Below are 56,010 nucleotides of genomic sequence, written 5' to 3' on the forward strand. Positions count from 1 at the left end.
GGGTGAGCCGCTCCACCACGTCAGCCGGCACGAAGCGCTCGAACTGACGCTGCAATTGCTCCAGCTTGTCGTCGGCGGCCAGCAGCAGTTTCTCCAACTGGTCGTTCTGGCGACGGCCGCGCAGGACGAGTACCGCCAGGATGGAGAGGGCGATGGCTCCGGCCGCGGCAAGGGCCCACACCAGCGTCATCATTCCAGCAGCATCGCCAGCCGGACGGTCCCGTTCGCCAGCGATGCCACGCCGATGGCTTCCAGCAATGCGTCGGCCCCCAGTGCCTCACCGAGGGCGCGCGTCCTTCGCTGAATCGACGAAGGCTCGTAGTACACCGTGTCGCGCGCCCAGGCCAGCAGGCCGGCTTCGCGCAGTGCCAGGCGGGGGCAACGAAGCGTCGCCATCGCGCCTTCGATCTCGGCCTGGCTCAGGCCCTCTTCCAGCAGCAACCGGGTCGCCGCGGCTTCGCTATGCGGGCAGCCGAGTGTGCGCGCGATCACTGTGAACATCAGGGCCTTGGCGTTGCGGCTCAGCACCCCCGAGTCGAATGCGCCGTCGAGCGCCGCCTTCATGACGCTGCCTGCACGCAGACCGGCGAGCGGCGCCACGACCACGCCAAAGGGGCCGGCAGCCAACGCAGCCCGATCCGGCACCGCCTCCTCCGGCCTCCTTGGGGAGAACTTCTTCATCAACGGTATCGCGAGCGCGAGCACCCAGCGGAACGGTCCGTTGGCCATGCGTTCGAACTTCTGTTCGGGTGGACACGCCAGCAGCGTACTCACGCGGTTGTAGAAGCACCCGAGCGAGATCGAAAAGGCCATCTCGCAGACTTGCACCGGCGTATAGCCGAGCTCAAGCAGGGCGGCACGCTCGGCCGCAGCCGGGCGGGGCCTCGATCGGGCCAGACTGCGGCAAAAGGCGATGTAGGCGCGTTCCTTCTCGTCCAGCTCGGCCGTCTGCACGTCGCGTTCGACCTGCTGGATGAAAGACTCGGAATAGCCCAGCACCTTCATGTAGGCACGGTTCGCGCCATAGCAGTATCGACACGAATTTTCCTGCGCCGTGACCATGCTGCCGATGCGCTGCAGCCGCTCCGACAGGGCGACCGGCACGTAGTTCGTTGCCTCGTAGGCTGCCTCGCGCAGCCAACGGCTGGGAGCGACCCGGCGGTCTACCTCGAGGACCTGTGCGCCGCGGCGCTTGAGTTCAGCTTCCCACGCCACGTCGTGCGCCACCGACAGGACCGGGTCGCTCCACTGGATCTCGCTCAGCAATACAGCCATGGGCTTCTCCACCGAAAGCATCGGCTTTGAAGCGAATTCTGCCGTAACGCCGAGCCGACCGTTCTCTCAGTCGAATCGAAGGTGATCGATGCCCAGCAGCAGAAAACTGGCAGGGCGTCCTTCACGGCGGCTGCCGTCGTCGCTGACGACGATGATTCCTGGTCCTGCGTCGACGACGGCTGGACACACTCCCTCTGCGCGCGCGAGGCCTGGCAGACCGGGAATGGTGACGCGACGCGCAGAGCCGTGCGGCTGGCCGTTCCAGCGCCAGAGCGAGAACTCGCCGCCTTCGCGCGACATCGGCCCGCTGACGACCAGGTACGCACCGAGCGCAGGCATGTAGGAAAGACCGCGGATGCCATGGCCGCCCAGATCCAGTTCGCTGAGGTCGGCGGCCAGCCGAGGCGGCGCGTCATCATCGAAGAGTGCAGCCGGATTTTCGACGCTGGCGATGATGGCGCGACCTTCGTGCAGCGGGCTTCGAAAGCCGATCAGCAGCCGCTGCTGGTCCGGGCACATCTCCAACGCCTCGATGTTGAGCCCTCCGGCGTCCTTGACGTCCCGGATCTCGGCAGCCGAGGCCAGCAACGGATATGCCATCGTCAAGGCGCGCTTGAGTCCGTGCACGACCTTGGGCTCGACCACGCGATGGCCCTCGACTCGGAAGCGAACCAGCCGTTCGCGCGACTTCTTCTCGTTGCCATCGTCGTCACGAGAATGCGAGGTAATGGCGTACACGAATCCCGATCGGTCCAGCGCAAGTCCTTCAAGATCGTCGAGCTTCCAGAAGTCGCTGAAGACTTGAAACAGCCCGGCAGTCAGGGGGGCACTGCCAACGCTTCCGTCAGCGCCCATCGTGACCAGACTGAAGGGGTGGTCCTTTTCGTCCTCAACCACAAGAAAGCGCCCGTCCGGCAACTGCTGGATCGCGGACGGCTCATAGATGCCGGCCAGGGGCCGGAAGGCAGGAAGAGTCTGCGGCACTCGGGCATTGTGGATTTCCATGGCCTGCCTTCGGTCCGCTGCGTCACCCTTCGACCAGCGTCGCGAGAAGCGGTGCAATCCCGGTCAGCGGCACGACGCTGTGCGGACGTTGGTGGTTCATCGCGTGCAGCGGGCACACGGGCGCCGCAGCCTCGGCCCCATCCTGCACGACCGCCACGCCGTCGGCCTCCTGGATCGCGCTCATGCCCAGCGAGCCCTCGCCCTCGCTGCCTGCGAGCAGTACCCCGATCACACGCTGGCCGCAGGTCGCGGCAGCAGAGCTGAAAAGGCGGTCGATGGGGCGCATGCCCGTCGACGTCGTGTCCCGCTCGTCCAGCCCCATCACGCCCTCCGGCCGGATGACGAGGCCCATGCCCGCCGGCGGCAGATAGACATGGCCGACCCGGGCGAAGCGACCTTCGCACGCATAGCTCACCGGCATGGACGAATAGCCATCCATGATGCGGACCAGTGTCTGGACACTCTGCGAATGGGTGCGCAGCGCCACGAGGATGGCCGCGTGGAAAATGGTCGGCAGCGAATTCAGGAGTGTCGACAAGGTCGGYAGTTCCCCTTCGACCGCGCCGATCACGACCAGGTCGCGCCGCGGGTTCACGGTCGACCTCGCCGCAGGACGTCGTCCATTCGGTCCACGCGAGGAGGCGCGGCGTCGCCGGCGCTCTCGCTCTTACCCCTCTTACCCATCTCTGCCTGCTCGGATTTCATGGCGATCCTCCTTCTGATGAGGTCGAAAGCCTGGAACGCTACGCCTGACCGTTGCAACAATCTGTCAGACAAGGGCGCGGGCCGCTGTCGCGGAGCCAGGGCGAGGCTGCTGCCCAACGACTGGCCCGTCCCAGCGGACAGGGCGGGGATGACTGGCCTTGAAGGTATGCAGCGGATGGCGCATTCGTGCCATCAGACTTTGGGCTGTACGCGTGTAGGCGGCGGCGTCGTCCTTCATGAAAAAAGACGCGCCCGGTCGGGTCGTGGGCAATCTCACAAACGACTTCGCCGATGCCGCGAATCCGTGTAGGTGCGCTTCCACAGTGGACTTGGAGGCACTTTGGCCTGCCTATCATTGGCGAAGGCGCATGGCTCGCATCGTCAGGCCAGCGCCAGAAGCATAGCCACGAAGGAGCCGCCATGTACCCCTACTTCACAACAGCCATGCGTGCCGCCGCCGTTGCGGTGGCGGGCCTCGCTTTCGTCGGTTGCACGACGACCATGAAGGGCGAGAGCGCGAGCAGCACGTCTTCGCGTGCGTCGATCGATGCCCAGGTCAATGAGACGCTCGCGAAGCTCTACACCAATGTTGCGGGCTCGCGCGAGTTGGTGGCCAAATCCAGGGGTGTGCTGGTGTTTCCGGCCGTGGTCGACGCGAGCTTCGTTGTCGGCGCTCAATACGGTCGAGGTGTGCTCCGCGTGGGCGGACGCACCGAGGCTTACTACAGCACCACCGCGGGGTCGCTCGGTTTCCAGGCGGGCGCGCAGTCGAAGGCGGTCATCTACCTGTTCACCACGCAGCAAGCACTGGATAAGTTCCGCAGCAGCCAGGGTTGGACTGTCGGCGCGGATGCCACGGTGGCGCTCGCAACCATCGGCGCCAACGGAAACATCGACACCAACACTGCTCAGCAGCCTGTGGTGGGTTTCGTGCTCACCAACGTCGGGCTGGAAGCCGGTATATCGCTGCAAGGCGCGAAGATCGATCGGATTCAACTTTGAACTGAGCGCGACTCGTGGGGTCCCGGGACTCCACGAGTCGTGCTGGCGGGCCCGCCAGGCCACCCTTGCCGAGGCGGTCGGACGGCCGCCCCCGGGATGCGCGCAGCGAGCAGGCCCTGTCGAGCCTGGGAAGACTGATTTCGTCCCTGTAGCGAAAGCCGCGCCGGGCCCGTCCTTCGTACGGTTCCGGGCCCGGCACGGGCCCGCAGGCAAAACCTCAACCCCAGACATTTCCCCCGGCAGTTTCCGAACCGCCGGGGTTCGCGCAAGCGCCGCACCGCGGTGAAATGGCCGGTTGCTGCATGTGCCGACCGCTTCCTGTGTTCGGCCACGCGCAAGGTCGCTCAGGGCTTCGCTCTGAGCAAAAAGGCGAGCCCCGAAGGTGCAGCAACACCAACGAGGCTCTAACCACAACGTGCAACCCGCAAAGGAAACCGCACATCATGGCTACCTCGAATGATAGTGACTCCCCCTGCATCGCCATTTCCATCCACGGCGGACCGGTGCAGGTCATCGTGAACGTCGGCGATGAGCCGGCGCACCGTGCCGCGCACGACGCGGCCGGCTCGAACGGCCACCGGCCGTTGGCCCCACGGCGCGGCCTCTTCCGCGTCCCGCCAGGGCGGCGCCTCGCCGCCGTGCTCGATCGCGGCTTGCCGCCCGCTGCAGCTTCTGCGGGCGAAGCACCACGTGGCGCATTCATCGCCACGCGCTCGCCCTTCGACGTGTTCGCCGAGCTGGCGAAAGTCGTGCGTGCGGCCCGGCGCGAGGTCCTGATCGTCGATCCCTACGTGAACGCCACCGCGCTGACGGACATCGCCATCGCCGCGCAGGAAGGCGTGCACATCCTCATCCTGGGCGATCGCGCCGGGACCAAGGCCAGCCTCGCGCCGGCGGCCAGTCGCTGGCAGGCGCAGTACAAATCCGCTCGCCCGCTCGAAGTCCGCCTCGCACGCGGCAAGTCACTGCACGATCGCCTGCTGCTGATCGACCGCACGGAGGTCTGGAACCTGTCTCAGTCGATCGCGGACTTCGCGAAGAAATCGCCGGCGTCGATCGAACGAAGCGGCGCGGCGATCGAGAAGGAGAAGGCGGTCGCGTACCTGGACTTGTGGACCGCCGCCACGCCGCTTGCATGAGGGGCCGGCTTGAGCAGGGCATCAAACTCCGCGACGGGTTTGAATTTTCCCGCAGTCATCCGCGCCGCAAATTCAACGCAGCAATTTGGCAATCCATGCCGGAAGGCGCGATGCCCTCGGAGGATGCGTGCCCGGCCCGTTAGGGCGCAAAAGATCGCCCGGATAGTGCGGATGCCCGAGGCACAGACTGTCATCCATGCCAAAGGCCTTCACCGCGGCAACCGCCTCGACGCACCAGCGCCCGAAGTACGCGCCACCTTCGAAGTTGTCGTTGCCCAGTTTGTGCCAGTACGGATGGGCATAGGGCACTGCTTGCTTCGCGCGGCCGGATTTGCCGATGGTCGCCATTTCTTCGTACCAGTGATCGACGAATTCGCGCAATTTGACCGCCTGCTGGTCCGCTGGCGCATCGACGGCTTTGAGCAGTCGCGCATAGGGCTTCTTGAAGCACAGTTGCGTACCAATCTTGCGGCCCGGGGAACGGCTGGCAATGACGCGATCAAGCAGGATGTCTTCTCCTTCGTTGCCAATCAGCGCTAGCAGACGATTCCAGAGGTCGTCAGGGATTTCGAGTGTCAGCGCCAAGCCCACAAGCCAGAAGCAGTCTATATAGAGGTCGAAATTCACGGCCCAAGTCTGGCGGGTGTACAGCCGCTCGGGAGGATAAACCGAGAGCCCAAGACGGCGCGACTCTTCCCAGAAGTCGAGCATAGGCCCGAAATGCTGTGCGAGTTCCTGAACAGGATCGCCACGGGAGTAACGCTGAAACATCAGGCGTTCGTAGCGCTGCGCGATTTCATGCACAAACTGCGGGCGATACGATTCATCAACAAATGGATTCTGAATTCTAATTAAATCCTTGGAAATCACATCGTGCGAATTAGAAATTCGCCTATTCCAATACGCAAGGCCGCCTTTGGTGTCGCGAATCACAGTTTTGCTCCCAAATTAGCTCCATTCGGAAGCAGAATTTTTGAGGTATCTACAGGCTTGGCGTTGCCAGCCGCATCCAACACACGAATTTCAGTGCTTCCATCCGGCAGCGTTCGAACCATCCATCTCTCAACGCGGCCGTTGGTAAGTGATGTTCGGACAGGGTCGCGCGCAGTGGGCGTTTGCGCGTGTACGCGACCACCAGGTCGCTGTCGCCCGGCCGCGCGCCTGGCGCAGTGGAAGCCTCGATCTGGATGTCGGCGTCAGCGGTGGGCAGGCGCTTGAGGTTCTCCAGGCCCTGTTCGATGTCGCGCAGGTTGACGAGACGGCCCACTTGCGCCGGGATGGCGCCGCGCAGGCTGGTGGAAGTCTTGTCCTCGCCTTCTTCCCGATCCTCGAAGCGGATCGCTGCAATGCGACTGGGGACCAGCGTCAGGACCAATGTGCCGGCGGCAAGGTCCTGCGGGCCGACGAGCACGCGTGTGGTGACATAGCCTCGGGCGATCACGGCCTGTTGGACGCGAGCGAGGATGACGTTGACGCCTGCGGTGCCGAGGCAGCGACCCTGCCAGTCGTCGGCTGCTTCACCCGATCTCGCTGCGGCATCCAGCGCCCATTGGAAATCGTCCGCCAGTTCGCCCGAGAGCACCAGCCGATCGATGCGAAAGCACGGCCGCTCGTCCTCCGCCAAGGTTTGCGCATCGATGACCGCGGGCTTCGGCCGAGTGTCGACCGTGCGTTCCTGCTGCTCGCGCAACGCGCGTTCGCGCTCTAGCTGGCGTTGCTCCTCGATGATCGGCCTGGGCGTGGAGGCGACTTGCGCATGAGCCGCGAACGCGGCGGCAACGCCCGTGAGCAAAAGGGGCGAGAGGATGGAGGCCGAGAGTTTCGGAACGCGGCAAACAGCCGCTTTGGGCGACGCACGCCCGCGGAAAGGAAAAGTCATTGTTCTTATTGATGCGCCGAAGGACGCGGCATCACCGCGTCGATCCGAAAGCACCACCACCCTGAATTGCTCAGCTTGGACGAATGATTTCTTCGTATCAGCGAGTCAAGATTGACAAAAATTCTGTCAAGAAAGGCCGGCGATTTTCTAGGGCGCTGCGCACCTCGGGAGCTATTCGCCCACCGATGCCTTGCGCACATCCGTCGGGTGCCTCTAGGGGCAGAGGAACGGCTTTTCTCGACTGATTATTGTAGAAATGCAAGTCCTCGCGACGACATCAGATTCGTCTTGGATTCGTGCAATATCTCTCTTTTTCTTTCGAAGAAATTCACCGCGCAAGCCACCATTCAATTGCCAAATAAACATCTACATCGAGTGAAATAAGAAGATCTTCTTACCTCTCGCTCGACACAATGAGTTGGTGTCTCGAATTGCCGGTCCGCTTTGACACGGCACGCTCAACGTCTATTTGCGTTTGCACGGAGGAACAGACATTGGCGTATGCGTACGGCCCTATGTCTTCCTCTCGACTTTCGACTTGCCGCCGCCATCAGCCTTCGACGGCGTCGATGGCGTGGGCTAAGCGCTCTTTCCGGCCTTCGCGGTCTTGGCGCTTTTCTTTGCGGCAGGCTTGCGCGCAGTCTTCACCATGGGCGCCATGCGCTCGTCGCCGTCGCGGGCGGAGCGCATCAGGCCGCTCTCGCTCGAAGTCATGCCCACGATCTTCGCGAGCTGGCGGCTCACGCTCACGTAGGCATGGCCGAGACGGCTGTCGAAGTACAGCGAATCGCCGCGCGCCAGGTGAACCACCTCGCCGTTCTCGAAGTGCACCTCGATCTCGCCCGACAGCACATAGGCGAACTCCTCGCCCACATGCCGCACGAAGTCCTCGGGGCCGTGAATGCGGCGTGCATGCACCGTGCCGACGACGGGGCTCATCTGCTTTCCGGCCGCCGTGGTGCCGAGGAACTCGTAGGCGATCGAGAGTCCGCGGTACACCACGCCCTTGCCCGCGCGCGTGACCACCGGCCCTTCGAGCTGCGCGGGCTTGACGCCGGCCCCCGCGAACATCGCATTCATGTCCATCTCGAGCGCACGGCCCAGCGCGGTGAAGTTCTCGTAGCCCAGCGCGAGCTGGCCGCGTTCGGCGCGCGAGATGGTGGTGATCGACACGCCGGAGCGCTCGGCCAGTTGCGCCAGCGTCCAGCCGAAGCGCTTGCGCGCAGTGCGCAGTCGATGGCCGAAAGTGGTGCGGTCCAGCTTGGGCGGCTCTTCCTTCGGCTTCGTCCCCGGCTTGGTCCCTGTGTGTGGATTCACGCGTGGCTTTCTCTTGTGATGCAGGGAGATTCTGCCAGCCCGGCGTCGCGCCATCCATGCCGACCCGCATGACGCGGGCCCGGAAGTTGCGTATACGCAAATTGCGTTGACGCAAATTTCACCGATTCGGTGCCCATGGTTTTCCCTTGATAGGGTCGAATGAATTTGCGTATCCGCAAATTTCTATCTACACTTTTCGCCGATGAGTACCAGCACACCAGCGCCCTTCGTGGCCGACTACCTCGTGATCGGCGGCGGCATCGCCGGGGCCTCGGTGGCCCACTGGCTGGCGCCCCACGCCCGCGTGATCCTGCTCGAACGCGAATCGCAGCCCGGCTACCACTCCACCGGCCGCTCCGCCGCCCTCTTCATGGAAAGCTACGGCACGCCGCAGGTGCGCGCCCTCACGATGGCCAGCCGCGCCTTCCTCGAAGACCCGCCCGCGGGCTTCGCGGAGCATCCGCTGCTCACGCCGCGCGGCGCCATGATGGTCGCGGGCAAGGAGCACATGGCCGAGCTCGAAGCCCACTGGGAGGTACTGCGCGCCATGAACACCGGCGCGTCGCGGCTGAGCGGCGAACAGGCGCGCGAGATGGTGCCGGCGCTGCGGCCCGAACAGGTGCTGGGCGCGGTGTACGAACCCGATGCGGCCGACATGGACGTGCACGCCATCCACCAGGGCTACCTGCGCGGCATGCGGCAGGCCGGCGGCAAGCTGGTGTGCGATGCGGACGTGACGGCCATCGAACGCGTCGGCGACCGCTGGCGCGTGCAGGCCGGCGGCGCCGTGTACGAGGCGCCGGTGGTGCTCAACGCGGCCGGTGCCTGGGTCGACGCCATCGCCCGCATGGCGGGCGTGCGGCCGCTGGGCATCGAGCCGCGCCGGCGCTCGGCCTTCATCTTCGCGCCGCCCGAGGGCGAGAGCGTCGCGCACTGGCCCATGGTCTTCGGCGCCGACGAAGGCTGGTACATCAAGCCCGACGCCGGCATGCTGCTCGGTTCGCCGGCCAATGCCGACCCCACCGAGCCGCAGGATGTGCAGCCCGAGGAGCTCGACATCGCCATCGCCGTGCACCGCATCGAGGAAGCGACCACGCTCGCCGTCCGCCGCCCCACGCGCACCTGGGCCGGGCTGCGTTCCTTCGTGGCCGACGGCGACCTGGTCGGCGGTTTCGAGCCCGGGGCGCCCGGCTTCTTCTGGGTCGCGGCGCAAGGCGGCTACGGCATCCAGACCTCGGCCGCCATGGGCGAGGCCTGCGCCGCGCTGGCACGCGGGTTGCCGCTGCCCGAGCGCATCGCGGCCTTCGGGCTCACGGCCGAGATGCTGGGCCCGCAGCGGCTGCGCGCGGCCTGCGCCTGATCGCCGGACAAGAACAACCGCCCTCCCACCTCAACGAGAACCCACCCATGCGTGTCTTCAGTGCCTCCCTCGCCACCGAAACCAACACCTTCGGCCCGATGCCGACCAGCCTCGCCTCCTTCAAGGACCGCGGCTACTTCGCCGCCGGCAAGCATCCCGATGCGATGACGCTGTTCTCGGGCCCGCTGTGGGCCGCGCGCATGCGCGGCGCCGACAAGGGATGGCAGCTGTTCGAGGGCATGGTCGCCGGCGCGCAGCCCAGCGGCACGACCACGCGCCATGCCTACGAGACGCTGCGCGACGAACTGCTGAACGACCTGCGCGCGGTGCTGCCGGTCGACATGGTGCTGCTCGGCCTGCACGGCGCGATGGTGGCCGACGGCTATGACGACTGCGAAGGCGACCTGCTGGCGCGCGTGCGGCAGATCGTCGGGCCCGACGTGGTGATCGGCGCGGAGCTCGATCCGCACAACCACCTCACGCCCGAGATGGTCGCCAACGCCGACGTGATGATCTCCTTCAAGGAGTACCCGCACACCGACGTGCTCGAGCGCGGGCTGGAGCTGGTCGACATCTGCGCCGCCACCGTCGAAGGCAAGGTCAGGCCGGTGGCCGCGGTGGTCGACTGCGACATGATCGTCACGGTCCACACCTCGCGCGAACCGGCGCGCGGCTTCGTCGAGCGCATGCAGTCGCTCGAGGGCAAGGACGGCGTGCTGTCGGTCTCGCTGACGCACGGCTTCTCATGGGGCGACGTGTCAGAGATGGGCACCAAGGTGCTGGTCTACACCGACGGCAACCAGGCCAAGGCCGACGCGCTGGCGCGCCAGCTCGCCGACGAGCTGATCGCCATGCGCGACGGGCTCACGGTCCACTATCCGAGCATCGACGCATCGCTCGACGAGGCGCTGGCCTTCGACGGCGGCCCCGTGGTGCTGTCCGACGGTGCCGACAACCCCGGCGGCGGCGCGGCCAGTGATTCGACCTTCATCCTGCGCCGCATGGTCGAGCGCGGCATTCGCAACGCGGCCATCGGCCCCATGTGGGACCCGATCGCAGTGCGCATCGCCTTCGACGCAGGCGTGGGCGCGAAGCTCGCGATGCGCATCGGCGGCAAGATCAGCCCGCTGTCGGGTGATCCGATGGACCTCGATTGCACCGTGAAGGCGCTGCAGCACGACCTGGTCATGACCGGCCTGGCGGGCACGCCCACGCTGATGGGCGACAGCGCGCTGGTCGAGGCCGACGGCATCGAGATCGTGCTGATCACGCTGCGCAACCAGGCGATGGGCACCGACCTGTTCACGCAGCTGGGCTGCGACCTGGCCGCCAAGAAGATCATCGTCGTGAAGTCGTCGCAGCATTTCTATGCCTCGTACGCCAAGGTCGCGAAGCATGTGATCTATGCGGGCGCGCCGGGCGCCGTGACGCTGGACCTCAGCACGCTGCCGTATCGCAAGGCCCGCCTGCCCAAGTGGCCGATCACCGCATGACCCCCGGGCTTGCCCATTTCTTTTCAGCCCTTACCGGAGAACCGACGATGAAACGACGAACGCTCGCAGCCCTTGCCACCCTGGCGCTTTCAGCCGCGTGCCTGCCGGCGCTCGCCCAGACGCCGCCCAAGACGCTGAAGGTGGTGGCGCATGCCGACCTGAAGATCCTCGACCCGACCTTCACCACGGCCTACATCTCGCGCAACTTCGGCTACATGGTCTACGACACGCTGTTCGCGCAGGACGCGAGCGGCAAGCCGCAGCCGCAGATGGTCGAGAAGTACACGAGCTCCAAGGACAGCAAGCAGTGGAGCTTCACGCTGCGCCCGGGTCTGAAGTTTTCCGACGGCAGCGCCGTGACCTCGGCCGACGCCATCGCCTCGCTGCAGCGCTGGGCCGCGCGCGACAGCATCGGCCGCGCCATGGTGGCGGGTGGCGCCGAGTGGAAGGCCGTGGATGGGCGCACCTTCACGCTCACGCTCACCGAGCCCTTCGGCCTGGTGCTCGACGGGCTGGCCAAGCCCTCCAGCTTTCCGCCGGTGATCCTGCCGGAGCGGCTGGCCAAGATGTCCGCGACCGCGCCGCTGCCCGAGGTGATCGGCTCCGGCCCCTTCATCTTCAAGCGCGACGAGTGGGTGCCGGGCAACAAGACCGTGTTCGTGCGCAACCCCAACTACGTGCCGCGCAGCGAACCGCCGAGCGGCCTGGCCGGCAGCAAGAAGACCACCTTCGACCGCGTGGAATGGCTTTACCTGCCCGATGCCAACAGCGCCATCGCGGCACTCAAGCGCGGCGAGGTCGACCTGGTGGAGCAGGTGCCGCCCGACTACATTGCCCCCTTGCGCACCGACCCGAGCGTGAAGATCGGCTCCGGCGGCACCTACCAGGGCTTCCTGGTGATGAACCACCTGCTGCCGCCCTTCGACAACCCGAAGGTGCGCCAGGCGCTGCTGCAGGCCGTGAGCCAGGAACGCATCGTCGCGGCCATGGGCTATCCGCTCGACATGCGCATGAGCTACTGCCAGACCTTCTTCATCTGCGGCAGCCCCAACGAGACTGCCGCGGGCGCCGAGCCCTACCGCAAGGCCGACGTGGCCAAGGCCAAGAAAATGCTCGCGGACGCCGGCTACAAGGGCGAGAAGGTCACGCTCCTGGTGCCGAGCGACGTCACCTACCTCAACGCCGAGGCGCTGATGGCCGCGCAAACCATGCGCAGCATCGGCATGAACGTCGAAGCGCAGACGATGGACTGGGCTTCCATCGGCGCACGCCGCGCCAAGCGCGACGCACCGGAGGCCGGCGGCTGGAACATGTACGTCACCGTGGCCGGCGAGTTCGACGTCAACTCACCGATCACCAACGCCTACCTGAGCGCCGCCTGCGGCAACTCCCTGCCCGGCTGGCCCTGCGACAAGGCGCTCGACGAACTGCGCAGCGCCTGGCTCAAGGAAACGGTGCCGGCCAAGCGCAAGGAAGTGCTCGACGCCTTCCAGGCCCGCGCCTACGAGGCGGTACCGTACATCAACGCGGGCCAGTATTCGTCCGCGTATGCCGCGCGCGCCAGCCTCAAGGGCACCGACAAGCTCTGGGCCGGCATGCCGACGGTCTGGGTGCTCGACAAGTAACCGGCACCACGCTGCTTCATCATGGGCTACATCCTCCGACGATTTCTCTCGACGCTGCCCGTCATGGCGGTGGTGGCCGTGGTGGTGTTTCTGCTGATTCACCTGTCGCCCGGCGACCCGGCCGCGCTGATCGCCGGCGACCTCGCCTCCGTCGAAGACATCGAGAAGCTGCGCGCCGCGCTGGGCCTGAATCTGCCGCTGTGGCAGCAGTTCGCGATCTGGCTGGGCAAGCTCTTCACCGGCGACCTCGGCACCTCGATCTTCACGCAGGTGCCGGTGACGCAGCTGCTGGGTCAGCGGCTGGAGCCCACGGTGTCGATCGCGGTGCTGACCATGGCGATCACGCTGGTGGTGGCCGTACCGCTGGGCACGCTCGCGGCCTATCGCGCGGGCAGCTGGATCGACCGGCTGGTGATGCTGTTCGCGGTGCTCGCCTTCTCGGTGCCGGTGTTCCTGGTCGGCTACCTGCTGATCTACGCTTTCGCGATCCAGCTGCCGTGGTTTCCGGTCCAGGGCTATGTGCATTTCTCGGAAAGCCCAAGCGACTGGCTGCGCGGCCTGGTGCTTCCCTGCGTGAACCTGGCGCTGGTGTACATCGCGCTCGTGACGCGCATGACGCGCGCCACGGTGCTCGAGGTGCTGCATGAAGACTACATCCGCACCGCGCGCGCCAAGGGTCTCGGCGTGCTGCCGGTGCTGGGCCATGCGCTGCGCAACGCGGCCATTCCCATCGCCACCACGGTGGGCGTGGGCATCGCACTGCTGATCGGCGGCGTGGTGGTGACGGAGACGGTGTTCGCCATTCCGGGCGTGGGCCGACTCGTGATCGATTCGGTACAGCGCCATGACTATCCCGTGATCCAGAGCGTGCTGCTGCTGTCGGCCGGCGTGTACGTGCTGATCAACCTGCTGATCGATCTGAGCTACCGGCTCTTCGACCCGCGAATCCAGTATTGATTGAACCGGGCCTTCATTCCATGTCCACTGCCCTGCCCTTCCGCCACGCCGACGCGCCAACCCCGGTGGCACCGGAGGCCGCCGAAGCTCCCTTCGTGCTGCCGCGCTTTCGCTGGCTGCGCAAGAACCCCACGCTCATCATCGGCGCGCTGCTGCTGGTCGCGGTGGCCGCCATCTCCATCGCCGCGCCCTGGATCGCCACCTTCGACCCGCAGGACATCGACCCGCTCGCGCGCATGCAGCCGCCCTCGTCCGAGCACTGGTTCGGCACCGACGCGCTGGGCCGCGACGTGTTCAGCCGCGCAGTGTGGGGCGGACGGGTGTCGATGATCGTCGGCGCCTCGGTCGCGCTGCTGGCCACCTTCTTCGGCGTGCTGACCGGCCTGTTCGCGGGCTTCGTGCGCTGGGCCGACGGGCCGGTGATGCGGGTGATGGACGGGCTGATGGCCATTCCCGGCATCCTGCTCGCCATTGCACTCATGGCGGTGACGCGCGCCAGCCTGACGACGGTGATCGTCGCCATCACCGTGCCCGAGATTCCGCGCGTGGTGCGGCTGGTGCGCTCGCTCGCGCTCACCTTGCGCGAGCAGCTCTACGTCGAGGCCGCGCACGCGGTCGGCACGCGGCTGCCGCTGATCCTGCTGCGGCATGTGCTGCCCAACATGGTGGCGCCGCTGATCGTGCAGTCGACCTTCGTGGCCGCCGCCGCGGTGCTGACCGAGGCGGCGCTGTCCTTCCTCGGCGTCGGCGTGCCTGCGCAGACACCCAGCTGGGGCAACATGATGGCCGAGGGCCGCAACTTCGTGGCGGTGGCGTTCCACATCATCCTGTACCCGGGCCTGCTGCTGGCGGCCACGGTGCTGGCCATCAACCTGCTCGGCGACGGCCTGCGCGATGCGCTCGACCCGCGCCTGGCACGGCAACTGTGAGCGAAGCGCCATGACGATCCCGATGTCCCATACCGCGCTCGCCCCCGGCGAGCCGCTGCTCGAAGTCGACGACCTGCGCACCCACTTCCACACGCTGGCGGGCGTGGTGCGCTCGGTCGATGGCGTTTCCTACACCGTGCGAGCGGGCCGCACGCTCGGCGTGGTCGGCGAATCGGGCTGCGGCAAGAGCGTGACCGCGCTGTCGATCCTGCGGCTGGTGCCGACGCCGCCCGGGCGCCACATGGGCGCCGTTCGGCTGCGCGGCACCGACCTGATGCAGCTCAGCGAGCGCGAGATGCGGCAGATCCGCGGCAACCGCATCTCGATGATCTTCCAGGAGCCGATGACCTCGCTGAACCCGGTGCTCACCGTGGGCCGGCAGATCGCCGAGACGGTGCAACTGCACCAGAGGGCCAGCCGCTCCGATGCGATGAAGCGCGCGGTCGAGATGCTGCGCCTGGTGCAGATCCCCGAGCCCGAGCGGCGCGTGAACGAGTACCCGCACCAACTCTCGGGCGGCATGCGCCAGCGCGTCATGATCGCGCTGGCCCTGGCCTGCAACCCCGAGGTGCTGATCGCCGACGAGCCGACGACGGCGCTGGACGTGACGATCCAGGCGCAGATCCTCGATCTCATCAAGCGGCTTCAGAAGGAGCTGGGCATGGGCGTGGTGATGATCACGCACGACCTCGGCGTGGTGGCCGAGAGCTGCGACCGCGTGGTCGTGATGTATGCTGGCAGGAAGGTCGAGGAAGCCGACGTGATCGACCTGTTCGACCGGCCGCTGCATCCCTACACGCGCGCGCTGATGGCCTCGATGCCCGGATTGAATACCGCGAGCACGCGGCTCACCGAGATCCCGGGGCTGGTGCCGGCCGCGCACGAGCTGGGACGCGGCTGCGCCTTCGCGGCGCGCTGCGGCCATGCGCGCGAGCGCTGCCGCGTGGAGACGCCGCGGCTGGTGCGGCAGGGCGGCGACCATGTGGTGGCCTGCTTTGCCGTCGAGGAACAATGGGCCGATGCGGCCGGAGTGATGGCATGACGACCGCGGCCCCGCTGCTCGAGGTGCGCGATCTGCGCAAGCACTACATCTCTCCCAAGCGCTGGCTGCGGCCCGCGAAGCCGGCGATCCAGGCGGTCGACGGCGTGTCGTTTTCGGTCGCGCGCGGTGAGACGCTCTCGCTGGTCGGCGAATCCGGCTGCGGCAAGACGACCGCGGCCAAGTCGGTGCTGCGGCTGGTCGAGCCCAGCGCAGGCTCGGTGCGGCTCGACGGCGAGGAGCTGCTGACGCTCCCGGCGAACGAGATGCGCCTGCGCCGTCGCCAGCTGCAGATCATCTTCCAGGACCCGTATGCCTCGCTGAACCCGCGCCTGACGGCCGGCGACATCGTGGCCGAGCCACTGCGCAACTTCGGCACCGACGACGCGGCCGAGCGGCGCGAGCGCGTGCAGTGGCTGTTCTCGCGCGTCGGCCTGCGGCCCGAGGCGGCGAAGAAGTTTCCGCACGAGTTCTCGGGCGGCCAGCGGCAGCGGCTGGGCATTGCGCGCGCGCTGGCGCTGAACCCGAAGCTGATCGTCTGCGACGAACCGGTGTCGGCGCTGGACGTGTCGGTGCAGGCGCAGGTGGTGAACCTGCTGATGGATCTGCAGGCCGAGCTGGGCATCGCCTACCTGTTCGTCGCGCACGACCTCGCGGTGGTGCGCCACATCAGCCATCGCGTGGCGGTGATGTACCTCGGCCACATCGTGGAGATCGCGGACCGCGACACGCTGTTCTCGACGCCGCTGCACCCCTACACCGAGATCCTGCTGTCGGCCGTTCCCGTGCCGAACCCGCGCACGCCGGCGCGCCGCATCCTGCTGCAAGGCGATCCGCCGAGCCCCGCCAATCCGCCTTCGGGGTGCCGCTTTCACACGCGCTGCCCGATGGCGCAGGCCGTGTGCAAGGAGAAGACGCCCGAGCTGACCGAGCGGCCCTCGTCGTCCAACGGCGGCCACTGGGTGGCCTGCCACTTTCGTTGAAGAAGGAATCCACATGTCCGATGCTCCGACCCACTACGACCTCCTGATTCGCGGCGGCACCGTGATCGACGGCACCAAGGCGCCGCGTTTCGATGCCGACATCGGCATCCTGAAAGGCCGCATCGCCGCCATCGGCCAGCTCGCGGGCCATACGGCCGACCAGACGCTCGACGCCACGGGCCGCATCGTCGCGCCCGGCTTCATCGACTCGCACACGCACGACGACCAGGCCGTGCTGTCGCAGGCGCAGATGCCCTTCAAGGTGTCGCAGGGCGTGACCACGGTGATCGCGGGCAACTGCGGCATCAGCGCGGCGCCGCTGCGCCCGGACATGGACCTGCCGATGCCGTTGAGCCTGCTCGACTCCCCGGCCGAAGGCCGCTTCACGACCTTCGCGGCCTACCTCGACGCACTGCGCGCCACGCCCTCGTCGGTGAACGTGGCGGCGATGGTCGGCCATTCGACCTTGCGCGCCGTGGTCATGTCCGACCTCGACCGGCCCGCGAACGATACGGAGATCGCAGCCATGCAGGCGCTGGTCGAGGAAGCCATGCAGGCCGGCGCGATCGGCCTGTCGACCGGCACCTTCTACCCGCCCGCCGTGAAGGCCACGACCGAGGAGATCATCGAGGTCGGCCGCCCGCTCACGGCGCGCAAGGCGCTCTACGTGACCCACATGCGCGACGAAAGCGACCGCGTGATGGAGTCGCTCGAAGAGACCTTCCACATCGGCCGCGCGCTCGACATCCCGGTGGTGGTGTCGCACCACAAGGTGCAGAACGTGCAGAACTTCGGCAAGACCAAAGTCACGCTGCCCTTCATCAAGGAAGCGATGCAGCACCAGTGCATCGGGCTCGACTGCTACCCGTACACGGCCGGCTCCACCATGATCCGCACCGACCGCGGGATGATGGAAGGCCGCGTGCTGATCGCCTCGAGCGTGCCGCATCCCGAGTGCGCGGGCCGCGACCTGAAGGACATCGCGGCCGAATGGGGCGTGTCGGGCGAGGATGCGGCACGGCGGCTCCAGCCCGGCAGCGCGATCTATTTCATGATGGACGAGGACGACGTGGAGCGCGTCCTCGCGTTCGACGAGACCATGATCGGCTCGGACGGCATCCCGCTCGGCGAGAAGCCGCATCCGCGGCTGTGGGGCACCTTCCCGCGTGTGCTGGGCCACTACAGCCGCGACATCGGCCTGTTCCCGCTGGAGACGGCGGTGTGGAAGATGACCGGGCTCACGGCCCGCAACTTCGGGCTGCACGAGCGCGGCACGCTGAAGCCGGGCCACCACGCCGATGTGGTGATCTTCAACCCCGCGACGGTGCGCGACAGCGCGACCTACGAAACGCCGACGCGGCCGGCCGAAGGCATCGACGCGGTGATCGTGAATGGCGCCGTCACCTGGCAGCACGGCGTGCACAGCGGGGCACGCAACGGGCAGGTGATCGTGCGCAAGGACCACAAGGAAACCACATGAGCATCGAACGCTACCCGACTCCCCTGCCTGTTCCGTTCTCGAAGGCCGTGCGCGCAGGTGGTTTTCTGTTTCTCTCGGGCGTGCTCGCGATGGATGCGCAGGCCAACATCGTCGAGGGCGGCATCCAGGCCCAGACGAAGGCCGTGCTGGAACGCGTGGCCCTCACGCTCGGCGAATGCGGCGCGCGCATGAGCGACGTGGTGCGCGTCACCGTGTGGCTTGCGGACCTGGGCGAGTTCGCCGCATTCAACGAAGAATACGCGAAGCATTTCGCGGGTGCCCTGCCCACGCGCTCGACCGTGCAGGCCGAGCTCTACAAGGGAGCGCGCGTCGAAATCGAAGTGCAGGCCTGGGTGGGCTGAGGCGCGCCCGCTATGCCTTCAGCGTGTTCTTGTGGATCCTGCCGTCCTTCATGACGATCAGAAGGCTGCTGTCGGGATTCGCAAGCAGCGCGATGTTCTCGACGGGATTGCCGTCGACGAGCAGCAGATCCGCATACGCGCCTTCCTCGATGACGCCCAGTTTTCCAGGATAGGGATTGCGCGGCCCTGAAAGACGCAGCAGTTCCGCATTGGTGGATGTGGCCATGGTGAGGATCTCGCTGTTCGAGTACCACTTCGTCAGATGTGTCAGCATCGTGCCCTGGCGGGTCGCCAGCGCCGGGGAGAACAGCATGTCCGAGCCCCACGCGGTCTTGATCTTGTGCTTCCTGGCGAGCCTGTAGGCGTTGTCGGTTCCCGCGAACACCTGGAGCGCCGCCACCCGGTTCGGGCCGCCCAGAGGGCCCGTGTCTTCGTCCGACAGGAACGGCTGGATGCTCAGCCAGACGCCCTTGTCGGCCATCATCTTCGCGGTCGTCTCGTCCATCAGATGCGCGTGCTCGACGCAGCGGGCGCCTGCCGTGATGGCGCGTTGCACGGTCGTTGGCGCATAGGCATGCACCGTGGCATAGGTATTCCAGTCTCTCGCTGCCTCCACGCCTGCCCGCAACTCCGCCTCCGACAGCGTCGTCAGATCCAGGGGACTGCGCGGCGAAGAGACGCCGCCGCCGCCCACGAGCTTGATCTGCGATGCGCCCTGCGTCAGTTGCTCGCGCACACGCAGCCGGATCTCGTCCGGGCTGTCGACGATGGCCGCGGCGCCAGTCTGCTCCGTGAAGCTCAGGGTGCCCGGGTTTCGCGGCACGTCGGACAAGGGGCGCAGGTCGCCGTGTCCACCGGTGCCGGTGATCATTGCGCCGGAAGGGTAGATGCGCGGGCCCGGCGTCAGGCCCTGGTCGATCGCCTGCTTGAATGCGAACGCCGGACCCCCCAGGTCACGCACGGTCGTGAAACCCCTGAGCAGTGTGCGTTGGGCTTCCCCGCTGGCCGCGACGTGGATGTAGCCGATGTTGCCTTGCAGCAGCACCTGGAGCGGCAAGGCTGCAAACATCGAATGCCAATGGGCATCGATCATTCCGGGCATGACAACCCGGCCGCCGCAGTTGATCGTCTGAGCGCCCGCCGGCGCGGCCGGCGCGCCGCTGCCCACCGATTTGATCCGGTCCCCCTCGACCACGAGGTGCAAGCCGTCGCGCAGCGTCGCGCCCTTGCCATCGAAGAGCCGGAAATTGGTGAGCAGGATCGGCCTCGCCGGCGTCGCTGGCGCGGGCTGTGCGATGGCACCGAAAGGAAGCCCCAGCGCCGCGACCGAGGCGGCCATGCCGGCGACGAAGCCGCGCCTCGACAGGTCCGCGTTGATCAGTCGGGTCAGCCTCCCGACCTCGGGCCGATGACAAAGGCAGATGGCACGGCTCACTTGCGAGCCGTCCGCCATGGTTTCGCAGGCGTACATAAATGACCTCCAGACCTCGACAGTCTGCCGTCATCCGCGCCGAATGCAAAGGCGATCGAGTTTACCGGCCCGGTGCGACCTGAAGCCGCAGGCTTGGCGCGTAGGGCGAGGTCCTGACAACGCTCGGTTCGTCGGACAGCGGACACCGGCGAGCGGCGGGTTGTGTTCATTGGCGCACGAGCGTCTGCAGCCGTGGCGCTCGCTGCTCGATGCCGCCACAATCGCTGCACCGTCATGCTGAACAGCGACTCTTTGGAATCAGGTCATGGACACTCGCCAGATGCGTTGCATCGTCGCCGTCGCGGATGCCGGCAGCCTGACCCGGGCTGCCGAGCGGTTGGGCCAGGCACAGCCAGCACTGACGCAGACGCTCAATCGCATCGAGCAGGAGCTGGGCGTCAAGCTCTTCGAGCGGACGCGGCGCGGCGCCCTGTTGACGGACGCAGGGCATGCCGTCGTTGAAGACTTGCGTGCCAGCCTGGCCCATGGCGATGCGGCCGCTGACCGGGCTCGCGCGATCGCACAGGGACGGGGCGGCAGGCTGATCGTCGGATTCGTGACGCACGCCGTCTACAAGGTGCTTCCGCATGCGCTCGATCGTTTGCGTCGTGAATACCCCCAGGTGGCGGTGGTACTGCGGGAGATGAGCAACGCCGAACAGGTGGTGGCGCTCGAGAACGGGACGATCGACGTCGCGCTGCTCCACCCCCCGGTCTCGCTGGCGGTCAAGTTGCACGAGCGTCAGCTTGGGCACGACAAGCTCATCGCGGTGGTGCCTGCGACCTATGCCCTCGCCAAGGACGGCACTGTCTCGCTGGCCGACGTTGCCGCACAGGGGTTGGTCTGGTTTCCGGAATCGCAGATGCCCGCATTGCGCGCCGAATTGCTGGGTGTGTTCCGCCGCCACGGCCACGACACCAGGGTGGTGCAAGACGCCAACCGAACGCTCACCGTGCTGGCTTGCGTCGCCGCCGGCCTGGGATGGTCCCTGCTGCCGGAGTCGGTACGGGCGCTTGGGCACGAGGGCGTGCGTTACGCCACCGTTCGCGACGGCGACGAACTTCCGCGCTTCGATCTCAGTGCACTGTGGCGGGCGCGCTCTCGCCCCACCTTGGCAGACGTGTTCGCGGACATGCTCTAGGGCCTGTTCACAGGCCCTAGTCGAGACGGATGTTGTTTTCCTTGGCAACGCGCGTCCACTTGGCCATTTCCGCTCTTCGGAAGGTGTCCAGCTCCGCAGGCGTCGATCCGATGGTTTCTGCCCCCAGCGCCACCAGACGGGCATTGACGTCCGGCTCCTTGATGACGGCGGCGAGGGCCTTCGACACCTTGTCGATGATCGGCGCGGGCGTGCCGGCCGGCGCGAACACGGCATTCCACTCGTACATCTCGTAGCCCGGCAATCCGGACTCCGCAATCGTCGGCACATTCGGCAGCACGGCCGACCGGCTCTTGCCCGCCACGGCGACCGCACGCAGCTTCTCGCTCTTGATGTACGGCAGCGAGGAGCCCAGACTGGCAAAGAACACCGGAACCTGCCCCGCCATCACATCGGTGAGCGCGGGTCCGCCCCCCTTGTAGGCGACATGCGTCATGCGGGTCTTGGCCATCGAATCGAACAGCTCGGCGGCCTGGTGCGGTGACGAGCCGTTGCCCGACGACGCGTAGTTGACTTCGCCAGGCCTGGCCTTGGCGCGCGCGATCAGGTCCGACACCGTGTGCACCGGGTACGCGGGATTCACCAGCAGCACGTTGGGCACCTTGACCAGCAACGACACCGGCGCGAAAGCACCCAGGGTGTCGAACGGCATCTTGCTATGCAGTGCGGGGTTCTGCGCGTGATTCGACGCGTCAAGCATGAGCGTGTATCCATCCGGAGCGCTCTTCGCTGCAAGATCCCCGCCGATCATGCCGCCAGCGCCACCGCGATTGTCGATGACGACGGGCTGACCGAGCCGCATGGCCAGCGGGGGCGCGATGATGCGCGCGACCGCATCCACGGTACCGCCCGGCGGGTAGGTCACGATCAATTTGATCGGCCTGGCGGGATAGTCCTGCGCCGCAGCCCAGCCGCCGGTGCAGAGCGTTGCGCAAACCATCAGCGCGCGGCCAAGAACTGAAAAAGTCATGTTGTCTCTCGATTGTGATTCTGGGGCTGACGGCTGGATCTTCAGCTGAAGCGAAAAAGCTCTGCGGGCGTGTCGACAAGGATGCGCCTGCGTGCCTCCGGATCAGGAATCCATGTGTCGAGCGCCCGCCGGGCCGACGCAAAACTGGCCCGATCCCGATGCTGCGTGTTGGGCCAGTCGCTTCCCCAGACCAGGCGTTCAGGTCCGAAATGCGCAAGCAGGGCAGCCGCTGCCGCGGTGGCCTGCGCCCCCTCCTCTTGATCCCAGCTTCGATAGGCGGCCGCAAGCTTGACCCACACGCGCCCCGTCGCGGCCTGGGCCAGCAGCCATTCGAATCCGCCGTCGCTTCCTTCGACATTGGCATTCGGCCTCCCGAAGTGGTCAACGACGACCTTGCAACCCGCGAGCAGCAGCGGCTCGACGCACGGCCTGAGATCAACCGCCTCCCGATGCACTTCCACGTGCCAGTCAAGCGCATGGAGTCTTGCAAGAAAACCGGACCAGCGCTCGCCGCGCAGATCGGGGATGGGAAGCCCGACGAGGTTCAGCCGGACGCCACGGACACCCAGGACGTCCAGTTCGTGGAGTTGCTGCGCGCTCGACGATGGATCGAGCATGACCACGCCGCGCAAACGGATTGGTTCGCGCCGCAACGCGTCGAGCAGGAACGAATTGTCGGTTCCGAGGAAGCTCGGCTGCACCAGAACGCCGTGCGACACGCCGTGCCTGTCGAGGAGGGACAGGTAGTCGGCGAGCGTTGCGTCGTACGCCGGGGCGTGGCGCCGGCGCGGCGCCAGCGGCAGGCCGTGCACGAACACATGCGCATGACTGTCGACAGCGGTGCGCGTGGCGGAAGATTCAAGCATAGCGTCGCTCGAGCGCATCGAAGTCATTCTTGCGAACCAGCGCCTGGCGTTCGGCAAAGGTGGCAACCAGTCCGCTCGATTCCTCGAGTTTCCCGACGCTGTGCAAGGTCTGGAGCGCCTGCGTCATCCCTCGCACGGCGCCCTGCAGGGCGGCGTTGGCGTACAGCACCAGGCCGAAACCCATGGCGGCGAACTCGGCCGCCGTGAGCGTGGGAGTCTTGCCGCCGATCACCACGTTGACCACTTGCGGGCAGGGAATCTCCGTCGGGATGCGCCGCAGGGCCTCCAGTGATTCGGGCGCTTCGACGAAGGTGATGTCTGCGCCAGCCTCCGCATAGGCGACGGCCCGCGAGATGGCTTCATCGATGCCTTCCACGCCGGCCGCGTCCGTCCGTGCAATGACCAGAAAGTCGGGGTGCCGCCGCGCATCGACCGCGGCCTTGACCTTGCCCACCATCTCCTGCTGCGTGATGATGGATTTGCCCTCGAAGTGACCGCACTTCTTCGGCATCGCCTGGTCTTCGAGCTGGATCGCGTTGGCCCCGGCGCGCTCCAGGGTGCGCACGGCATGGCGTACGTTCAGGGCGTTGCCGAAACCTGTATCGGCGTCCACGACGATGGGCAGTGCCACTGCGTCGCGGATCGCGGCGGTGTGCTGGGCAATGTCAGTCAAGCCGACAAAGCCGAGATCGGGCATGCCGTAGAAGGTGTTGGTCAGGCCGGCACCGCTCAAGTACACGGCTTCGAAGCCGAGATGCTCGATCACCCGGGCCGCCAGTGCGTTGGCCGCGCCGGGAACCATCAAGCCGCGGCGCGCATTGACAAGCTGTCGCAACCGGGTACCTGGATGGATCTCGCTCATCATTCGTCCCGCATGCCGGTCGCCTTGACGACCGCGCCAAGACGACTGCGCTCTTCGTCGACGAACTTGACGAAGGCGGCGCGTGTACCGCCGATCGGCTCGATACCGACTTTCTTGAGTCGATCGATGACTTCAGGCGTCTTCATTGCCTTGTCCACGGCATCACTCATCTTGTCGAGAATCGCGGCTGGCGTTCCGGCTGGCGCGTGGATACCTGCCCAGTGCGCGATGCGTATGTCGCCGAAGCCTTGCTCGGTGGCCGTCGAGAGTTGCGGATAGGCAGAGATGCGCGTAGTCCACGTGTCGGCCAGGGCCTTGAGCTTCCCGCTGGTGATGTAGGGCAGCGCGACGATGCTGGCTTCGGAGGTCGCCTCGACCTGCTTGCCGATCACCGCGGTGATCGACTCCGAGCCGCTCTTGTAGGGAACGACATCCAGCTTTGCGCCGTACTTGGTCTGCAGGATGCCGGCCACGAAGTGAGGCGTGCTCCCGGTGCCGGCAGTTGCCCAATGGAAGCCCTGGCCCGTGCGCGAAGCAGCGATGAACTCCTTGAGATCCTTGTAGGGGGCATCCGCGGCCACGAGCACCACCGAGGGCGCCAGGCCGATCATGACGACCGGCGTCAGGTCGCCGTCCTTGTACGGCAGGTTCTTCTTGATCATGCTGTTCGAGATCACGCCCGCGGCGCTCACCAGGAATGTGTAGCCGTCGGGCGCCGACTTGGCAGCGATGTCGGCGCCGAGGCTGGTGGCGCCGCCGGGTTTGTTCTCGACGATGACGGGTTGCCCCAGCGCCTTGGATGCGCCTTCCGCTGCCACCCGTGCCATCAGATCATTGGCGCCTCCGGCCGAAAAAGGCACGATCAGCCGTATCGGCTTGACCGGCCAGGCGGGCGGGGTCTGTGCGAATGCGCAGTGGCTGGTGGCGGCGATGGCCAGTCCGCACCAGAAGCCCATGCGAAGCGTCGTTGTCATGGTGGAGGTCTCCGTCAGATTTGTTGCTCAGGGAAGGACCAGTATCGGCAGGTACACCCCATCTTCGGAACCACCACTTCTGTTCAATTTCGATAAGCCGTCCTTATGACGATGCGACGCGGGCATCCGTGCATTCTTGCGTGGCCGGGCATCCGCAGCGCCGACTTCCTCTACACTTGGTTCGTGCCCGCGAACCCAATGAAACAGTCCGCCGCCGAGCGTCCCGACCCGACGACCCAACGCAAGGCCGCCATCGCCCGTGGCGCCGCCATTGACCACACGGGCAAGGTCCTGGTCGAGCCGATCCCGGACTTCGACCTCGATCGCACCATCTTCAAGACCCTCGAGGGCAATGCCGCCCGCTTCGTGATGACCACCCGGGTGGGCAAGGAGGCCCACTGGGACGCCGCTGCCGCCCAGGCAGTGCAGGCCGAGTACGCGGCCGCCCGCGCGGCGCACCCGCTCCCCGAGGTGAGCCCGGAGCTGATGCAGTTCCTGGTGAGCGAGTGCGACTTCGATGTGGAGCACGCCGACGGCTCGTTCCTCGACCACCTGTACTTCTGCTTCGAGTACAGCGTGCAGCACTACCCCCGGCAGTCCCCCCTGGTGATGCTGCTGCACTCGATCCTTGGAACTGGCACCAACACCTTTGCGATGCCGGCCGACAAGATCCCGGCGCTCCGCGAGTTGATGACACACTCGGAGTGGACGCAGACCGAGGCCTTTCCCTCCGTGCTGCGGCTGCTCTTCGCCGGCCCACTGCGCCGGGAGCTCCGGAGAAACGTCCACCGCGCCGATGCGATCGCCTCGATCACATTTCACCGGGTGATCGACAACCAGCCGATCACGATGAGCGGCGAGGATCTCTGGATCGCGCTGAACTACCAGCTCATCCACCTGGTGGACTTCCTCCCGGTGGCGAACTGGTCGGCGCACCAGAACGACACCTCGTTCATCCTGTTCCGCGATCTTTACGACCTGCTCGAGGGGGCCGGCAAGCGAGAGGCGATCGTGGGCTACACGCCAACCTCACGCCCTCGCAAGCTGGAGGGCGAGCCGCTGGGCGCAGGCGCCTGGCTCACGACGCTGATCCCGGTGAGTGTCAGCGAACGGGTGGCGGCCAAGTCGGTCGCCCGCTTCTCGGAGCGCATTGGGCACACCCTCGACTACCGGATCGCCTGGGTCTGATCCGACGGTAGATTCGTCCCGGCGAAGAGTGTTGCGGAGAGTGTCGATGCGGGCGTTCGGATCGCTTGGTCAAAATCGCCTATTCGGCGCACTGGACTGCCCCCGACCCGCGCCGCGCGCGATGGCTTGTGTCTGCTCGGCGCGGCGCGCAGAATCGTGCTCCCAGTCTGGAGGAATGGATCATGACGATTCCGTACTTTGTCTTGACGCCCGATCAGCGCGAAGTTCCTCTGAACGTGCTTGGCACGCAAGTCACGGTGCTGGCGTCGAATGCGGCAACACAGAGCTATGGGATCACTTTTCAACAGGGGGACGAGGGAACCGGTCCGCCTCCGCATAGCCACGACTGGGACGAATCCTTCTATGTCCTCGACGGCGAGATCAGCTTTCTCTGCGACGGTTGCGCCCACACCTGTCAACCTGGAACGCTCGTGCATGTACCGCGCGGAACGGTACACGGTTTTCAGTACGGCAAGGGTGGTGGCCGGATGCTCGAGATCACCGGGCAGAACGCCTTGGCCGCCCAAATGTTCACCGCCGTCGACCACGAGATTCCGGTGGGCCCACCCGATATTCCAAAGCTGCTGGCCGTTCTCGATCGCCACGGTGTGACTGTCGCAGCCTGAACGGCACACGAGGCTGCGTCCAGCGTCGTCCGGTCCGGTCTGTCGCGTTCGACCTCGTACGGCAGGTGTGCAGCGGTTGCGGTCCTTCCGGGCCGGACTGCGAACTCACGCTGTGAGGCCGACTCCGTTCATCAGGTGCCAAAGAGGCCTCAGGATCGACGACCGGTCTCATGATGCCCTGCACACTTTCTGGAGACAATGGACCCTCTCGAAACCGAGCATGAGGGGATCAAGATGTCAGCCGACGACTGGTGGAAGTGCGGAATCGTCTATCAGGTCTACCCGCGTTCGTTCCAGGACAGCAACGGCGATGGCATCGGAGACCTCGACGGAATCCGCGCCCGGCTGGATCATCTGGTCTCGCTCGGCGTCGATGCCGTCTGGATCTCGCCGATCTATCCCTCGCCGATGGCCGACTTCGGGTACGACATCTCCGATTTTTGCGACGTCGATCCGCGCTTCGGCACGCTGGACGGCTTCGATGCGCTGGTGCAGGAGGCCCATGCGAGAGAGCTCAAGCTCATCCTGGACTTCGTGCCCAACCACACGTCGGACCGTCATCCGTGGTTCGTGCAGAGCCGCAGCGCACGCAGCGATCCGCGACGCGACTGGTACATCTGGCGCGACCCGGCGCCGGGCGGCGGGCCGCCCAACAACTGGCTCAGCAATTTCGGCGGCCCGGCCTGGGCCTTCGATCCGACCACCGGCCAGTACTACTGCCATTCGTTCCTGAAGGAGCAGCCCGACCTCAACTGGCGCAACCCCGACGTGCGAGCCGCGATGTACGAGGTGCTGCGCTTCTGGCTTCAGCGCGGCGTCGACGGATTCCGCGTCGACGTACTCTCTCAAATCATCAAGGACGCGCAGTTCCGCGACAACCCGCCGAATCCGGACTTCGTCGAGGGCCAGGACCCATTTCACCGCTGGTTGATGCTCTACAACACGGACCTGCCGGAGGTGCAACCGATCGTGACCGAGATGCGCCGCGTGGTCGACGCGTTCAGCGACACACGCTCGTCACGCGTGCTGATCGGCGAGCTCTACCTGCCGCTCACGCGCCTGGTCGCCTACTACGGACTCAACGCCGAAGGGGTGCTCGAAGGCGTGCAACTGCCCTTCAACTTTCAGCTGATCGCGACCGAGTGGCAGGCGGCGCGCATCGACCGCCTTGTGCGCGACTACGAAGCCGCCTTGCCCGCCGGCGCCCAGCCGAATTGGGTGCTGGGCAACCACGACAAACCCCGCATTGCGAGCCGCGTCGGGCCACAGATGGCGCGGCTCGCGGCCATGCTGCTGCTCACGCTGCGCGGCACGCCGACGCTCTACTACGGCGACGAGATCGGCATGACGGACGTCCCCATTCCCGCCGATGAAGTGCAGGACCCGTTCGAGAAGAACAAGTCCGGCATGGGCCTGGGTCGCGACCCGGAGCGAACGCCCATGCAGTGGAGCGCCGCGGAGCATGCGGGCTTCACGACCGGTACGCCGTGGCTGCGCTTGGCGGCCGACTGGCCCACGCACAATGTGGAAACGCAATCACACGACGCAGGGTCGATGCTGGCGCTCTACCGGCGCCTCATCGCGTTGCGCAGCGCGCAGCCTGCGCTGAACCGAGGCAACTATGAAGCGCTTGAAACCGAAGACGAGGTGCTCGCCTATGCGCGCAACGGCGAAGGACAGCGGCTGGTGGTGATCTTCAACTTCGGCGCCACCTCGGCGCCGATTTCGCCGGCGTTGATGCCGCGCCAGCCGATCGTGCTGGCATCGACCGATCCTGCGCGCGCCGAGTTCATCAAGGGGCCCCTGGTGATGGCGCCCTGCGAAGGCGTCATTATCGGCGCCGTGAACGACAAAGGTCCGACGACACGATGAGCAATCAAGACTTGCCGGTCGGGATCTCGACGTAGCTGTGCGTATGCCAGCGCACGCGCACAGGCCACCTTGCGTCGGCAATGGTTTCCGAATTCACGTCCTTGCCGCTGCCGTAGTTGATCTGCCGGTCGGGGCGCCTGTTGAGGCCGATCAGCAGCACGATGCGGCTGCCCGCCGCAAGCCTGCAAGCCGTCACGCGTTCGGCGGTGAACGCAAGCAGCTGACGCTCGCCGGCCCGAAGAAGCCGGCGACGCACGCGATGGCCTGCGTAGCTGGCGCGGAAGTCGTAGGGATCGAACAGCAGTTGGTATTCGCCGCTTTCCGTCTGCTCGTACAGCGAGATGTTGAAGTCCACGTCCTGCCGCGAGGGCGTGATGTCGAACACGCCGCGCAGGCTGCCGACGATCTCGGTGTCCTCCGAGAGCGGATCACTGACAAAGCTGATGCTGTTGCGCGTCGGAAGTTGCTTCACGCGCAGCGCGTCCGGCCACGGGATGCGCACGTCACGTCGATCGGCGAGATCGACCGAGAGCCGCGCGCTGCCACCGCCTTCGGACGGCGACGGCAACAGGCGGTGCGGGTCGTCGCGCTCGCGGGTGTCGAGGTAAAGGCGCAGCCGGGTACGCTGCGGCGCGTCCAGCGTCGGCACATGGCGCCACTGATCCGCGCCCATCACCTGGTAGTTGACGCGATCCATCAGCAGAGAAGGCTTGTTCGTGCCCTTCAGGATGTGGTCGAGCCATTGGTAGCGCAACTCGGGCAGGTCGACGCGTGCGACGGGGTCAAGCGTGTAGCCGCGCAGCGTTGCCGCCGTGCCGAGCCGGATCGAGACCGCGTCGTAGGGGCCGAGAAGCAGCGTCGTGTCGGCCTGCGGCCGGTTGCGACGATGCTCGTGGTGGAAGTAGAGCGCGCCGGCGTCTGCGCCGTAGTAGCCGGCGAAGCTGAGCACCGGGATGTCGATTCGCGCGAACTGCTCCGCCGACGGCAGGAACTTCTGCCAGTAGCGATCGTGACTTGGGTGCGTCAGCCAGGTTCGGATCAGCCTGCTGCGCCTGCCCAGCAGGACGCGGTCCACGTCCCAGTAGGGGCGATCGCCACGATGCCAGCGCGCGTCGAGTGCCTGCCATATCGTGTCCGGGTCGGCGTCGACGTCGGCCCGCAGGGGCTCGCCATTCGCGTGCTCCTGCGCCCAGCGGACCATGGCGTTGCGGAAGATTTGTCCGGCCATTGGGAAGTCGATGCCCGGCGCCATCGGCGCGATCGTGGCGATGGCCTTGAGTGCCGCCGGTCTCCTGCGGGCGGCGGCCCAGGCGGCGTAGCCGGAGTAGCCGTCGCCGAGCATGCAGACGCGGCCGTCGCTCCACGCCTGCCGGGCAATCCAGTCGATGACGGCGGCGGCGTCTTCGCCGTCGCGAACGAACGGCCACACGGCGCCCTTGCCGTCGGGCGTGCGTCCGCGCACGTACGCGGTGACGCCGACGTAGCCTTTGACGGCGCTGCGCTGGGCGTCGTCCTCGGCGGGATCGAGCGTGAAGCGCAGCAGCGTCGGCAGGGCGCCATTCGTGCGGCCGGGCCGAACCAGGCTCGCATGGATGACACCCGCGCGCACGGGAATCCTGACGTCAGCCTCCGCCACGTAGCGGTTGCGGTTTTCCGCCGCGAACAATTCGGGCAGCAGTGCACCGAAGCTGCGACGCGACTGGTACGAAAGCCAGGTTCGCACGAGCGCCAGAGCATCGGCCTCCGGGAGGCTGCCCTTCGCGCGCCAGAGATCGAAAGCTTGACGCAGCGGCTCTCTATACACCGCCAGCGGGGTTTCGAGCCGCGCCATGATGGCCTGGGCTTGCGCGTTGTCGAGCGGCGACACCAGCTCCTGGAACGAGCGCGCGTAGGCTTCGGCGAAGCCGAGGCGCTCGTCCGCTTCGATCGCGCGCGCACGCGCATAGATGCCGTCGAGGATCGCACGCTGGACCAGGTCGTCGAATGGCTTGCCCTGGCGGCGGTTGCGCAGGGACCGGCTGCTGTCGGAGGCCGCGCGGTAGGCGCCGCTGACGATCTGCAACGCGGTCACGTTGGCCAGGAAGACATCGGTGTCCGCCTCCTGGTACACCGGCAAGATGCGCTGGGCCAGATCTCGCATCAGGTCCGCCGCGGTGGCATCGTCAGGATCGCGCGGTGGTCGGAAACCGAAATCCGCCGCCCAGGCCCACGCGGGCAGCGCAAGAATCAGCCGCATGAGGGCGCGACGCGCACGACTGACGGTTGACTCGGGGTGTCTCATGGTCGCTGCTCCTCGGGCACGGCGTTCGGCGCTTTGACCAGATGCACCACCTGCGTGAACAGCCGGTCGTGCGCCTCTCCGGCCGAGCCTATGTGGATGATGCCCGTGTGCGTGAGCTTGCCCAGCACGTCGATGATGAGTTCGAGCGTGTCGTCGTCGAACGCGCCGAAGGCTTCGTCCATCACCAGCCAGGGCGGTGCCTGCAGCACCACGCGGGCGAAGCCCAGCCGCAACTGCTCGTCCATGCTGAGCTCGCTCTCCCAGCGACCCGTCTTGTTCAGCAATTCTTCCAATCGCTGGAGGCCCACACTCGCCAGTGCGGCCACCATGGCTTCTCTCGGGTAGCTCGACGGTTCCATCGCATACGACAGCACTTCGGCCAGCGTGCCGCGGGGAATGTAGGGCGTGCCGCGCGGCATGTAGTGGATCGTCTCGCCGACGGGCCGGCGCACGGTGCCGGAGCCCCAGGGCCAGAGGCCCGCGAGCGCCCGGAACAGCAAGGTCTTCTCGGTGCCCGGTGTGCCGAGGATCAAGACGCGCTGACCGCGGTGCACGACGAGACCCGGGGTGTCCAGCCGATCGTGGCCGGTCCAGGAGCGAACCCCGAGCGCTTCGATCGCGAGCGCCCCGGCTTCGCTCTCCTCATAGGCGATGCGACTGCCGCCTGCTTGTGCCTCCAGATCGGACGCCAGCATCCGACGCAGGTCGGCGACACGCAGCAGCGTGGCGCGCCAGTCGGCAATGATGCTGAAGTTGTCGACGAACCAGCGCAGCGACGACTGCGCCTGCGTGAAGGCCGCGGCAGCCATCATCAAGCCACCGAACGAAACCTTCCCCGAGAAGTAGAGGGGTGCGGCCACCAGCGTCGGCGCGATGATGGTGACCCAGCCGAAGCCCGCGGTGACCCAGGTCAGGTTGGTCAGCCCGAGCACCACGCGCGATGTGGCGCGCAAGACGTCGCCGAAATGCATGGCGACGCGACGCTTCTCGTCGGCCTCGCCACCAGCCAGGGAGATGCCGTCGAGATGCTCGTTGATGCGCGTCAGCGAGAAGCGCAATTCGCCTTCACGCGCGTAGCGCTCGGCGTTGCGCGAGATCAGGCCGTTGCCGACCCAGTAGGTGACCAGCGAGCCGGCGACCGCATAGGCAATCGCCGCCCACAACATGAAGCCCGGCAACACATGGTCCTTGCCGTCGAAGAAGAGGCTGAAGTCCTTGGAGAGGACCCACAGCACGCTCGCAAAGCTGCCGAACAGCATCGCTGCCTGCAACAGACCCACGCCGAGGGCGACCGACAGATCGCACAGCTTCAGCGTGTCTTCGTGCATGCGCTGATCCGGATGGGTCCCCATCGGGCCGCTGGCCTGGAGCCAGAACGCCCGGCGCGGCTGCAGCCACAGCCCCACGAGGTCATTGACCACGGCCTCGCGCAGCTTCAGCTGCAAGGTTTCGCCCAGCCACCTCTGCGCGACGTTCAAGACCAGCAGCACGCCCGCAATGACCGCGAAGACGCCTACCTGCACGACGAATTCGCTCAGGTCGCGACGCGAGATCGCATCGTAGAACGGCTTGTTCCAGCTATTGAGCTCGATCTGCCCATACGCCGTGAGCGCGACGACCACGACGATCGCGCCCATCAGCGCGACAAGCGTTTTCGCGACCGGGGACACTCGCAAGGCGCCGAGCAACTCGCTGACCTGACGGAAGAAACCGGTCCTTGCAGCCGGCTCGACACGGTTCTCTGGCCTCGCGCTCATCGCCACCGCGGCGCCTGACAAGCGGCGGCCGCGATGCGGCGCGCCGAGACACACGAAATGAACGCGGCGTGGCTCCAGGCCAGTTGCTTCGCCGAGGTCTGCGCGCCGCTGCACTGGTCGAACTGTTCCGACAGGTCACCACCGGCCGGCGTGTACGCACGTACGGTGGCGAGATAGGCGTCACCGCGCTCGAGCCAATGGCGCGCATCGCCGCCCATCGCCGCGGCGCGGAAACAGAACTCGGCGGCGCCGAGCGTCGAGAAGTAGTACGCGCCGCCCGAGTAGTACACGTCGCCGGCGTACCGACCCATCGCCGCGCCACGGCCTGCGGCACGGCCGTGGTTGATTGGATAGGCCGCATCGAACAGCGCGTCGAGTCGCGCCAGCGTGGCCTGCATGCGCGGATCGGCCGGTCCATGCGCGGCCTCGGTGCCGAGGCTGTGGATCGCCGACAGGATCACCGCGATGTCCAGCGCCTTCGGACTCGGCCGGCCGTCCGCCAACACGCGTGAACGGTAGTAGCCGCGCGTCGAGTCGCGATCGTCTGACCGTTCGTCTCGTTCGTCTCGTTCGTCTACCCAGTAGTCGTCGAGCAGGCGCCGCACGGCCCGCGACTCCTCCCGGCAGCGCTGCGCCTGCGCCGTGTCGCCCAAGCCCTCCAGCCATGCCGCGCCTTCGGCCAGCGCGGCCCCTGCGACGCGCAGTGTGTAGTAGTGGTGGCCGAGTTCCTCCTCCCAGATGTCGTATGACGGCTCGCGCCAGTGACGCAGCGTGAAGTCGATGTCGAAACGGATCAGCGGCGTGACCTCCGCCAGCAGGGCCGCGTCGAGGTGCCCGCCGGCCGCCCAGCGCAGCAGCGCCATCGCGCGCAATGGCGGCCCGTCGTGCTGGGGGCGCGCCCATCGGAGGACATCGAGGGTACCGTCGGGGTTCACCCTCGTTTCGGCGACGACGGCATCGCCGTGGGCGCTCGCGAGGTCATGGTCCTCGCGCAGAAACTGCAGGAATTCGGGGGCCACGCGCGCTCTGCGGTCGGGCACCGCGGCAACCGCGCGGCCGTCGAGTCCGTTCACGGCAAGGCTGAAGCGGGTGAAATCGCGCAGATGCTGCAGGGCTTCGTCGCCGACGCGTCGATCGACGTAGAGCAGGCGCAGTGCATCGATGACGACGGCCGAGTCGCGGAACCAATGAAAGAAGTAGTCCGGGTCCGGGTCGTAGCCGCCGAGTACGGGCGAGGCGACGATGGCGCCGGCGATCGGCCGTATGGTCTGACCGAAGCCTGGGCGCTGCTTGACGATCGACACCGGCGAGATACTTGACAGCATCGCGCTCGCCGAATGGGACAGCTGTGTTTCGAGCCAGGACTCGAAAGCCGGGTCTTGCTGGCTCGCCACGCTGAAGGTCACGGTGCAGGCGACCCGAGATGCGGGCTGCTGAAGTCCAAGGCGCGCAGCCCGGCCTGCACTTCGGGCACGCTCATGAACAGTTTCCACAGAAGGCCCGTCCGATGGTTCTCCATCATCACGACGATCGGGCCCTGGTCGATGGCAAGAAAGGTGTTTGCGAACCAGCCTCGCCCCTCGCAGAACGCATCGACGAAGCCGTAGTCTCTCCACAGTCGCGCGCCATGCACCGTGAGGAAATGCCGCAGCACCCGCATCACCTCGGCGGGCGCATACGGCAGGCTGGACAGCGCCGCCGTCGGCGAGATGGTGCCGTTGTCGGTGTCCGGCGCGTGCGCGAGGTAGCCGTCGGGGTCGTCGCTGGCGGTCAGGCCCCAGCAAGATTCGCCGTAGCCCTTGTAGCCCTGTGGATTGGCGACACAATGCGCGCGGTTGATCCGCAGGTGGCGGCAGTTGAGATCCCAGTAGTCGGCGTAGCGATCCTTCAGGCCGTGCGGATCGAGTCCGCAGAACGAGTAGTGCGTGAAGAACAGCGGGCCGCCGTACGGCATGCCCAGCGGCAACTCGACGCCGTAGTACGACTGGCCGTTGAGAAAGCCGGGCCCCGCCGCGAAGCCTCGGTGGTAGACCCGCGGATCGATCGCATGGCGCGGCGAGGCCGCGGCCATCAGGTAGGTGATGAGGCACTCGTTCCAGCCGCGCACTTCATGGTTCATCGCCCAGCCGTGGTTCGGGCTCCAGTGCCAATACAGGACGTCCCGTCCGCCCTGGGTGAACCAGTTCCATTCGACGTCGTGCCACAGCGTGTCGATGTCGCTGCGCAACCGGCGCGCCGCGGTCGTGTCCTCGCTGAAATACTGGCGCGCACAGAGTAGGCCCATGCAGAGGAACGAGGTCTCGACCAGATCGCCCGCGTCGTCCTTGGGGCTCATCGGGATCGTCGCGCCGCTCGCCCCGTCCATGAAGTGCGGGAAGGCGCCGTGGTAGCGCTTGGCGCGCAAGAGGGCGTCCCGCATGCGCCCCAGGCGCTCCAGCGCTGCGTCCCGCGTGACCCAGCCGCGCTCCACCGCGACGATCAAGGCCATGATGCCGAAGCCCGTGCCGCCGATCGCGACCCTGTCGTCGGCCAGATCTTCGCCTGTGGGGCCGACGAGCGTGCGACGGTCGAGCGCCAGGCCGCTGGCGGCATCCGCACCGTCCCAGAAATAGCGGAAGGTCTGCCGCTGCACGGCGTCGATCAAGGCTTCATCGGGCAGGGCTGCCAGTGCCCTCGGGTTCCTGTCATCCTTCAACACGAACGGCTCCTTTCGTTGTCGTCCTGGGTGTCACGTTTGGTTTCACGGACTCATCGGCGCCACGCGGCCGATGCCCCCCCGCAGCATGCCATCATTAGGCCCCCTTGGGTTCTATTCCAAATCCCTGATGAGTCGCATCGATACCCTCATGGCCCGGATGACACTAGCCGAAAAGCTGGGTCAACTGACGATGACTGCCTCCAGCTACACCGTCACCGGGCCGGTGCTCGCGGGGGACTCCACGCAGTCGATCATCGACGGCACCGTCGGCAATCTGCTGAACATGGTCGGCGCCGGCCCCACGCGCGAGATGCAGCGACTGGCCGTCGAGAAGTCACGGCTCGGCATTCCGCTGCTGATCGGCCTGGACATCATTCATGGCCATCGCACGCTCTTTCCGATCCCGCTTGCGGAGGCCGGCACCTTCGACGAAGACCTCTGGGAGCGCACGGCGCGGGAGGCCGCGCGCGAAGGCGCTGCCGAAGGCCTGGCGATGACTTTCGCGCCGATGCTCGATGTATCGCGCGATCCCCGCTGGGGCCGCACCGCGGAAGGACCCGGCGAAGACCCTTGGCTGAACGCACGCATCGCGCAGGCCAAGGTGCGCGGTTTCCAGGGGGCCGATCTGTCATCGGCCGAATCGCTGGCCGCCTGTGCGAAGCATTTCGTCGCGTACGGCGCAGTCACCGCGGGGCGGGAGTACGCCGCCGTGGACATCTCCGAGCGCACCTTGCGCGAGGTGCATCTGCCGGGCTTCGCAGCAGCGGTCCGCGCCGGCGTCGCGACGCTGATGCCCGCCTTTACCGATCTCAACGGCGTGCCGATGACGGCGCACATCCCCTTGCTGCGCGACTGGCTGCGCGGCGAGATGGGCTTCGACGGCGTCATCGTCAGCGACTACAACGCGATCGCGGAATTGATCAAGCACGGCGTCGCGGCCGATCTCGTCGATGCCGCGGTACTGGCGCTCAAGGCCGGCGTCGACATCGACATGATGGCCGACGCGTATCGCAAGGGTCTGCCGATCGCGCTCGAGCGGGGACGGGTGACGATCGAAGAGATCGACGCGAGCGTGCGCCGCGTGTTGCGACTCAAGGAGCAGCTCGGCCTGTTCGACGACCCCTACCGTCGCGGCGCGACACCGGAACTCGCGGCGGTTGTCGCCGAGCGGCACAAGCTGGCGCGCGACGTCGGGCGCAGGGCCGTCGTCATGCTGAAGAACGAGCGGGACACCCTGCCCTTGCCTGCTGCGGCGAAGGCACTGTGTGTCATCGGCCCGCTGGCCGACGCAAGCACCGAGATGAAAGGCCCGTGGTGGGGTGCCGGCGAACACGAGCCGGCCGTCAGCGTGCTTGCCGGCTTGCGCGCCGCGCTGCCGCAGACCGACATACGCCATGCACCCGGCGTCGCCATCGAGGGCATCGACGACGGTGGCATCGAAGCTGCCGTCGCGCTGTGCGACGGCGTCGACGCCGTCCTGCTGTGCCTGGGCGAGCGTGCCTCGATGAGCGGCGAGGCGGCCAGCCGCGCCACGCCCGCGCTTCCCGGTCGACAGCAGGCTCTGGCCGAAGCGGTGACGGCACGTGCACACGCGCTCGGCATCCCCGTCGTCGCGATCTTGTTCTCGGGCCGCCCGCTCGTCGTCCCCTGGCTGTCCGAGCACGCCGATGCGCTGCTGGCTGCGTGGTTCCTCGGCGTCGAAGCCGGCCACGCGATCGCCGACGTGGTCACGGGCMGGGTAACGCCTGGCGGTCGCACGCCGATGAGCTGGCCGCGCGCCGTCGGACAGCTGCCGATCTACTTCGGCCAGCGTCCCAGCGGCCGGCCGATGAATCCCGCCGACTACTACACGAGCAAGTACCAGGACGTCGAAAATACGCCGCTGTATGCCTTCGGTCACGGCTTGACCTACGGCCGGTTTTTCTACGACGAGCTTCAGGTCGAGCCGCGGCGCGTGTGCGAGCAGGACGCGCTGAAGATCAGCGTCAGACTGCGTAACGTTGGCGCGCGCGAGGCTGAAGAGACTGTCTTCCTGTTCGTTCGCGGCAAGCTAAGCCGTGTCACCCGGCCGTTGCTGGAACTCAAGGGCTACGCGAAGCTGCGATTGATGCCGGGCTTTGCCGGCTCGGTGAACCTGGAGCTGCCGGCGGCCGAGTTGCGCTACCTCGGGCCGGACCTGCAGCCCTTGTTCGAGGCGGGCGAAGTCGAGATCCTCGTCGGGCCGAGTGCCGAGCAATCAGGATTGCTGCGCCAGACCATCGAGTTGTGTTGAAACCCTGGCGATCTGGGCGGCGGAAGCTTGGCGCATCTGCGCAGGGGGGCGCGGTCCAGCGCGGACGGGTTGTGACGGCACGCGATTTCGTCCTGATAGGGCCAGTCGACCAGAAGCGCGCCTTCGAGAATCCTTAAGAGTTCATCCACTGCTTTTCGAGCTTTCGGCCTTCGTTGCAGGGCTTCCGCCTGCAAATTTCCCTTGCTCGCGCCTTGACTGCTGCTTGGCATGCGGAAGGCAAAAGGCGTGATATTTCGCGTTCGCCTGGGATTTGTGACGGGACTCGGCTGCTCGCGAGGCGATTTCGCCGCCCGTTGCCGATAGCATCAACGTACTTTCTCAAAGCCAACATGACCAAGCGCAATACCGAAACGATCCTGCGCACCTACGGCTTCTGGATCCTGTCCTCGCTGCGCGATGAATGTCGCGAGTTCCTCGAAGCAAACACGCTCAGGGAATTGATCGAAAGCCCGGGCAATCTACGGTCGACGGTGCTGTTTCGCGATCAGGCGGACGGAACGGTCGAGGTGGTTATCCTGGCGCTGTGGGACTCGATGGAGAGCGTCAAGACGTTCCTCGGCAAGCAAGACTTGCGCAAGCCCAGGATCGATCCGACGGTCCACGCCAAGATTTTCGACCGTGAGCCTTATGTGCGGCAGTACGCGCTTTCCGACCCGCACGCGCTTGCGCTGATCCCTCCGAGTTGGAGACAGGGCTAACGGCGGCTTTCGAGCGTGACGAAGCCCGCTTAGCGCCCTCCGGAGATCTCGGCCAGACGACCGGTTCCAAGGTACAGCCGACATGGCCGAGCGAAGCTGGGCCGAAACTATCGAAGCGCGCCCGGCGCTATGTCGATGCTCGCTCGAAGGTCCGCTCTTCCAAACGCCGAACTAGCGTTCCGGGCCCGGTCCTGCTGATCTCCAGCGCGAGCCGACCGGCTGCTCCGCAGCGGTTGCAGTCCTTCGCCGTGCGCCGACCTATGACTCAGATCGCGCATTCGGCCGGAGAGCCGTCGGGGCCAGCACGTCCGGGCGGCCGACGGCTTCAGGCGTCGGTCTGCCCCGGCTGCAAGAGCTATCCCATATGCCTTGGTGTTCGACGGGCAAGCACCCCATATCATCGCTTTCGATTCGGCCCTAGCACGTGAGCGCTGAGCCAAACGTTCGCGATACACACCAATGAGTCAACTTTCATGGACCGACCTCTTTACGGATGCGTCTCACCTGGACTTTGAGCGCTTGCTTGGCCTGTGGCCCAAGACCGTTTCTGGTTCCGTTGTCCCCATCGGCGCTTCGGCGTTTGGAGACCTTTTCTTTCAGAGGCCCCTTGGCAATGTCGAGAAATTGGACGTCTTGGTGGGTGGTGTTCACTATGCTGCCTCTAGTTTCGACGAATTCAAGAGCCTGATGAATTCCAGGTACTGGCGCGATGCGAACTTGCTGACCGGCGGCGTTCGTTTGGCGCAAAGCAAAGGGCTCCCGAGGAAGCCGTCTCAGTTTTTCGGCTTTGCCGCGCATCCATCGTTTTCGGGCAAGATGAATTGGGCGTTGGCGATGCCAATGGACGCCGTTGATTGGCACCTTGTCTGCGCGAAGACCCTTGACGGCTCACCCCGGTAGTTGCGTATCCCGGCCAGATCAGAAACTGAGTGCAGGGAATCCTGCGGGCGGAGGTCCGTTGCTTGGAATCTATGTCTTGCTGCGCGTCACCCGCGGTTTCTGCGCGGCCACCCTCCGCGACACAGCCCGTTTCGCGTCCACGCGCAGGTCGCGGTTGTTGGCTGAGTGCCCTGTGACCCCTACCCTGGTGCGCGGCACAGCCAGGAACCCCCGGAAACCCCGCATCGGGCACCGTGCCTGCGGCCTTACCATGGCGGCCTGCACGCGGCGCGCGCACCGCGCGCCGGGCGGACACGAGAGGAGACTCCGATGAACGCGATCGCGCCGGCCGCATCGCACTTCGCATCACATTTCGCACCGGACATCATCGCTGCGGGCACCGGCGCGCGCCCGCGCTATCTCGTGACAGGGGGCGACCAGCTGTTCGCCGCCCGCTGGCAGCAGGAAGCGTGCTGGCTCCCCTTCCACGGCGCGGCGCATCACGTGCTGGTGCTGCACGAGAACGGCAGCACGGCGGTGCGCAAGTACGAACGCGGAAAGCTCGTCGCCTCGCGTTCACGACTGGGCACCGTGAGCTTCATCCCGTGCGACGGCACCGAATGGGAAATCGGCGGGCGCTGCGGCGTGGTGCACCTCTACATCGGGCAAGCACTGATCGCGCGTGTCGCGGCCGAGGAAAACCTCGGGCCGACGGTAGAGATCGACCCCTTCTTCGCGATCCGCGACCCTTGGCTGCAAGGCTTCTTCCAGATGCTGGTGAGTGAGGTGGAGTTGTACGGCACCGATCCCTTGAGCCCCGATTCGTTGCTGCTCTCGCAGAGCCAGCACCTGCTGGCCCATCACCTCGTGCGGCGCCACTCTGCGCCGGGGCGCGGTGCGCTGCTGCGCATGGAGGGCGCGCGCCTGCATCCGGCCCTGACGCCGCAGCAGTTGCGCCGGGTGACCGAGCACATCGACGCGCACCTCGCCACGCCGCTGGGTCTGGCCGATCTGGCAGGGCTGGTGCACCTCTCGCAGGACCACTTCATCCGCAGCTTCAAGGCGGCCAGCGGCATGGCGCCCTACCAGTACCTGCTGCGTCGCCGCCTGGAGGGCGCCGCCGAACTGCTGCGCACCGGCGACCTGCCCGTCGAGACCGTGGCCCGGCGCATGGGCTTTGGCAGCCCCGCCTACTTCTCGACGCGCTTTCGTGCGTTCCTCGGCGTGGCACCCAGCGCCTACCGCCGCATGCGCTGAGCAGCGCGGCGACTTGCGCAAAAGCGCGCCACTTTCGACATCCCGTGCTTCGTTCGGGCAGACATGCCCTGGTGTGAGTAGCTGCTCCTAGACTGGCTGCGCAGGCCGATCCCGGCCGCATCACCCCACGGAGACACCATGACCCTGACCGCCTTGAAAGCCACGCCGCCCGCCAGCGCCGCCCACGCGCGCATCACGTTGCCCTATCCGCATTTCCAGAAGCTCGAAAGCTATCCGTGGAAGCCGTGGGTCATGCCGGGCGTTGCCTACAAGCTGCTGAGCATCAACCGGCGCAGCGGCGGTTTCACCTGCCTGCTGAAGGTCGAACCCGGCACCGAGGCACCGGTCCACCATCACCTCGGCGCCATCGAAGTGATCGTGCTCGAGGGCGACATCTACTACGAACGCAACGACATCGGCCGCCCGGGCGACTACATGTACGAGCCCGCCGGCGACATCCATCAGCCGCGCTCCGACGGCGGCTGCGTGCTCTTCTGCGTGTTCGAGGGCGCCATCGCCGGCCTGGGCGAAGACGGCAACATCGTCGGCATTCTCGACGGTCGCAGCATGCTCGAGATGGCCACGCGCGACGGCGCTGCGCAGCACGTGCACAGCTGACGTTCGGAGCCATGCCGCCGCTCAGCGGCGGCATGCGCTCTGCCCGGACGATGATCTGCATTTGCGGATAACGAAGATCACGCTTCCCGAATTGATCCCCCGGTGGTGGACGCATAGATTGGGCATTTCCAGCGAGCCCACGAATGACCACYCCGCCCCGACCGCCTGACACAGCGACTGCATCTTCTCCCCTGAGTCCATGGCTCGTGCTGCTGTTGGCCAGCACCATCGGCCTTTCCGTCGCGAGCAACTACTACGCCCAGCCGCTGCTGCATCGGATCGGTTCGGAGTTCGATCTCTCGACCACTGGGGCCGGCGGCATCGCCACCGCTGCCCAGCTGAGCTACGCCCTCGGCCTGCTATTGATTGTTCCGTTGGGCGACATCGCCGAACGCCGCCGGCTGATCGTCCTCAAGATGCTCATGACGGCCGCAGGATTGGCGCTCACGGCAACGGCGGGGCACGTCGCGCTGGTTCTCCTGGGCACGGCCGTGGCGGGCATCTCGTCGGTCGTGGCGCAGATTCTGCTGCCCTTCGCCGCCCTGCTGGCCGCGCCGCACGAGCGCGGAAAGATCGTCGGAACGATGATGAGCGGGCTGCTGCTCGGCGTGCTCCTGGCACGCGCGGTCGCGGGCATCCTGGCGGATGTGGCGGGCCGAGCGCGGGGAGGTCGCCTGCCGCTGCAACGACCTGGTCGCGCAACCAATCGACCCCTTCGTCGCGCCACGTCCCGGTCGACCAATGCACCTGGATCGCAATCGCGGGGAGCTTCACGGGCAGCTCGACGGTGCACAGCGGCACCACGCGCTGTTGGTTCAACAGTGCCACCAGGCGCTCGGGAACCACCGCGACGAGGGAGGTCCCCGCGAGGAGCTCCGGCAGCATGAAGAAATTCGGCGCGGTCACGGTCGCATCCAGCCCCTTTGCGCGAAACCGCTCGACCACGACCTGGTGGGCGGAGCCGGGGATGTCCGCGAGGGCAAAGCGCCGCTGGGCGGCCGCGGGGTGCAGCGTGGCCGACGCATCGTGCACGCCCACATACCGGTCCTTGAACAGCGGTGAACTCGACTTGAGCGCCTTGAGCTGGGGAATCCATCCAAACGCGATGTCGATGCTGCCGTCGTTGAGGCGGTCCACCAGGGCGCCCTGCCATGCGCCGACCACGCGCAGCCGCACGCCCGGCGCAATGTTCTCGAGCCGAGATATCAGCCGATTCAGCATGAGGGTCTGGCCCACATCCGTCATGTAGACGACGAAAGTCCGTTGCGACTGCGCGGCATCGAACACCGACGGTGCGTTGAGCGCCCGCTCCAGGGCTTGCAGCGCCGAGGCGACGGGGCCCGACCATCGCAGCGCCAGCGCGCTGGGCTGCATGCCGCGCGCGCTCCGCACGAACAGCGGATCTCCGGCGATGCGCCGCAGGCGGGCCAGTTGCGTCGACACGACTGGCTGGGACATGCCCAGGGCATCCGCGGCACGCCCGACATGCCCCTCGCGAAAGATGGCCACGAAGACATTGAGCAACCGGAAGTCGAGCTGGTCGAGCGAAATAGGGCGTTCCATCGATGGAGTTGAAGCAGCGCGTCTCGGCAAGTGCGCGCGGACGTCGCGGGGCCGGCAAGCCGTTTTTCCCTGAGTATCCACCGCAACGCTCGCACTAGCCTTTCAGATAGCCGGTCACGAGGCGCGCCCCTTCGTCGATGAGCGCTTCCATCCGATCGTCCGTCAGCACTTTGGAATGGTGCAGCACCGCGTTATGCGTCAACGCCTCGATGGTGGTGACACATACAAATGATGCGAGTTCCAGGTCATCGACAGCGAGTTCGTCCCGAACTCCTTCGAGATAGGCCCTGAACAGACTGAAATTTTCACGACTGAAGGTTTCCAGCTTCTCGAGCTTTCCCACGCGCGGGATCTGCTCGGCTAGCACTCGATGCAGTTGGGGATCGAGACGGTGCGCTGCTACCGCGACAGCGACGAATGTGCGCATTGCCTTGTCCAGCGGTTGGGTCGAGGCCTGCGTCAACTCGTTCCGAACCGTCTGCATGATCTGCTGTTGGTGGCGCTCGATCACGGCGGCGACGAGTGCCTCCTTGCCAGGGAAATACTGATAGAGCGAGCCGATGCTGACTCCCGAGACTTCCGCGATGCGGTTGGTGCTGGCCTTGTCGAAGCCGTCCTTGACCAGAATGCGAGCGGTTGCCTCGATCAGGGCGTCCACAGTCGCGCGCGAACGCCCCTGGGAGGCGATTTTCCTGGGCCTGGTGATGGGTTTTCTCGCCATTTCTTGATGTCGTCAATGCGAGTAGCAAAAGCGAATGATCGCTCATATTCTGAGCACTCGCGAACAGGCGGCGCAACTTCTTTCATGTAAGACCTGTCGCGCGTGAACCGCTCAGGAGACCATGACATGGACGACACAATGCACCACCTCTTCAGATACAAAGCTTGGGCGAACGGCCAGCTATTGACGGCGCTGGCCCGGCTTGGGGAGAGCTCCCCGATCACCGCATTGGCCATCAAGGCCTTGAGCCACACCTATGTGGTCGACCGCATATTCGCCGCGCACATCAGGCGAGAAGCTCACGCGTACACATCGGCCAACTTGAGCAAGATGCCAACGCTGGAAGATCTATCCGCTGATCTCAGAAGAAGCGATCAGGAATACATCGACTATGTGTCGACGCTCGATCCCGACCAATTGGCCGAACGAATCGACTTCACGTTCACTGACGGCGCAAAGGGGCGTATGTCCCGCGAGGAAATGCTCATGCATATTGTCACGCACGGAACAGGTCATCGTGGACAGGTCAGCGCAGTCATGCTGCTGAATTCCGTTCCGCCGGCCAAGGATGGATTTACGACCTATCTACACGAGGCGGAGGCGTCAACGCGAAGGCGGGCTTTCGCTTGAACGCCGTTGAGCTGTGCGGTCGAGCTATTGGGTGGCTCTGCTTCGTGCTCGGGATCTGGGGCAGTCACGCCCTGGGCGCGGCGGCGGGAGCGGGGTTCGCCTGGTACCTGGGGTCACCCACGCTTGCCGATACTGCCAAACACTTTGTGGTCGCTGAAACGAATCGATTCCACGACGAGCGGATTTTTGCGCCTCACGCCCGGCCCCAAGGCGTACAGTGATCCAGTTGGACTTCCTGTGCGCCTCTAAAGGCAGGCGTGGCCTCTGGTAGGCATCCGCAGCATGAAAGGAAGTCCAGGCCCGGCGGCGCAACACCGCTGGGCCTCCTGCTCGCCCTGCGACGGTTCATGGAACCCTTTTCTCCTCCCTCGTCCTCCCTGAGGCGAGTTTCTTGCCCAGCCTACGCGCTGGGCATTCTTTTGCCCCCGCCTCGGGTGCCCGTCGGTCGTTTGGCACAGTACGATCTCTCCATATGGACAACCACGACCTCTTCGCCCACCCGCCGACTCTGCTGCGCATGCCCTCCTGGCTCGGCCCCGGCGTCTATGAGGAAAGCGAGCTCGCTCTCGAACCAGGCGACTACAAGGTGACGCCCGGCGAGCGCTGGACCGTCACCGCGCTCAAGACTGGCGAGACCGTCTACTCCGGGATCGGACCGGTGGAGGTCGTCCGGTCAAAGGCTCGGACTTAGGCACCGTCGGGGCCGTCGCCGACCCCGGCCCAGCCCTGGAAATGAACCAGTAGGACCAACAGCTTCGCGTTCGTTCGAGCTTAGGTCAACCGCGCATCCGACTCGTGTGGGCGGCGCGCGACAAGGTCGCGAAGCATGTGCCTTGCGTGTGAAATTTCTCGGGTATGGCCACGGCAGGCGCTGCACAATTTCTGCCATGACCACCCATCGACTTCCGCCCCTGTATCGCTACGCCTGGTGGTTGCCAAGCGCATGGTCTGCGCTCGCAGTGATACTGGCCGATGCGACGCTGCGACCGAGCGAGCAGAGYCTTCTCCTCGTGGTCGCAATTCTGTGTGCCCTCCCTTGGTCGCTCGCCCTTCTCCTTCTCGACCTGAGCCAAGGGTTCGCGGATCGTGCGGCGGTCATCGTCATTCTTGCCTTGTTCGCCAACGCGGCTGCAGTCTGGTGGTTCACGGGCATCCTGCGAGCTCGCTTCGTCAGCCGTCACCCCGACGATCTGCGGAAGACCTGAGCCGTGCCGCCCGATACGCTTTCGCCATGCGCCTCGAACCCTGCCGCATCGTCGAATAGGCTTGCCACAGAAAAACCAATGCTGCCTCCGAATGTGCCTGCGAGGGCTTCGAGGAACATCCAGGAAACGTGAAGTACTCGCCCGCGAGCGTGGAACCAAGCGATGCCGAAACCTGTTCCACTTGAGGAACCTGCTTCCCCACATGAGGTCGCACCATGAAAGTTTCCTCCGCCGACCATGACTATCTGGAGCGACTTGCTCGCCGTCGTGCAAGCGCCAAGATGGGCTGGTACATCCATGCGTTCGTATTCGTTCTGGTGAACCTGCTCCTCATTCTGCTGGCTACCTCGCGCGGGCAGAACTGGTATGTATATCCGCTCCTCGGTTGGGGCCTGGGCCTCCTGGTACACGGCGCGGTGGTATTCCTTGTCGCGCCGGGCGGGGATCTCTACAACCGGCTGCTGGAGCGCGAGCGCAAATCGCTGCGGCGCGGTGACCGTCGATGATGAGTCGTCTACGGGCGTACGCCCGACGACGCCAACCTGCGCGCCCCGCAACCCCATAGCCAGGCTGATCCGCTCTCTGCCCCCGCCACTGATGCTGTTCGGGGCGACTCCGCGCGCCTAAGCTTGGCTGCACGCCAATTCGCGACGCACGTGGCGCGTGCACTTCCAGGTTCCAACCCATGCCATCGATCGACATCCGCAAACGCAACCTCAGCATGGAGATGATCTTTCACGAAGGCGGAACGCCCGTCAGCCGCCCGGTGCTGGTGGCCACCGCCTGCGCGGTGGTCCGCAACCCGTACGCGGGCCGCTTCGAGCCCGATCTGATGGACTTCATGGAGGCGCTGAAGCCGCTGGGAACGAGCCTTGCGGAAGAGCTCGTGACCACGCTCGGCAAGGCGCGCGTCGAAGCCTACGGGAAAGCCGCCATCGTCGGCGTGAACGGCGAGACGGAGCACGGCGCGGTCTGGCACGAGGCGGGCGGCTGGGCGATGCGCGAGGCGCTCGGCCACTCGAAGGCGATCGTGCCCTCGGTCAAGGCCGTGGCGAACGCAGGCTACCGGCTCATGGTTCCGCTGCATCACATTCGCGCGGCCTATGTGCGCAGCCATTTCTCCTCGGTGGAAGTCGGCATGCAGGATGCCCCGCGGCCCGACGAGATCCTCTTTGCCCTCGCCATGTCGACCGGCGGCAGGGTGCACGCGCGCGTGGGTGGGCTGCGTGCCGATCAGATCGCGGTCGACGACGGCCAGCGCTAGCAGGAACCGCCGCCGTGTACGTGCCTGACGAAGCCGACCGGCGGCTCGCGGAAGAACGGGTCACGCAGTTCGCCGAGCAGACGCGTCGCTTCCTCGCAGGACAGTTGGCCGAGGAGGACTTCCGGACCCTGCGGCTGCAGAACGGCCTCCACATCCAGCGCCACGCACCGATGCTCCGGGTGGCGATCCCCCATGGGATGCTCGACACCACGCAGCTTCGCATGCTGGCGCATGTGGCGCGACGCTGGGACCGCGGCTACGGCCACTTCAGCACGCGACAGAGCGTCGAGTTCCAGTGGCCGCGGCTGGAGGATGTACCGACCCTCCTCGCGGAACTGTCGACGGTCCGGATGCATGCGCTGCCGCCTCCCGGCAACGGCATGCGCCACGCGGCGGCGGATCGCTTCGCGGGCGTCGCGCCCGACGAGCTGATCGATCCCCTGGTGTGGTGCGAGCTGATCCGGCAATGGTGGCTGCGGCATCCCGAACTTGCCTTCCTGCCGCGGAAGTTCAGGATCGCGGTGAGCGGCGCGCGCACCGATCGGGCGGCGGTCGACCCCCACGACATCGGCTTGCAGGCGGTCGAACGCGAAGGACAGACGGGATTCAGCGTGCGGGTCGGCGGCGGCATCGGGCGCACGCCGATCGTCGGCACGCTGATCCACCCGTTCGTGCCGTGGCCGCACCTGCTGACCTATCTCCAGGCCACGCTGCAGGTGTACGAGATCCACCGCCGCCGGGACAGCAGGTACAGGGCGCGCATCAGGGCCCTCGTCAGGGACCTCACGCCGGTGGGCTTCGCGGACCAGGTCGACCAGGCATGGAGTCGCACCAGGAATGGTCCCGACACCCTCGGCGAGGTGCACGTCGAAGTGATCGCCGCGCGCTTCACGCGGCCGCCCTACGATCCGCGCGCCGCCGATGTCGATGACGGGAGCGGGCCCCTCGCTTCGACCCACGCCGGATTCGCGCGCTGGCTGCAGGACAACGTGCACGGCCATCGCGTGCCGGGTTACGCCGCGGTCAGCCTGTCGCTCAGGAAGGCCGGCGTGCCGGCTGGCGACATCAGCGCCGACCAGATGGATGCGGTGGCCGATCTCGCGGATCGCCACGGCTTCGGCGAACTGCGCGTCTCCCAGGCGCAGGACCTGATCCTGGCGGATGTGCGGCGCGACCATCTCTTCCCGCTGTGGCGCAAGCTCGACGTCCTGGGGCTGGCGATGCCCGACGCCGGCTTGTCGACGCGCGGGATGTCAGGCCCCGGAGGCGAGCCCCGCACGCGCCCCGATGCGATCCAGGAGCGGCTGGAAGACCTGGACCATCTGTTCGACCTCGGCGACATCGACCTCGACATCTGCAGGTGCATCGTGCGCGACCCGACCCCGGACGAGATCGAGCGGCTCGTCGACACCTACCTGGCACACCGCGACAGCGAGGCGGAGCGCTTCATCGACGTAGTGGATCGCCTCGGAAGCGAGGTGTTCAGGCAGGCCGTCCGGAGCCAGGTTCTCCAGACGCCATGCGCCAGCGCTCCGGGTTCTCGTTTCGGAGGATTCTGATACCTTGCATCGGCTGCGATCGCTACGCTTGGGGTCATGAATCCAGCTCGCCGTTTCTCTGCGTTCCCCAGCATCCCGACCATGGTGGGAAGCCCTGGCATGTCGACCGTCGATGACGGCACGGCGTTCGACACGGCCATCCCGGCGACCTTCACTGCCGAGCAGGTCGAGTCGATCCTCGCCTTGCACGACATGATCGTCGACGCCAAATCCGGCGTGGCGCAGCTCCTGAAGTCATTGACGCCAACGCGCTTCAGTGCGGCGCAGGCCGAGTGCATCCGTGAGCTCCTGAGCTTGAACGTCCAAGACTTCCACGCGACCTTGGCCGACACCATGGAGCTCTGCCCGCTTCGGGACCGGCTGCGTGCGAGCGCGCGACGGCTCTCGTAGGATTCTCAGGCCGTGCTCGACACTCTGGCGCGGGTACTCAAGGAAGCAGTTCGAACTTCAAGTCGGCCAGCGGCGTGACCTTCTCTTCCCGCGTCATCTTGTATTCGGTGTTCGGGCCGAGCCACTTGTTCCACAGCCTGTCCAACTCGCCCTTCTTCTCCAGCGAATAGAGCGCTTCGTTCACCTTGGCCAGCAGCACCGGCTCGTCCTTTTTCATCCCGATGCCGATCGGCTGCAGCACCATCGGGTCCTTGATCATCTTCAGCTCGACGCCCTCGGTCTTCGACTGGTTGACCAGCTTGGTGATGGTCATGGTGTTCGCCACCATGCCCATCGACTTGTTCTGCTGGACGGCCATGAAGGCCGAGCCGGTGTCCTGGAAGGTCACGGCTTCGGAACCGTTCATCTTGATCGACAGCTCCGAAGTCGATCCCTTGGTCGAACTCAGGCGCTTGCCCTTGAAATCGGCCTTGGTCGTGCCCGGGTCCGACGCCTTGACCGCCAGCATTTCCTTCGCGACGTAATACGGGTCGCTGAACTGGATCTGCTCACCGCGGCTCTTGGTGTAGGCCAGGTTGGCGATGGTCACGTCGACGCGACCGAGCTTGACCTCGGGCACGCGGGCCTCGACCGACAGCGGCGTCACCTTGGCCGTCAAGCCGAGCTCCTTCGCGATGGCGTTGCAGAGGTCCACGTCGTGACCGACCATTTCGCGGGTCTTCGGGTCCGGCGCCGCAAAGGGCGGCACGTCGGCGAAGGTGCCGCACTTGAGTTCCTTGCGCGCAGCGATGTCGCTCCACTGGTCGGCCTGGGCCGCGAGCGAGCATGCGCAGAGGACCGCGCCGAGGGCGGCAAGACGAAACACGTTGGCATTCGACATGGGAAGCTCCTGGGAAGAATATCGGGTGAACAAGAAGAGGAAATCGATCGGCTCAATGCGCCCGCAGGTCCGACAGGAATCGCTGCGCGCGCGGATGCTGGGGTCGGGTGAAGAAGGTCTCTGGGTCCGCCTTCTCCAGGATGCGACCAGCGTCCATGAACCAGACGCGGTCGGCCACCTCGCGCGCAAAGTTCATCTCGTGGGTGACGCACATCATCGTCATGCCCTCGTTGGCCAGACTGCGCATGACCGACAGCACCTCGCCGACCATTTCCGGGTCCAGCGCGCTGGTCGGCTCGTCGAAGAGCATGGCCGGTGGCTCCATCGCCAGGGCGCGGGCGATCGCGACGCGCTGCTGCTGGCCGCCAGAGAGCTGTGCCGGATAGGAATTGGCCTTGTTCGACAGCCCCACGCGCTCCAGCAGCTGGCCGGCCCTGGTCTTGGCGTCGCCGCGCTTCACACCCAGCACATGCACCGGCGACAGCATGATGTTGTCCAGTACGGACAGATGTGGAAACAGGTTGAAGCTCTGGAACACGAAGCCGATGCGGCTGCGCAGCTTGTTCAGCGCATGGCTGCTCATCGGGGCATGGATATCGTGGCCATCGAACAGCAACTGGCCGGACTTGATTTCCTCCAGTCGGTTGACGGTTCGGATCAAGGTCGACTTGCCGGAGCCCGAGGGACCGCAGACCACGACCACCTCGCCCTTCTTGACCTCGGCGTTGACGTCGGTCAGCGCCTGATAGTCGCCATACCATTTGTTGATGTTGGAAAACAGGATCATGGTGTCGTCCTCGCGCGGCTTCAGCCGTGCGCTGGGTTGTTCAAGCGTTTCCATGGTCGGTCTCCGTTCTTTGTTTCGCTCACCGCGCGAATCGCGGCGTCAGGAGTTGGCTGCCACCGGCGGCAGCGGCAGGCCGTCCTCGGTGCTGGCGGGTGTCGCGCTGCCGAGCCGCTTGTGGGCGATTCGCCGCTCCAGCCATTGCGCCAGCTGGGTCAGGCTGAAGCAGACGACGTAGTAGGTCATCGCCAGGATGAAGAACACCTGAAACGGCTTGGTCAGCAACTGGTTGTTGATCTGATTGGCGGCGAAGGTGAGTTCCTGCACGTTGATCACGTAGCCCAGCGTGGTCTCCTTGATGGTGGAGATGAACTGGCTCAGCATGCTGGGGAGCATGTTGTAGAGGGCCTGGGGCAGGACCACGTAAGCCATGGTGCCCAGGTGGCTGTGGCCCAGCGCGCGGGCTGCCTCGGTCTGTCCCTTCGGCAACGCCTGGATGCCGGCGCGGACCACTTCCGACAGGTACGCGCCTTCGTAGATCACCAGCGTGCACAACATCGTGGTGAAACCGGAAACGTCCCGCCCGATCAGGATCGGCACCAGGAAGTACACCCACAGGATGACCATCAGGAGCGGAACGCCGCGCACGATGTACACCAGCACCGTCGCCGGCCAGCGCAGCGCGCGCCAGGGGGAAAGGCGCGCCAGTGCCAGCATCACCGACACGGGGAAGGCCAGCACGATGCCCAGCACCGAGAGAATGAGCGTGGCAACGATGCCGCCGAGCGGCCCGTTCGGGTACTGCCCGACCAGCAGCAGCAGCCAGTTGTCGCGCAGGATGTCGAAGATGCCGAACATGTCTTACCTCGCCCCGGAAACGCGATAACGGCGTGCGATCCAGGCGCCCACCGCCATGATGAGCAAGGAGACCAGCAGGTACATCGCGGTCGCCACGCTGTACGCCTCGAAGGTGCGGAAGCTCTGGCTCTCGATCTCCTTGACCGCATGGGTCAGCTCCGCCACCCCGATGGCCATCGCCAGGCTGCTGTTCTTGAACAGGGACACGCTGTGGTTCACCAGGGCCGGCACCGCATTGCGCACCGCCTGCGGCAGCATCACGTGCCGCATCGCGCCGATGTAGCCGTGTCCCAGGGCACGCGCCGCCTCGGACTGGCCTGGCGGGATGGCCCGCAGGCCGGAGCGCATGTCCTCGCTGAAGTAGGCGGCCTGGCAGAGGCCCAGCGCCACGATCGAGATCAGCGCCTCGGCGTTGTTGTTCGACAGCCAGGCTTGCACGGCGTCCGGCAGCAGGCTGAAGATGCCGAAGTACCAAAGCATCAGCTGCACCAGCGTCGGCACATTGCGGTGATAGGAGACATAGGCGGCGACAGCCCGCTCGGCCACCGTGTTGGCGCTGAGCCGGACCACCAGCAGGACGACGGCCATCGACATCGCGAGCAGCCAGGAGCCGACCGCGATCTTCAGGGTCAGCACCATCCCGTGCAGCAGCATGGCGCCGAACTCGGGCTTCAGCAGGATCGCAAAGAGGTCGAAGTCCTTCATGGCGTGCTCAGGTGTGAACGGGCGAAGCTCAGGCCCGCACCGTCTCCGGCTTGGCGGTGGAGAGGCCGCCGGGCACCTGCAAGGTCGGCGTGATCTCCATGTGGCCGATGTTCACCGCCACAGGCGCCGCGATCGCGAAGGCGATGGCATTGGCGATGTCGGCTGCCTCCGGCAACTCATAGCCTTCGACGAAGCGCTTGCGCGTCTCCTCGGAGTCGCCGTGCACGTGCGCGAAGATGTCGGTCGCCACGCGGCCCGGGCAGATCTCGGTCACGCGCACCCGCTTGCCGAAGCAGTCGACGCGCAACTGGCGCGACAGCATGCTGACCGCCGCCTTGGTCGCGTGGTAGGTGCTGTTGCCGCCGAAGTTGTAGGCCGCGGCGATCGAGCTGATGTTGACCACGTGGCCGCTGTCGCGCGCCACCATGCCCGGAACGACCAGCCGGCAGAGGTGCAGCACGGCGCGCAGATTGACGTCCACCAGCAGGTCGATGCCTTCGGCGTCGGCCTTCAGGATCGAGCCCGGCCGATCGACGCCGGCGTTGTTCACGAGAACGTCGAACTCGACTTCCTTCGTCAGCGCGGTCACGCCGTGCAGGTCGCTCACGTCGATGGCGTGCGGGATGCAGCCCGTGCGCGCGGCGAGTTCTTTCAGCTTGGCGCCGCTGCGGGCCAGCGCATGGACCTGCAGGCCTTCCTTGCAGAGGCGCTCGACAACGGCGGCGCCGATGCCGGAGGAGGCACCTGTCACCAGGGCGGTCTTGTAGTCGGAGAAGGGCATCTGGGTCACTTTCTTTCTGTGGGATGGCGGCCGGTCGCGCCCTTGTCGAATGCGCCTTCGGACCGCGATGAATTCACTGTATCGACCTCAGGTTCGGCGCGCCAAGACGGTTTGGCTGTGGAGCGATAAGGCCCCCTTATGTCGCCCTGGAAGCGTGCGCGCCAAGTTAGGGTAAGCACCATGTCCGTGCCTGCTCGACAGCGCGCTTCAGGCGGCCTGGCGCGAGATCGGGACCACACGACCGTGCGCCTCGACCACCTCGCGCACCCCGCGCGCCAAGGTCACCGCGCCGGGCGTGTCGCCGTGGACCAGGATCGAATGCACGCGCATCGGGATCTTGTTGCCGGCGTAGGTGGTGACAGTGCCCTCCGCCAGCAACTGCCGGACACGCGCCAGGACCCGTTCGGGGTCGTGGATCACCGAGTCCGGCATCTTGCGCGGGATCAGCAGCCCTGCTTCGTCGCAGGCGCGGTCGGCCAGGAAGGTGGTGCGAAGGCGCAAGCCGCAGCGCTGCGCCGCATCCTCGATGGCCCGGCTGGCCGAGGAGCTGATCGTCAGCGAGGGATCGAAGTCCGCCACCGCCCGCACCAGCGGCGTCGCGAGCTCCGCATCCGCCGCCGCCAGGTTGCCGAGCGCGCCATGAAAGCTCATGTGCGTCATGCGGTGCCCCGCGGTGCGTGCGATGCCTGCCAGGGCACCGAGCTGGTAGACCACGGCCGCGACCAGCTCGCCCGTGTCCATCTGCATCGGGCGGCGGCCGAAGCCGGCCAGGTCCGGGAAGCCGACATGCGCGCCCACATCCACGCCGCGCGCCAGCGCCGTGCGCACGGTGCGGTCCATGATCTGCGGGTCGCCCGCATGGAAGCCGCAGGCGACGTTGGCCGACGAGACGATGCCCAGCAGCGCCTCGTCGTCGCCCATGCGCCAGGAGCCGAAGCCTTCGCCCAGGTCCGCGTTCAGGTCCATGTCCATGGTGCTTTCCTTGTCGTCAGATGGGATGCAGGTCGACCAGGGCCGTGCCGTAGCCGACAGTCGCGCCGTCGTCGGCCCGCAGCGCGGCGACGGTGCCGGCTCGCGGGGCGCTCACCGGCAGCAGCAGGACGCCGATGCGCAGCAGTCCGAGCGTCTGGCCGGCCTGTACGCCATGGCCGACGCGCACGAACGGCGCCGTCGCGCAAGGGTGGGCGTGCAGGAACACGCCGACGCAAGCGGCGCTCACGGTGTCGGGAGCGGGCCCTGCCTGGGTTGGAACCGCCTCGCCCTGCCGCCCCAGCCGCACGGTCGCACCGGGCATCCGCAGTTCGAGGAAGCCGATGTCCGTCGCCGCCATCCAGCCGGCGATCTCCCGCAGTTCATGAGGCGCCTTCTTCATGCAGCGCCCCCCATCGGCCCGCTGCGGTGCAGTGCCACCATGCGTGCCACCTTCGCCAGCCAGGCCTCCTTCAGTTCCAGCGCGGCCACAGCCTCGTCCCAGGTCGTCTCGATGAAGCGGATCCGGCTGCCGATCGGCGCCTGGCCCAGCCGCCACAGATCGGCCTCGATCACGGTGCCGAATTTGGGATAGCCGCCCGAAGGCTGCGCGTCGCGCATCTGGATGATCGGTTGCCCGCTATGGGGCACCTGGATCACGCCGGGCACGATGCCATGTGAGCGCATTTCCATCGGAGCGACCGGCTGCAAGGCCTCTCCAGCGAGCCGGTAGCCATAGCGATCGCTCTGCGCCGTGATGCGCCATTCACCGGCCCAGAAAGCCTCGCGTGACGCGGCCTCGAAACCCAGGTATTCGGCCGCCGGCAACACCCGCAGCGCGACCCGCCCGTCGACCTCCAGCGGCAAAGCGATGGCCGGCGGCACCAGGCCGAAGCCGGTCTGGCAGGCGCGCTTCGGCTCGGCGGCACCCAGCACGTCCCCCTTGCGCAATGCCCGCCCCTCGTGCCCACCGAAAGCGCCGCGCATCTGGGTGCTGCGCGAACCCAGCACCTCCGGCACATCGATGCCGCCCGGCAGGCACAGCAGCGCACGGCTGGCGCGCTGCGCGCCCTGCGGCAGGCCCAGCGTCAGCACCTGGCCGGCCCGCGCCTGGTGCGACCACCACGGCAGCAGCGGTTGCGCGTCCAGCTTCGCGCCACAGTCGGCGCCGGTCAGTGCGAAGGCGCAATCCCCGGTGAAGCGGACCTTGAACGGAAAGACCGGGATCTCGATGCCCGCAGCGCCGACCTCGTTGCCCAGCAGGAGATTGCCCGCCGCGAGCGCGAGATCGTCCATGGCACCGGCGGTACCCACGCCGAAGCGCAGGCTACCCAGGCGCCCGAGGTCCTGCACGGTCGCCAGGGCCGCGTTGGAGAGTATCTCGATCATTTTTCTATCCCTTCCACCAGGAAGCGAATGCGGTCGCCCGGCTGCAGTGTGGCCGGCGGATTCCGCCCCGGGTCGAAGAAGACCATGACGGTGCTGCCGATGGTGTTCCAACCGCTCGGCCCGGCGGAGGCCGAGACACCGGTCTGCGCCCCGCCGATCGACACGGCGCCACCCGGAATGCTGAGCACCGGCACCTTGCGCCGCGGCGTCGCGATGCGCGGGTCCATGCCACCCAGGTAGCAGTAGCCGGGATGGCTGCCCAGCGCATACACCGGGTACAGCGGCGCGCTGTGCAGCTCGACGATCTCCTCGACCGACAGGCCGGTGTGCGCCACCACGTCCGCCATGTGCGGACCGCCGGCACCGCCATAGCGCACCGGCAGCTCGACCACCCGGCCTTCGCGGGTGAGCGGCGTGACGGCCTCCCAGGCGGCATCCAGCCGCGCCTTCAATGCATCGAGCGCGCGCGGCGGACGAACGAAGCTCAGCATCAGGTTGTTCATTCCGGGCACGGCCTCGCGCACCTCGGGCCATTCGGCGGCCTCCTGCGCGAGCGCCCAGATGCGCTGCTGCGAATGAAGCTCCATCGCCCCCGGGGCTTCGAACAGCAGCGCGGTCGTGCCCAGCAGGCTCACCGTCGGGACCGATCCGGATGTCGAGGAGTTCACGGCGCGTTCCTTCGCTGCAGCCAGCGTTCGAGGTGGTGGATGTCAACGCCGCCGGTGGCAAAGCCGTCGTCCTGAAGCAGCGCGCGATGCAGTGGCACGTTGGTCGCGATGCCGTCGACCTGCAGCTCGCTCAGCGCGAGCCGCATGCGATCCAGCGCGTCCTCGCGACTGGCGCCATGCACGATCAGCTTGCCGATCATCGAGTCGTAGTACGGCGGCACGCGGTACCCCACCCCCGCGTGCGAATCGAAGCGCACGCCGAAGCCGCCGGGCACGCGCCAGCCCGTGATGCGACCCGGCGACGGCGCGAAGCTGACCGGATCCTCCGCGTTGATGCGGCATTCGATCGAATGGCCCCTGCAAGGGACGTCGGCCTGCGTGATCGTCAACCGCTCGCCACGCGCCATGCGCAGCTGTTGCTGCACGATGTCGATGCCCGTGGTCATCTCGGTCACCGGATGCTCCACCTGCAGCCTCGTGTTCATCTCGATGAAGTAGAAAGCGCCCTTCTCGTAGAGAAATTCGAAGGTGCCGACGCCGCAGTAGCCGATCTGCCGGCAGGCCGCCGCGCAACTCTCCCCGACCGCGGCGATCAGCGCCTCGTCGATGCCGGGCGCCGGTGCTT

General features: G+C 66.4%; 54 protein-coding genes and 2 pseudogenes (2 of these 56 cut by a window edge). 28 read left to right on the forward strand and 28 right to left on the reverse strand.

Translation table 11 applies throughout. The features are described from left to right. The 4 genes from AC1D2O_RS26100 to AC1D2O_RS26115 all read right to left on the reverse strand — a co-directional run. Positions 1–193, reverse strand: the start of a protein-coding gene (locus AC1D2O_RS26100; protein WP_478090247.1) for an adenylate/guanylate cyclase domain-containing protein. 590 nt of this gene lie to the left of the window's left edge; the window shows 193 of its 783 coding nt (coding positions 1–193); the start codon lies at positions 191–193; its stop codon lies off the left edge, out of view. After that, on the reverse strand, positions 190–1,275 hold the full coding sequence (locus AC1D2O_RS26105) for a carboxymuconolactone decarboxylase family protein (RefSeq protein WP_478090248.1): 1,086 nt from the start codon (positions 1,273–1,275) through the stop codon (positions 190–192). The genes AC1D2O_RS26100 and AC1D2O_RS26105 overlap by 4 nt, the downstream gene beginning before the upstream one ends. Positions 1,276–1,341: 66 nt before the next feature. Next, positions 1,342–2,280: a DUF3616 domain-containing protein gene (locus tag AC1D2O_RS26110; protein ID WP_478090249.1), complete on the reverse strand. Its 939-nt coding sequence runs from the start codon at positions 2,278–2,280 to the stop codon at positions 1,342–1,344. 22 nt (positions 2,281–2,302) lie between these two features. Further along, on the reverse strand, positions 2,303–2,875 hold the full coding sequence (locus AC1D2O_RS26115; RefSeq protein WP_478158147.1) for a chemotaxis protein CheB: 573 nt from the start codon (positions 2,873–2,875) through the stop codon (positions 2,303–2,305). 530 nt (positions 2,876–3,405) lie between these two features. Between AC1D2O_RS26115 and AC1D2O_RS26120 the strand changes: the two genes are divergently transcribed. Next, entirely contained in the window at positions 3,406–3,987 is a 582-nt protein-coding gene (locus AC1D2O_RS26120; RefSeq protein WP_478094283.1) for a BPSL1445 family SYLF domain-containing lipoprotein, read from the forward strand. 443 nt (positions 3,988–4,430) lie between these two features. Further along, positions 4,431–5,126, forward strand: a complete 696-nt coding sequence (locus tag AC1D2O_RS26125; protein ID WP_478158148.1) for a hypothetical protein — start codon at positions 4,431–4,433, stop codon at positions 5,124–5,126. A gap of 72 nt (positions 5,127–5,198) precedes the next feature. Here AC1D2O_RS26125 and AC1D2O_RS26130 read toward each other — a convergent pair whose 3' ends face one another. The 3 genes from AC1D2O_RS26130 to AC1D2O_RS26140 form a co-directional block, all read right to left on the reverse strand. Further along, the gene (locus AC1D2O_RS26130) at positions 5,199–6,059 is read right to left on the reverse strand and encodes a PoNe immunity protein domain-containing protein (RefSeq protein WP_478158149.1); all 861 of its coding nucleotides are present in this window, start codon (positions 6,057–6,059) and stop codon (positions 5,199–5,201) included. Positions 6,060–6,108: 49 nt separating this feature from the next. After that, entirely contained in the window at positions 6,109–7,062 is a 954-nt protein-coding gene (locus AC1D2O_RS26135) for a POTRA domain-containing protein (protein WP_478158150.1), read from the reverse strand. Positions 7,063–7,584: 522 nt separating this feature from the next. After that, on the reverse strand, positions 7,585–8,322 hold the full coding sequence (locus AC1D2O_RS26140; protein WP_478091267.1) for a helix-turn-helix domain-containing protein: 738 nt from the start codon (positions 8,320–8,322) through the stop codon (positions 7,585–7,587). A 202-nt stretch (positions 8,323–8,524) separates the two neighbouring features. Here AC1D2O_RS26140 and AC1D2O_RS26145 point away from each other — a divergent pair, with 202 nt between their 5' ends. Genes AC1D2O_RS26145 through AC1D2O_RS26185 form a run of 9 tightly spaced genes read left to right on the forward strand, consistent with a single transcriptional unit; the run spans position 8,525 to position 18,550 of the window. Then, positions 8,525–9,682, forward strand: a complete 1,158-nt coding sequence (locus AC1D2O_RS26145; protein ID WP_478158151.1) for an NAD(P)/FAD-dependent oxidoreductase — start codon at positions 8,525–8,527, stop codon at positions 9,680–9,682. Positions 9,683–9,729: 47 nt separating this feature from the next. Continuing rightward, positions 9,730–11,175 (forward strand): M81 family metallopeptidase, encoded by a 1,446-nt coding sequence (locus AC1D2O_RS26150; protein ID WP_478091270.1) that lies wholly within the window; start codon positions 9,730–9,732, stop codon positions 11,173–11,175. Between the two features lie 47 nt (positions 11,176–11,222). Beyond that, on the forward strand, positions 11,223–12,800 hold the full coding sequence (locus AC1D2O_RS26155; RefSeq protein WP_478158152.1) for an ABC transporter substrate-binding protein: 1,578 nt from the start codon (positions 11,223–11,225) through the stop codon (positions 12,798–12,800). A gap of 21 nt (positions 12,801–12,821) precedes the next feature. After that, entirely contained in the window at positions 12,822–13,757 is a 936-nt protein-coding gene (locus tag AC1D2O_RS26160) for an ABC transporter permease (protein ID WP_478091274.1), read from the forward strand. 20 nt (positions 13,758–13,777) lie between these two features. Beyond that, positions 13,778–14,686, forward strand: a complete 909-nt coding sequence (locus AC1D2O_RS26165) for an ABC transporter permease (RefSeq protein WP_478158153.1) — start codon at positions 13,778–13,780, stop codon at positions 14,684–14,686. 10 nt (positions 14,687–14,696) lie between these two features. After that, the gene (locus AC1D2O_RS26170) at positions 14,697–15,728 is read left to right on the forward strand and encodes an ABC transporter ATP-binding protein (protein WP_478090353.1); all 1,032 of its coding nucleotides are present in this window, start codon (positions 14,697–14,699) and stop codon (positions 15,726–15,728) included. Further along, positions 15,725–16,708 carry an ABC transporter ATP-binding protein gene (locus AC1D2O_RS26175; protein ID WP_478090354.1) on the forward strand — a complete coding sequence of 328 codons (984 nt, stop codon included), beginning with the start codon at positions 15,725–15,727 and terminating at the stop codon, positions 16,706–16,708. Before AC1D2O_RS26170 ends, AC1D2O_RS26175 begins: the two co-directional genes overlap by 4 nt. 13 nt (positions 16,709–16,721) lie before the next feature. Next, entirely contained in the window at positions 16,722–18,188 is a 1,467-nt protein-coding gene (locus AC1D2O_RS26180; RefSeq protein ID WP_478090355.1) for an N-acyl-D-amino-acid deacylase family protein, read from the forward strand. Further along, positions 18,185–18,550: a RidA family protein gene (locus AC1D2O_RS26185; RefSeq protein ID WP_478090356.1), complete on the forward strand. Its 366-nt coding sequence runs from the start codon at positions 18,185–18,187 to the stop codon at positions 18,548–18,550. The genes AC1D2O_RS26180 and AC1D2O_RS26185 overlap by 4 nt, the downstream gene beginning before the upstream one ends. A 10-nt stretch (positions 18,551–18,560) precedes the next feature. Here AC1D2O_RS26185 and AC1D2O_RS26190 read toward each other — a convergent pair whose 3' ends face one another. Next, positions 18,561–20,021, reverse strand: coding sequence for a metal-dependent hydrolase family protein (locus AC1D2O_RS26190; RefSeq protein ID WP_478090357.1), 1,461 nt, complete (start codon positions 20,019–20,021; stop codon positions 18,561–18,563). A 265-nt stretch (positions 20,022–20,286) separates the two neighbouring features. Between AC1D2O_RS26190 and AC1D2O_RS26195 the strand changes: the two genes are divergently transcribed. Continuing rightward, entirely contained in the window at positions 20,287–21,162 is an 876-nt protein-coding gene (locus AC1D2O_RS26195) for a LysR family transcriptional regulator (protein ID WP_478158154.1), read from the forward strand. Between the two features lie 16 nt (positions 21,163–21,178). Here AC1D2O_RS26195 and AC1D2O_RS26200 read toward each other — a convergent pair whose 3' ends face one another. The 4 genes from AC1D2O_RS26200 to AC1D2O_RS26215 are packed head-to-tail and all read right to left on the reverse strand — an operon-like array spanning position 21,179 to position 24,852. Next, positions 21,179–22,150, reverse strand: coding sequence for a tripartite tricarboxylate transporter substrate binding protein (locus AC1D2O_RS26200; RefSeq protein ID WP_478090359.1), 972 nt, complete (start codon positions 22,148–22,150; stop codon positions 21,179–21,181). A gap of 41 nt (positions 22,151–22,191) precedes the next feature. Then, positions 22,192–23,016: an amidohydrolase family protein gene (locus tag AC1D2O_RS26205; protein WP_478090360.1), complete on the reverse strand. Its 825-nt coding sequence runs from the start codon at positions 23,014–23,016 to the stop codon at positions 22,192–22,194. Next, entirely contained in the window at positions 23,009–23,878 is an 870-nt protein-coding gene (locus tag AC1D2O_RS26210) for an isocitrate lyase/PEP mutase family protein (protein ID WP_478090361.1), read from the reverse strand. Before AC1D2O_RS26210 ends, AC1D2O_RS26205 begins: the two co-directional genes overlap by 8 nt. Continuing rightward, the gene (locus AC1D2O_RS26215) at positions 23,878–24,852 is read right to left on the reverse strand and encodes a Bug family tripartite tricarboxylate transporter substrate binding protein (RefSeq protein ID WP_478090362.1); all 975 of its coding nucleotides are present in this window, start codon (positions 24,850–24,852) and stop codon (positions 23,878–23,880) included. The genes AC1D2O_RS26210 and AC1D2O_RS26215 overlap by 1 nt, the downstream gene beginning before the upstream one ends. 198 nt (positions 24,853–25,050) lie before the next feature. Here AC1D2O_RS26215 and AC1D2O_RS26220 point away from each other — a divergent pair, with 198 nt between their 5' ends. The 3 genes from AC1D2O_RS26220 (at position 25,051) to AC1D2O_RS26230 (ending at position 28,538) form a co-directional block, all read left to right on the forward strand. After that, complete coding sequence (locus tag AC1D2O_RS26220) at positions 25,051–26,040, forward strand: hypothetical protein (protein WP_478158155.1); 990 nt, start codon at positions 25,051–25,053, stop codon at positions 26,038–26,040. Between the two features lie 182 nt (positions 26,041–26,222). Beyond that, positions 26,223–26,666, forward strand: a complete 444-nt coding sequence (locus AC1D2O_RS26225; RefSeq protein WP_478158156.1) for a cupin domain-containing protein — start codon at positions 26,223–26,225, stop codon at positions 26,664–26,666. A 234-nt stretch (positions 26,667–26,900) separates the two neighbouring features. Continuing rightward, the gene (locus AC1D2O_RS26230; protein ID WP_478087823.1) at positions 26,901–28,538 is read left to right on the forward strand and encodes an alpha-amylase family glycosyl hydrolase; all 1,638 of its coding nucleotides are present in this window, start codon (positions 26,901–26,903) and stop codon (positions 28,536–28,538) included. A gap of 4 nt (positions 28,539–28,542) precedes the next feature. Here AC1D2O_RS26230 and AC1D2O_RS26235 read toward each other — a convergent pair whose 3' ends face one another. The 4 genes from AC1D2O_RS26235 to AC1D2O_RS26250 form a co-directional block, all read right to left on the reverse strand. Next, positions 28,543–30,819, reverse strand: coding sequence for a CocE/NonD family hydrolase (locus AC1D2O_RS26235; protein ID WP_478087825.1), 2,277 nt, complete (start codon positions 30,817–30,819; stop codon positions 28,543–28,545). Next, positions 30,816–32,576, reverse strand: coding sequence for an ABC transporter ATP-binding protein/permease (locus AC1D2O_RS26240; RefSeq protein ID WP_478087827.1), 1,761 nt, complete (start codon positions 32,574–32,576; stop codon positions 30,816–30,818). The genes AC1D2O_RS26235 and AC1D2O_RS26240 overlap by 4 nt, the downstream gene beginning before the upstream one ends. Further along, positions 32,573–33,880 (reverse strand): glycoside hydrolase family 15 protein, encoded by a 1,308-nt coding sequence (locus tag AC1D2O_RS26245; RefSeq protein ID WP_478158157.1) that lies wholly within the window; start codon positions 33,878–33,880, stop codon positions 32,573–32,575. Before AC1D2O_RS26245 ends, AC1D2O_RS26240 begins: the two co-directional genes overlap by 4 nt. A 98-nt stretch (positions 33,881–33,978) precedes the next feature. After that, positions 33,979–35,274 carry a glucoamylase family protein gene (locus AC1D2O_RS26250; RefSeq protein WP_478087830.1) on the reverse strand — a complete coding sequence of 432 codons (1,296 nt, stop codon included), beginning with the start codon at positions 35,272–35,274 and terminating at the stop codon, positions 33,979–33,981. Between the two features lie 127 nt (positions 35,275–35,401). On the opposite strand from AC1D2O_RS26250, the gene AC1D2O_RS26255 reads away from it, so the two are divergent. The 6 genes and pseudogenes from AC1D2O_RS26255 to AC1D2O_RS26280 form a co-directional block, all read left to right on the forward strand. Further along, positions 35,402–37,546: a glycoside hydrolase family 3 N-terminal domain-containing protein gene (locus AC1D2O_RS26255; protein WP_478087831.1), complete on the forward strand. Its 2,145-nt coding sequence runs from the start codon at positions 35,402–35,404 to the stop codon at positions 37,544–37,546. 350 nt (positions 37,547–37,896) lie between these two features. Then, entirely contained in the window at positions 37,897–38,265 is a 369-nt protein-coding gene (locus AC1D2O_RS26260; RefSeq protein ID WP_478087832.1) for a hypothetical protein, read from the forward strand. Between the two features lie 459 nt (positions 38,266–38,724). Then, positions 38,725–39,165 (forward strand): hypothetical protein, encoded by a 441-nt coding sequence (locus tag AC1D2O_RS26265; protein WP_478087834.1) that lies wholly within the window; start codon positions 38,725–38,727, stop codon positions 39,163–39,165. Between the two features lie 309 nt (positions 39,166–39,474). Then, positions 39,475–40,401: a helix-turn-helix domain-containing protein gene (locus AC1D2O_RS26270; protein WP_478087836.1), complete on the forward strand. Its 927-nt coding sequence runs from the start codon at positions 39,475–39,477 to the stop codon at positions 40,399–40,401. Between the two features lie 138 nt (positions 40,402–40,539). Further along, complete coding sequence (locus AC1D2O_RS26275; RefSeq protein ID WP_478087837.1) at positions 40,540–41,019, forward strand: 2,4'-dihydroxyacetophenone dioxygenase family protein; 480 nt, start codon at positions 40,540–40,542, stop codon at positions 41,017–41,019. Between the two features lie 143 nt (positions 41,020–41,162). Beyond that, a pseudogene (locus AC1D2O_RS26280) lies at positions 41,163–41,669 on the forward strand (MFS transporter); the annotation flags it as partial. 40 nt (positions 41,670–41,709) lie between these two features. Here AC1D2O_RS26280 and AC1D2O_RS26285 read toward each other — a convergent pair. Next, positions 41,710–42,582 (reverse strand): annotated as a pseudogene (locus AC1D2O_RS26285) (LysR family transcriptional regulator); the annotation flags it as partial. Positions 42,583–42,676: 94 nt separating this feature from the next. Then, a complete protein-coding gene (locus tag AC1D2O_RS26290; RefSeq protein ID WP_478158158.1) occupies positions 42,677–43,303 on the reverse strand; it encodes a TetR/AcrR family transcriptional regulator in 627 nt (208 codons plus the stop codon). A 126-nt stretch (positions 43,304–43,429) separates the two neighbouring features. Here AC1D2O_RS26290 and AC1D2O_RS26295 point away from each other — a divergent pair, with 126 nt between their 5' ends. The 7 genes from AC1D2O_RS26295 to AC1D2O_RS26325 all read left to right on the forward strand — a co-directional run bounded on the left by AC1D2O_RS26295 (position 43,430) and on the right by AC1D2O_RS26325 (position 48,351). Beyond that, entirely contained in the window at positions 43,430–43,933 is a 504-nt protein-coding gene (locus tag AC1D2O_RS26295; protein ID WP_478158159.1) for a DinB family protein, read from the forward strand. Positions 43,934–44,405: 472 nt separating this feature from the next. Then, complete coding sequence (locus tag AC1D2O_RS26300) at positions 44,406–44,624, forward strand: hypothetical protein (RefSeq protein ID WP_478087843.1); 219 nt, start codon at positions 44,406–44,408, stop codon at positions 44,622–44,624. Positions 44,625–44,820: 196 nt separating this feature from the next. Then, positions 44,821–45,138: a hypothetical protein gene (locus AC1D2O_RS26305; RefSeq protein WP_478087845.1), complete on the forward strand. Its 318-nt coding sequence runs from the start codon at positions 44,821–44,823 to the stop codon at positions 45,136–45,138. Positions 45,139–45,353: 215 nt separating this feature from the next. Continuing rightward, positions 45,354–45,644: a 2TM domain-containing protein gene (locus tag AC1D2O_RS26310; protein WP_478087846.1), complete on the forward strand. Its 291-nt coding sequence runs from the start codon at positions 45,354–45,356 to the stop codon at positions 45,642–45,644. A 179-nt stretch (positions 45,645–45,823) separates the two neighbouring features. After that, the gene (locus AC1D2O_RS26315) at positions 45,824–46,402 is read left to right on the forward strand and encodes an amino acid synthesis family protein (protein WP_478087848.1); all 579 of its coding nucleotides are present in this window, start codon (positions 45,824–45,826) and stop codon (positions 46,400–46,402) included. A 14-nt stretch (positions 46,403–46,416) separates the two neighbouring features. Beyond that, positions 46,417–47,961, forward strand: a complete 1,545-nt coding sequence (locus tag AC1D2O_RS26320) for a nitrite/sulfite reductase (RefSeq protein ID WP_478158160.1) — start codon at positions 46,417–46,419, stop codon at positions 47,959–47,961. 99 nt (positions 47,962–48,060) lie between these two features. Next, positions 48,061–48,351 (forward strand): hypothetical protein, encoded by a 291-nt coding sequence (locus tag AC1D2O_RS26325; RefSeq protein ID WP_478158161.1) that lies wholly within the window; start codon positions 48,061–48,063, stop codon positions 48,349–48,351. 37 nt (positions 48,352–48,388) lie between these two features. On the opposite strand, the gene AC1D2O_RS26330 is transcribed toward AC1D2O_RS26325, so the two are convergent. The 10 genes from AC1D2O_RS26330 to accC all read right to left on the reverse strand — a co-directional run. Next, a complete protein-coding gene (locus AC1D2O_RS26330; RefSeq protein ID WP_478089251.1) occupies positions 48,389–49,231 on the reverse strand; it encodes an ABC transporter substrate-binding protein in 843 nt (280 codons plus the stop codon). Positions 49,232–49,283: 52 nt separating this feature from the next. After that, on the reverse strand, positions 49,284–50,018 hold the full coding sequence (locus AC1D2O_RS26335; RefSeq protein ID WP_478158164.1) for an amino acid ABC transporter ATP-binding protein: 735 nt from the start codon (positions 50,016–50,018) through the stop codon (positions 49,284–49,286). 99 nt (positions 50,019–50,117) lie between these two features. Next, complete coding sequence (locus AC1D2O_RS26340; RefSeq protein ID WP_478089252.1) at positions 50,118–50,873, reverse strand: amino acid ABC transporter permease; 756 nt, start codon at positions 50,871–50,873, stop codon at positions 50,118–50,120. 3 nt (positions 50,874–50,876) lie between these two features. Then, entirely contained in the window at positions 50,877–51,578 is a 702-nt protein-coding gene (locus AC1D2O_RS26345; RefSeq protein ID WP_478089253.1) for an amino acid ABC transporter permease, read from the reverse strand. 28 nt (positions 51,579–51,606) lie between these two features. Next, the gene (locus tag AC1D2O_RS26350; RefSeq protein WP_478089268.1) at positions 51,607–52,359 is read right to left on the reverse strand and encodes an SDR family oxidoreductase; all 753 of its coding nucleotides are present in this window, start codon (positions 52,357–52,359) and stop codon (positions 51,607–51,609) included. A 207-nt stretch (positions 52,360–52,566) separates the two neighbouring features. After that, positions 52,567–53,331, reverse strand: coding sequence for a LamB/YcsF family protein (locus tag AC1D2O_RS26355; protein ID WP_478089254.1), 765 nt, complete (start codon positions 53,329–53,331; stop codon positions 52,567–52,569). 16 nt (positions 53,332–53,347) lie between these two features. Further along, positions 53,348–53,731, reverse strand: a complete 384-nt coding sequence (locus tag AC1D2O_RS26360; RefSeq protein WP_478089255.1) for an acetyl-CoA carboxylase biotin carboxyl carrier protein — start codon at positions 53,729–53,731, stop codon at positions 53,348–53,350. Further along, positions 53,728–54,717 carry a 5-oxoprolinase subunit C family protein gene (locus AC1D2O_RS26365; RefSeq protein WP_478089256.1) on the reverse strand — a complete coding sequence of 330 codons (990 nt, stop codon included), beginning with the start codon at positions 54,715–54,717 and terminating at the stop codon, positions 53,728–53,730. The genes AC1D2O_RS26360 and AC1D2O_RS26365 overlap by 4 nt, the downstream gene beginning before the upstream one ends. After that, positions 54,714–55,385, reverse strand: a complete 672-nt coding sequence (gene pxpB / locus AC1D2O_RS26370) for a 5-oxoprolinase subunit PxpB (protein ID WP_478089257.1) — start codon at positions 55,383–55,385, stop codon at positions 54,714–54,716. The genes AC1D2O_RS26365 and pxpB overlap by 4 nt, the downstream gene beginning before the upstream one ends. After that, positions 55,382–56,010, reverse strand: the 3' portion of a protein-coding gene (accC, locus tag AC1D2O_RS26375) for an acetyl-CoA carboxylase biotin carboxylase subunit (protein ID WP_478089258.1). 724 nt of this gene lie beyond the right edge of the window; only the last 629 of its 1,353 coding nucleotides appear in the window; its start codon lies off the right edge, out of view — the gene reads right to left on this strand; it ends in the stop codon at positions 55,382–55,384. The genes pxpB and accC overlap by 4 nt, the downstream gene beginning before the upstream one ends.

It is taken from the genome of Variovorax sp. P1_G12 (genome assembly GCF_056405555.1).

Excerpts from the sequence above, each read along its gene's own strand:
- AC1D2O_RS26105 (WP_478090248.1), bottom strand. The coding sequence starts at position 1,275 with ATGGCTGTATTGCTGAGCGAGATCCAGTGGAGCGACCCGGTCCTGTCG.
- AC1D2O_RS26110 (WP_478090249.1), bottom strand. The coding sequence starts at position 2,280 with ATGGAAATCCACAATGCCCGAGTGCCGCAGACTCTTCCTGCCTTCCGG.
- AC1D2O_RS26120 (WP_478094283.1), top strand. The coding sequence starts at position 3,406 with ATGTACCCCTACTTCACAACAGCCATGCGTGCCGCCGCCGTTGCGGTG.
- AC1D2O_RS26125 (WP_478158148.1), top strand. The coding sequence starts at position 4,431 with ATGGCTACCTCGAATGATAGTGACTCCCCCTGCATCGCCATTTCCATC.
- AC1D2O_RS26145 (WP_478158151.1), top strand. The coding sequence starts at position 8,525 with ATGAGTACCAGCACACCAGCGCCCTTCGTGGCCGACTACCTCGTGATC.
- AC1D2O_RS26150 (WP_478091270.1), top strand. The coding sequence starts at position 9,730 with ATGCGTGTCTTCAGTGCCTCCCTCGCCACCGAAACCAACACCTTCGGC.
- AC1D2O_RS26155 (WP_478158152.1), top strand. The coding sequence starts at position 11,223 with ATGAAACGACGAACGCTCGCAGCCCTTGCCACCCTGGCGCTTTCAGCC.
- AC1D2O_RS26160 (WP_478091274.1), top strand. The coding sequence starts at position 12,822 with ATGGGCTACATCCTCCGACGATTTCTCTCGACGCTGCCCGTCATGGCG.
- AC1D2O_RS26165 (WP_478158153.1), top strand. The coding sequence starts at position 13,778 with ATGTCCACTGCCCTGCCCTTCCGCCACGCCGACGCGCCAACCCCGGTG.
- AC1D2O_RS26170 (WP_478090353.1), top strand. The coding sequence starts at position 14,697 with ATGACGATCCCGATGTCCCATACCGCGCTCGCCCCCGGCGAGCCGCTG.
- AC1D2O_RS26175 (WP_478090354.1), top strand. The coding sequence starts at position 15,725 with ATGACGACCGCGGCCCCGCTGCTCGAGGTGCGCGATCTGCGCAAGCAC.
- AC1D2O_RS26180 (WP_478090355.1), top strand. The coding sequence starts at position 16,722 with ATGTCCGATGCTCCGACCCACTACGACCTCCTGATTCGCGGCGGCACC.
- AC1D2O_RS26185 (WP_478090356.1), top strand. The coding sequence starts at position 18,185 with ATGAGCATCGAACGCTACCCGACTCCCCTGCCTGTTCCGTTCTCGAAG.
- AC1D2O_RS26190 (WP_478090357.1), bottom strand. The coding sequence starts at position 20,021 with ATGTACGCCTGCGAAACCATGGCGGACGGCTCGCAAGTGAGCCGTGCC.
- AC1D2O_RS26195 (WP_478158154.1), top strand. The coding sequence starts at position 20,287 with ATGGACACTCGCCAGATGCGTTGCATCGTCGCCGTCGCGGATGCCGGC.
- AC1D2O_RS26200 (WP_478090359.1), bottom strand. The coding sequence starts at position 22,150 with ATGACTTTTTCAGTTCTTGGCCGCGCGCTGATGGTTTGCGCAACGCTC.
- AC1D2O_RS26205 (WP_478090360.1), bottom strand. The coding sequence starts at position 23,016 with ATGCTTGAATCTTCCGCCACGCGCACCGCTGTCGACAGTCATGCGCAT.
- AC1D2O_RS26210 (WP_478090361.1), bottom strand. The coding sequence starts at position 23,878 with ATGAGCGAGATCCATCCAGGTACCCGGTTGCGACAGCTTGTCAATGCG.
- AC1D2O_RS26215 (WP_478090362.1), bottom strand. The coding sequence starts at position 24,852 with ATGACAACGACGCTTCGCATGGGCTTCTGGTGCGGACTGGCCATCGCC.
- AC1D2O_RS26220 (WP_478158155.1), top strand. The coding sequence starts at position 25,051 with ATGAAACAGTCCGCCGCCGAGCGTCCCGACCCGACGACCCAACGCAAG.
- AC1D2O_RS26225 (WP_478158156.1), top strand. The coding sequence starts at position 26,223 with ATGACGATTCCGTACTTTGTCTTGACGCCCGATCAGCGCGAAGTTCCT.
- AC1D2O_RS26230 (WP_478087823.1), top strand. The coding sequence starts at position 26,901 with ATGTCAGCCGACGACTGGTGGAAGTGCGGAATCGTCTATCAGGTCTAC.
- AC1D2O_RS26235 (WP_478087825.1), bottom strand. The coding sequence starts at position 30,819 with ATGAGACACCCCGAGTCAACCGTCAGTCGTGCGCGTCGCGCCCTCATG.
- AC1D2O_RS26240 (WP_478087827.1), bottom strand. The coding sequence starts at position 32,576 with ATGAGCGCGAGGCCAGAGAACCGTGTCGAGCCGGCTGCAAGGACCGGT.
- AC1D2O_RS26260 (WP_478087832.1), top strand. The coding sequence starts at position 37,897 with ATGACCAAGCGCAATACCGAAACGATCCTGCGCACCTACGGCTTCTGG.
- AC1D2O_RS26265 (WP_478087834.1), top strand. The coding sequence starts at position 38,725 with ATGAGTCAACTTTCATGGACCGACCTCTTTACGGATGCGTCTCACCTG.
- AC1D2O_RS26270 (WP_478087836.1), top strand. The coding sequence starts at position 39,475 with ATGAACGCGATCGCGCCGGCCGCATCGCACTTCGCATCACATTTCGCA.
- AC1D2O_RS26275 (WP_478087837.1), top strand. The coding sequence starts at position 40,540 with ATGACCCTGACCGCCTTGAAAGCCACGCCGCCCGCCAGCGCCGCCCAC.
- AC1D2O_RS26290 (WP_478158158.1), bottom strand. The coding sequence starts at position 43,303 with ATGGCGAGAAAACCCATCACCAGGCCCAGGAAAATCGCCTCCCAGGGG.
- AC1D2O_RS26295 (WP_478158159.1), top strand. The coding sequence starts at position 43,430 with ATGGACGACACAATGCACCACCTCTTCAGATACAAAGCTTGGGCGAAC.
- AC1D2O_RS26300 (WP_478087843.1), top strand. The coding sequence starts at position 44,406 with ATGGACAACCACGACCTCTTCGCCCACCCGCCGACTCTGCTGCGCATG.
- AC1D2O_RS26310 (WP_478087846.1), top strand. The coding sequence starts at position 45,354 with ATGAAAGTTTCCTCCGCCGACCATGACTATCTGGAGCGACTTGCTCGC.
- AC1D2O_RS26315 (WP_478087848.1), top strand. The coding sequence starts at position 45,824 with ATGCCATCGATCGACATCCGCAAACGCAACCTCAGCATGGAGATGATC.
- AC1D2O_RS26325 (WP_478158161.1), top strand. The coding sequence starts at position 48,061 with ATGTCGACCGTCGATGACGGCACGGCGTTCGACACGGCCATCCCGGCG.
- AC1D2O_RS26330 (WP_478089251.1), bottom strand. The coding sequence starts at position 49,231 with ATGTCGAATGCCAACGTGTTTCGTCTTGCCGCCCTCGGCGCGGTCCTC.
- AC1D2O_RS26335 (WP_478158164.1), bottom strand. The coding sequence starts at position 50,018 with ATGATCCTGTTTTCCAACATCAACAAATGGTATGGCGACTATCAGGCG.
- AC1D2O_RS26340 (WP_478089252.1), bottom strand. The coding sequence starts at position 50,873 with ATGTTCGGCATCTTCGACATCCTGCGCGACAACTGGCTGCTGCTGCTG.
- AC1D2O_RS26345 (WP_478089253.1), bottom strand. The coding sequence starts at position 51,578 with ATGAAGGACTTCGACCTCTTTGCGATCCTGCTGAAGCCCGAGTTCGGC.
- AC1D2O_RS26350 (WP_478089268.1), bottom strand. The coding sequence starts at position 52,359 with ATGCCCTTCTCCGACTACAAGACCGCCCTGGTGACAGGTGCCTCCTCC.
- AC1D2O_RS26355 (WP_478089254.1), bottom strand. The coding sequence starts at position 53,331 with ATGGACATGGACCTGAACGCGGACCTGGGCGAAGGCTTCGGCTCCTGG.
- AC1D2O_RS26360 (WP_478089255.1), bottom strand. The coding sequence starts at position 53,731 with ATGAAGAAGGCGCCTCATGAACTGCGGGAGATCGCCGGCTGGATGGCG.
- AC1D2O_RS26365 (WP_478089256.1), bottom strand. The coding sequence starts at position 54,717 with ATGATCGAGATACTCTCCAACGCGGCCCTGGCGACCGTGCAGGACCTC.